This is a genomic window from Cytobacillus sp. NCCP-133 (assembly GCF_026011715.1).
Taxonomy (GTDB): Bacteria; Bacillota; Bacilli; order Bacillales; family Cytobacillaceae; genus Cytobacillus.
Map to the genome: position 1 here is coordinate 1 of NZ_BRVM01000016.1, position 55,351 is coordinate 55,351.

61 protein-coding genes, 1 pseudogene and 2 riboswitches (1 of these 64 cut by a window edge) are annotated in these 55,351 nt (G+C 39.3%); of the genes and pseudogenes, 18 read left to right on the forward strand and 44 right to left on the reverse strand.

Going from position 1 to position 55,351, the window contains the following annotated elements:
• Positions 1–307: 307 nt before the first annotated feature.
• Positions 308–1,573 (reverse strand): two-component system sensor histidine kinase NtrB, encoded by a 1,266-nt coding sequence (locus NCCP133_RS16440; protein ID WP_264806162.1) that lies wholly within the window; start codon positions 1,571–1,573, stop codon positions 308–310.
• 92 nt (positions 1,574–1,665) lie between these two features.
• Positions 1,666–2,490: a hypothetical protein gene (locus tag NCCP133_RS16445; protein WP_264806163.1), complete on the reverse strand. Its 825-nt coding sequence runs from the start codon at positions 2,488–2,490 to the stop codon at positions 1,666–1,668.
• Between the two features lie 149 nt (positions 2,491–2,639).
• Between NCCP133_RS16445 and NCCP133_RS16450 the strand changes: the two are divergent.
• Positions 2,640–3,696: pseudogene (locus tag NCCP133_RS16450) on the forward strand (DUF3900 domain-containing protein).
• A gap of 29 nt (positions 3,697–3,725) precedes the next feature.
• Here NCCP133_RS16450 and NCCP133_RS16455 read toward each other — a convergent pair.
• Complete coding sequence (locus tag NCCP133_RS16455) at positions 3,726–3,935, reverse strand: cold-shock protein (RefSeq protein WP_264806164.1); 210 nt, start codon at positions 3,933–3,935, stop codon at positions 3,726–3,728.
• 333 nt (positions 3,936–4,268) lie between these two features.
• On the opposite strand from NCCP133_RS16455, the gene NCCP133_RS16460 reads away from it, so the two are divergent.
• Entirely contained in the window at positions 4,269–4,580 is a 312-nt protein-coding gene (locus NCCP133_RS16460) for a DUF6509 family protein (protein ID WP_264806166.1), read from the forward strand.
• Positions 4,581–4,610: 30 nt separating this feature from the next.
• Here the strand turns inward: NCCP133_RS16460 and NCCP133_RS16465 are convergent, their stop codons facing one another.
• Entirely contained in the window at positions 4,611–5,009 is a 399-nt protein-coding gene (locus NCCP133_RS16465; protein WP_264806167.1) for a cytosolic protein, read from the reverse strand.
• Between the two features lie 167 nt (positions 5,010–5,176).
• On the opposite strand from NCCP133_RS16465, the gene NCCP133_RS16470 reads away from it, so the two are divergent.
• From NCCP133_RS16470 to NCCP133_RS16480, 3 genes are read left to right on the forward strand one after another with little or no spacing between them, the layout of a single operon-like run.
• A complete protein-coding gene (locus NCCP133_RS16470; protein WP_264806168.1) occupies positions 5,177–5,557 on the forward strand; it encodes a hypothetical protein in 381 nt (126 codons plus the stop codon).
• The gene (locus NCCP133_RS16475) at positions 5,554–5,769 is read left to right on the forward strand and encodes a hypothetical protein (RefSeq protein ID WP_264806169.1); all 216 of its coding nucleotides are present in this window, start codon (positions 5,554–5,556) and stop codon (positions 5,767–5,769) included. The genes NCCP133_RS16470 and NCCP133_RS16475 overlap by 4 nt, the downstream gene beginning before the upstream one ends.
• A gap of 29 nt (positions 5,770–5,798) precedes the next feature.
• Complete coding sequence (locus NCCP133_RS16480; RefSeq protein ID WP_264806248.1) at positions 5,799–6,014, forward strand: GNAT family N-acetyltransferase; 216 nt, start codon at positions 5,799–5,801, stop codon at positions 6,012–6,014.
• On the opposite strand, the gene NCCP133_RS16485 is transcribed toward NCCP133_RS16480, so the two are convergent.
• The 14 genes from NCCP133_RS16485 to ku form a co-directional block, all read right to left on the reverse strand.
• The gene (locus NCCP133_RS16485) at positions 5,952–6,224 is read right to left on the reverse strand and encodes a metallophosphoesterase family protein (protein ID WP_264806170.1); all 273 of its coding nucleotides are present in this window, start codon (positions 6,222–6,224) and stop codon (positions 5,952–5,954) included. The genes NCCP133_RS16480 and NCCP133_RS16485 overlap by 63 nt on opposite strands.
• Positions 6,225–6,311: 87 nt before the next feature.
• Positions 6,312–6,512, reverse strand: coding sequence for a cold-shock protein (locus NCCP133_RS16490; RefSeq protein ID WP_110064024.1), 201 nt, complete (start codon positions 6,510–6,512; stop codon positions 6,312–6,314).
• 157 nt (positions 6,513–6,669) lie between these two features.
• Positions 6,670–8,115 carry a DEAD/DEAH box helicase gene (locus NCCP133_RS16495; RefSeq protein WP_264806172.1) on the reverse strand — a complete coding sequence of 482 codons (1,446 nt, stop codon included), beginning with the start codon at positions 8,113–8,115 and terminating at the stop codon, positions 6,670–6,672.
• Between the two features lie 304 nt (positions 8,116–8,419).
• Positions 8,420–8,620 (reverse strand): cold-shock protein, encoded by a 201-nt coding sequence (locus tag NCCP133_RS16500; protein WP_264806173.1) that lies wholly within the window; start codon positions 8,618–8,620, stop codon positions 8,420–8,422.
• Between the two features lie 227 nt (positions 8,621–8,847).
• Entirely contained in the window at positions 8,848–9,711 is an 864-nt protein-coding gene (locus tag NCCP133_RS16505) for a bifunctional 5,10-methylenetetrahydrofolate dehydrogenase/5,10-methenyltetrahydrofolate cyclohydrolase (RefSeq protein ID WP_264806174.1), read from the reverse strand.
• An 85-nt stretch (positions 9,712–9,796) separates the two neighbouring features.
• Positions 9,797–9,879: riboswitch (ZMP/ZTP riboswitch) on the reverse strand.
• A 580-nt stretch (positions 9,880–10,459) separates the two neighbouring features.
• Positions 10,460–10,963, reverse strand: a complete 504-nt coding sequence (locus tag NCCP133_RS16510; RefSeq protein WP_264806175.1) for a hypothetical protein — start codon at positions 10,961–10,963, stop codon at positions 10,460–10,462.
• 168 nt (positions 10,964–11,131) lie between these two features.
• The gene (locus NCCP133_RS16515; RefSeq protein ID WP_264806176.1) at positions 11,132–11,293 is read right to left on the reverse strand and encodes a hypothetical protein; all 162 of its coding nucleotides are present in this window, start codon (positions 11,291–11,293) and stop codon (positions 11,132–11,134) included.
• 111 nt (positions 11,294–11,404) lie between these two features.
• Positions 11,405–11,602: a hypothetical protein gene (locus NCCP133_RS16520; RefSeq protein WP_264806177.1), complete on the reverse strand. Its 198-nt coding sequence runs from the start codon at positions 11,600–11,602 to the stop codon at positions 11,405–11,407.
• A 112-nt stretch (positions 11,603–11,714) separates the two neighbouring features.
• Positions 11,715–13,379 carry a glycerol-3-phosphate dehydrogenase/oxidase gene (locus tag NCCP133_RS16525; RefSeq protein WP_264806178.1) on the reverse strand — a complete coding sequence of 555 codons (1,665 nt, stop codon included), beginning with the start codon at positions 13,377–13,379 and terminating at the stop codon, positions 11,715–11,717.
• A 359-nt stretch (positions 13,380–13,738) separates the two neighbouring features.
• Positions 13,739–15,229, reverse strand: a complete 1,491-nt coding sequence (gene glpK, locus NCCP133_RS16530) for a glycerol kinase GlpK (RefSeq protein WP_264806179.1) — start codon at positions 15,227–15,229, stop codon at positions 13,739–13,741.
• Between the two features lie 34 nt (positions 15,230–15,263).
• Positions 15,264–16,088, reverse strand: coding sequence for an MIP/aquaporin family protein (locus NCCP133_RS16535; protein WP_264806180.1), 825 nt, complete (start codon positions 16,086–16,088; stop codon positions 15,264–15,266).
• A gap of 186 nt (positions 16,089–16,274) precedes the next feature.
• Positions 16,275–16,820 (reverse strand): glycerol-3-phosphate responsive antiterminator, encoded by a 546-nt coding sequence (locus NCCP133_RS16540; RefSeq protein WP_264806182.1) that lies wholly within the window; start codon positions 16,818–16,820, stop codon positions 16,275–16,277.
• Positions 16,821–16,890: 70 nt separating this feature from the next.
• Positions 16,891–17,550 carry a phosphatase PAP2 family protein gene (locus tag NCCP133_RS16545; protein WP_264806183.1) on the reverse strand — a complete coding sequence of 220 codons (660 nt, stop codon included), beginning with the start codon at positions 17,548–17,550 and terminating at the stop codon, positions 16,891–16,893.
• A gap of 224 nt (positions 17,551–17,774) precedes the next feature.
• The gene (ku, locus tag NCCP133_RS16550; protein WP_264806184.1) at positions 17,775–18,629 is read right to left on the reverse strand and encodes a non-homologous end joining protein Ku; all 855 of its coding nucleotides are present in this window, start codon (positions 18,627–18,629) and stop codon (positions 17,775–17,777) included.
• 144 nt (positions 18,630–18,773) lie between these two features.
• Here ku and NCCP133_RS16555 point away from each other — a divergent pair, with 144 nt between their 5' ends.
• The gene (locus tag NCCP133_RS16555) at positions 18,774–20,612 is read left to right on the forward strand and encodes a DNA ligase D (protein ID WP_264806185.1); all 1,839 of its coding nucleotides are present in this window, start codon (positions 18,774–18,776) and stop codon (positions 20,610–20,612) included.
• A 16-nt stretch (positions 20,613–20,628) separates the two neighbouring features.
• Here the strand turns inward: NCCP133_RS16555 and dapF are convergent, their stop codons facing one another.
• The 6 genes from dapF to ribD all read right to left on the reverse strand — a co-directional run bounded on the left by dapF (position 20,629) and on the right by ribD (position 27,014).
• Positions 20,629–21,612 carry a diaminopimelate epimerase gene (dapF, locus tag NCCP133_RS16560; RefSeq protein ID WP_264806186.1) on the reverse strand — a complete coding sequence of 328 codons (984 nt, stop codon included), beginning with the start codon at positions 21,610–21,612 and terminating at the stop codon, positions 20,629–20,631.
• Positions 21,613–21,888: 276 nt separating this feature from the next.
• Positions 21,889–23,187, reverse strand: coding sequence for an NCS2 family permease (locus NCCP133_RS16565; RefSeq protein WP_264806187.1), 1,299 nt, complete (start codon positions 23,185–23,187; stop codon positions 21,889–21,891).
• 355 nt (positions 23,188–23,542) lie between these two features.
• Entirely contained in the window at positions 23,543–24,025 is a 483-nt protein-coding gene (gene ribH, locus NCCP133_RS16570; RefSeq protein WP_264806188.1) for a 6,7-dimethyl-8-ribityllumazine synthase, read from the reverse strand.
• Positions 24,026–24,040: 15 nt separating this feature from the next.
• On the reverse strand, positions 24,041–25,234 hold the full coding sequence (locus tag NCCP133_RS16575; RefSeq protein ID WP_264806189.1) for a bifunctional 3,4-dihydroxy-2-butanone-4-phosphate synthase/GTP cyclohydrolase II: 1,194 nt from the start codon (positions 25,232–25,234) through the stop codon (positions 24,041–24,043).
• 29 nt (positions 25,235–25,263) lie between these two features.
• Entirely contained in the window at positions 25,264–25,917 is a 654-nt protein-coding gene (gene ribE, locus NCCP133_RS16580; protein WP_264806190.1) for a riboflavin synthase, read from the reverse strand.
• Complete coding sequence (gene ribD / locus NCCP133_RS16585; protein WP_264806191.1) at positions 25,917–27,014, reverse strand: bifunctional diaminohydroxyphosphoribosylaminopyrimidine deaminase/5-amino-6-(5-phosphoribosylamino)uracil reductase RibD; 1,098 nt, start codon at positions 27,012–27,014, stop codon at positions 25,917–25,919. Before ribD ends, ribE begins: the two co-directional genes overlap by 1 nt.
• 142 nt (positions 27,015–27,156) lie before the next feature.
• Positions 27,157–27,352, reverse strand: a riboswitch (FMN riboswitch).
• Positions 27,353–27,479: 127 nt separating this feature from the next.
• Between ribD and NCCP133_RS16590 the strand changes: the two genes are divergently transcribed.
• A complete protein-coding gene (locus NCCP133_RS16590; RefSeq protein ID WP_264806192.1) occupies positions 27,480–28,295 on the forward strand; it encodes an EcsC family protein in 816 nt (271 codons plus the stop codon).
• Between the two features lie 23 nt (positions 28,296–28,318).
• On the opposite strand, the gene NCCP133_RS16595 is transcribed toward NCCP133_RS16590, so the two are convergent.
• From NCCP133_RS16595 to NCCP133_RS16610, 4 genes are all read right to left on the reverse strand, one after another.
• Entirely contained in the window at positions 28,319–28,894 is a 576-nt protein-coding gene (locus NCCP133_RS16595) for a TlpA disulfide reductase family protein (protein ID WP_264806193.1), read from the reverse strand.
• A gap of 222 nt (positions 28,895–29,116) precedes the next feature.
• Positions 29,117–29,782, reverse strand: a complete 666-nt coding sequence (locus NCCP133_RS16600) for a hypothetical protein (RefSeq protein ID WP_264806194.1) — start codon at positions 29,780–29,782, stop codon at positions 29,117–29,119.
• Positions 29,783–30,053: 271 nt separating this feature from the next.
• On the reverse strand, positions 30,054–31,055 hold the full coding sequence (locus NCCP133_RS16605) for a helix-turn-helix transcriptional regulator (protein ID WP_264806195.1): 1,002 nt from the start codon (positions 31,053–31,055) through the stop codon (positions 30,054–30,056).
• Between the two features lie 87 nt (positions 31,056–31,142).
• A complete protein-coding gene (locus NCCP133_RS16610; protein ID WP_264806249.1) occupies positions 31,143–31,466 on the reverse strand; it encodes a DUF4870 domain-containing protein in 324 nt (107 codons plus the stop codon).
• Between the two features lie 528 nt (positions 31,467–31,994).
• On the opposite strand from NCCP133_RS16610, the gene NCCP133_RS16615 reads away from it, so the two are divergent.
• From NCCP133_RS16615 to NCCP133_RS16630, 4 genes are all read left to right on the forward strand, one after another.
• Complete coding sequence (locus tag NCCP133_RS16615; RefSeq protein WP_264806250.1) at positions 31,995–32,774, forward strand: undecaprenyl-diphosphate phosphatase; 780 nt, start codon at positions 31,995–31,997, stop codon at positions 32,772–32,774.
• A gap of 21 nt (positions 32,775–32,795) precedes the next feature.
• Positions 32,796–33,380, forward strand: coding sequence for a DedA family protein (locus tag NCCP133_RS16620; protein ID WP_264806196.1), 585 nt, complete (start codon positions 32,796–32,798; stop codon positions 33,378–33,380).
• Positions 33,381–33,631: 251 nt separating this feature from the next.
• Positions 33,632–34,756 carry an amidohydrolase gene (locus tag NCCP133_RS16625; RefSeq protein ID WP_264806197.1) on the forward strand — a complete coding sequence of 375 codons (1,125 nt, stop codon included), beginning with the start codon at positions 33,632–33,634 and terminating at the stop codon, positions 34,754–34,756.
• 312 nt (positions 34,757–35,068) lie between these two features.
• Entirely contained in the window at positions 35,069–35,629 is a 561-nt protein-coding gene (locus tag NCCP133_RS16630; protein WP_264806198.1) for a GNAT family N-acetyltransferase, read from the forward strand.
• Positions 35,630–35,706: 77 nt separating this feature from the next.
• On the opposite strand, the gene NCCP133_RS16635 is transcribed toward NCCP133_RS16630, so the two are convergent.
• Positions 35,707–35,862 carry a hypothetical protein gene (locus tag NCCP133_RS16635; protein ID WP_264806200.1) on the reverse strand — a complete coding sequence of 52 codons (156 nt, stop codon included), beginning with the start codon at positions 35,860–35,862 and terminating at the stop codon, positions 35,707–35,709.
• A gap of 362 nt (positions 35,863–36,224) precedes the next feature.
• On the opposite strand from NCCP133_RS16635, the gene NCCP133_RS16640 reads away from it, so the two are divergent.
• Positions 36,225–37,334 carry a mechanosensitive ion channel family protein gene (locus NCCP133_RS16640; RefSeq protein ID WP_264806201.1) on the forward strand — a complete coding sequence of 370 codons (1,110 nt, stop codon included), beginning with the start codon at positions 36,225–36,227 and terminating at the stop codon, positions 37,332–37,334.
• 322 nt (positions 37,335–37,656) lie between these two features.
• Positions 37,657–39,024: an MATE family efflux transporter gene (locus NCCP133_RS16645; RefSeq protein ID WP_264806202.1), complete on the forward strand. Its 1,368-nt coding sequence runs from the start codon at positions 37,657–37,659 to the stop codon at positions 39,022–39,024.
• 36 nt (positions 39,025–39,060) lie between these two features.
• On the opposite strand, the gene NCCP133_RS16650 is transcribed toward NCCP133_RS16645, so the two are convergent.
• Positions 39,061–39,834 carry an SDR family oxidoreductase gene (locus NCCP133_RS16650; protein ID WP_264806203.1) on the reverse strand — a complete coding sequence of 258 codons (774 nt, stop codon included), beginning with the start codon at positions 39,832–39,834 and terminating at the stop codon, positions 39,061–39,063.
• Positions 39,835–40,070: 236 nt separating this feature from the next.
• Between NCCP133_RS16650 and NCCP133_RS16655 the strand changes: the two genes are divergently transcribed.
• Together NCCP133_RS16655 and NCCP133_RS16660 are read left to right on the forward strand one after the other, a co-directional pair.
• Positions 40,071–40,547, forward strand: a complete 477-nt coding sequence (locus NCCP133_RS16655) for an Hsp20/alpha crystallin family protein (RefSeq protein ID WP_264806204.1) — start codon at positions 40,071–40,073, stop codon at positions 40,545–40,547.
• Between the two features lie 28 nt (positions 40,548–40,575).
• Positions 40,576–41,073, forward strand: coding sequence for an Hsp20/alpha crystallin family protein (locus NCCP133_RS16660; protein WP_264806206.1), 498 nt, complete (start codon positions 40,576–40,578; stop codon positions 41,071–41,073).
• A gap of 44 nt (positions 41,074–41,117) precedes the next feature.
• On the opposite strand, the gene NCCP133_RS16665 is transcribed toward NCCP133_RS16660, so the two are convergent.
• The 6 genes from NCCP133_RS16665 to NCCP133_RS16690 form a co-directional block, all read right to left on the reverse strand.
• Positions 41,118–41,861, reverse strand: coding sequence for a CAP domain-containing protein (locus tag NCCP133_RS16665; RefSeq protein ID WP_264806207.1), 744 nt, complete (start codon positions 41,859–41,861; stop codon positions 41,118–41,120).
• Positions 41,862–42,299: 438 nt separating this feature from the next.
• Positions 42,300–42,785: a FixH family protein gene (locus tag NCCP133_RS16670; RefSeq protein WP_264806208.1), complete on the reverse strand. Its 486-nt coding sequence runs from the start codon at positions 42,783–42,785 to the stop codon at positions 42,300–42,302.
• 31 nt (positions 42,786–42,816) lie between these two features.
• Entirely contained in the window at positions 42,817–44,220 is a 1,404-nt protein-coding gene (locus NCCP133_RS16675) for a sensor histidine kinase (RefSeq protein WP_264806209.1), read from the reverse strand.
• A complete protein-coding gene (locus tag NCCP133_RS16680; protein WP_264806210.1) occupies positions 44,217–44,897 on the reverse strand; it encodes a response regulator transcription factor in 681 nt (226 codons plus the stop codon). The genes NCCP133_RS16675 and NCCP133_RS16680 overlap by 4 nt, the downstream gene beginning before the upstream one ends.
• The gene (locus NCCP133_RS16685; protein ID WP_264806211.1) at positions 44,894–45,874 is read right to left on the reverse strand and encodes a YncE family protein; all 981 of its coding nucleotides are present in this window, start codon (positions 45,872–45,874) and stop codon (positions 44,894–44,896) included. Before NCCP133_RS16685 ends, NCCP133_RS16680 begins: the two co-directional genes overlap by 4 nt.
• 142 nt (positions 45,875–46,016) lie before the next feature.
• On the reverse strand, positions 46,017–46,277 hold the full coding sequence (locus NCCP133_RS16690; protein ID WP_264806251.1) for a hypothetical protein: 261 nt from the start codon (positions 46,275–46,277) through the stop codon (positions 46,017–46,019).
• A gap of 121 nt (positions 46,278–46,398) precedes the next feature.
• Between NCCP133_RS16690 and NCCP133_RS16695 the strand changes: the two genes are divergently transcribed.
• A complete protein-coding gene (locus tag NCCP133_RS16695; RefSeq protein ID WP_264806212.1) occupies positions 46,399–46,641 on the forward strand; it encodes a DNA alkylation repair protein in 243 nt (80 codons plus the stop codon).
• Positions 46,642–46,690: 49 nt separating this feature from the next.
• On the opposite strand, the gene NCCP133_RS16700 is transcribed toward NCCP133_RS16695, so the two are convergent.
• The 3 genes from NCCP133_RS16700 to NCCP133_RS16710 all read right to left on the reverse strand — a co-directional run bounded on the left by NCCP133_RS16700 (position 46,691) and on the right by NCCP133_RS16710 (position 49,174).
• Positions 46,691–47,533, reverse strand: coding sequence for a hypothetical protein (locus tag NCCP133_RS16700; RefSeq protein ID WP_264806213.1), 843 nt, complete (start codon positions 47,531–47,533; stop codon positions 46,691–46,693).
• Positions 47,534–47,859: 326 nt separating this feature from the next.
• Positions 47,860–48,780: a CobW family GTP-binding protein gene (locus NCCP133_RS16705; protein ID WP_264806214.1), complete on the reverse strand. Its 921-nt coding sequence runs from the start codon at positions 48,778–48,780 to the stop codon at positions 47,860–47,862.
• Positions 48,773–49,174 (reverse strand): hypothetical protein, encoded by a 402-nt coding sequence (locus tag NCCP133_RS16710; RefSeq protein ID WP_264806215.1) that lies wholly within the window; start codon positions 49,172–49,174, stop codon positions 48,773–48,775. Before NCCP133_RS16710 ends, NCCP133_RS16705 begins: the two co-directional genes overlap by 8 nt.
• 113 nt (positions 49,175–49,287) lie before the next feature.
• Here NCCP133_RS16710 and NCCP133_RS16715 point away from each other — a divergent pair, with 113 nt between their 5' ends.
• Positions 49,288–49,902 carry a class I SAM-dependent methyltransferase gene (locus NCCP133_RS16715; RefSeq protein WP_264806216.1) on the forward strand — a complete coding sequence of 205 codons (615 nt, stop codon included), beginning with the start codon at positions 49,288–49,290 and terminating at the stop codon, positions 49,900–49,902.
• Between the two features lie 55 nt (positions 49,903–49,957).
• On the opposite strand, the gene NCCP133_RS16720 is transcribed toward NCCP133_RS16715, so the two are convergent.
• The 3 genes from NCCP133_RS16720 to NCCP133_RS16730 form a co-directional block, all read right to left on the reverse strand.
• On the reverse strand, positions 49,958–50,866 hold the full coding sequence (locus NCCP133_RS16720) for an LCP family protein (RefSeq protein WP_264806252.1): 909 nt from the start codon (positions 50,864–50,866) through the stop codon (positions 49,958–49,960).
• 149 nt (positions 50,867–51,015) lie between these two features.
• Complete coding sequence (locus NCCP133_RS16725) at positions 51,016–52,512, reverse strand: S41 family peptidase (protein WP_309298083.1); 1,497 nt, start codon at positions 52,510–52,512, stop codon at positions 51,016–51,018.
• Between the two features lie 168 nt (positions 52,513–52,680).
• Complete coding sequence (locus tag NCCP133_RS16730; protein ID WP_264806254.1) at positions 52,681–52,878, reverse strand: heavy-metal-associated domain-containing protein; 198 nt, start codon at positions 52,876–52,878, stop codon at positions 52,681–52,683.
• A gap of 442 nt (positions 52,879–53,320) precedes the next feature.
• On the opposite strand from NCCP133_RS16730, the gene NCCP133_RS16735 reads away from it, so the two are divergent.
• Entirely contained in the window at positions 53,321–53,566 is a 246-nt protein-coding gene (locus NCCP133_RS16735; RefSeq protein ID WP_264806217.1) for a hypothetical protein, read from the forward strand.
• 21 nt (positions 53,567–53,587) lie between these two features.
• Here the strand turns inward: NCCP133_RS16735 and NCCP133_RS16740 are convergent, their stop codons facing one another.
• Positions 53,588–54,457 (reverse strand): M15 family metallopeptidase, encoded by an 870-nt coding sequence (locus NCCP133_RS16740; protein WP_309298084.1) that lies wholly within the window; start codon positions 54,455–54,457, stop codon positions 53,588–53,590.
• 199 nt (positions 54,458–54,656) lie between these two features.
• Positions 54,657–55,351 carry the 3' portion of a purine-nucleoside phosphorylase gene (gene deoD / locus NCCP133_RS16745; protein ID WP_264806219.1) on the reverse strand. It continues 10 nt past the right edge of the window, so 695 of the gene's 705 nt are visible here — the last part of the coding sequence; its start codon lies off the right edge, out of view; it ends in the stop codon at positions 54,657–54,659.

Consider the following 55,351-nt stretch of genomic DNA (forward strand, 5'->3'; position numbering starts at 1 on the left):
GTATTAGGCACGCCGCCAGCGTTCGTCCTGAGCCAGGATCAAACTCTCCATATAAGAGTTGATTAAGCTCGATTTGTCTTTTCAAAAAAGACTAAAGAATTAACGTTGACGTATTTGTTCGTTCAGTTTTCAAAGATCAATTCGCCGCTCAGAAGCGACTTTATAAATATATCACATATACCACCAACAAATCAAGAAGTTTTTGAAAAAGGTATTAATATCTATTTCAATATGTTTACTTCCCTGAAAGCTATTCTTAAATATTATCACTTGCAAAGCATCAAGTCAACGCCTTTACAGTGGCAGTTTACTCCATCTTTTTACCTGTTTTTTTCTTTTGTACTAAAAATGGCATGTTAATAATAAAACTTGTCCCATGCATGTCACTTTGTACATCCAATGTACCTTGGTAGTTTTCAATTATTTTTTTCGAGACAGAAAGTCCCAGACCTGTTCCTTCATCTTTTGTAGTAAAGAAAGGGTCAAAGATATGCTCAATAATCGAATCACTAATGCCTTTACCGTTATCCTTAAAGGTAAATCGTATATAATCACCTGACCTTTCAGCCTTAAGCAAAATTTGAAGTTCTGTATTCCCGGCTGCATGCAGTGAATTTTGGAGAAGATTTATAAAAACCTGCAGCAGTTCTTCCCGATTTGCTTCAAAAGAGCATTCAATCACGTCGAAATCGGTTTCATATTCAATTGCAATATTATGAAGTAATGCCTCACTGTTCAGAAACTTGCCTAGGTACTCGTAGATAAACTCATTTACCTTTATTTCTTCAGTGAGTATTTCAGCTGGTTTTGCTATCCTTAAAAAATCGGAAATGATTTTATTGGCCCTATCGATTTCTGGGATTAACAGAGTTTTAAATAAATCTGCTGTCAATTCGTCTGATTTGCTTTGAAGTACTTGCAGGAAGCCTCTTACGGTTGTTAATGGATTTCGGATTTCATGAGCAATGCCTGCAGCAATTCTTCCGGCAAGTGCGGCTTTTTCCGCATCTTTAATTCCATTCAGAAATTGGAAAATACCAATAACCCTTTGAACTTCCCCTTTGGAATCCCTTATAATTCTTGTATTATTGATACCATAATTCCTATCAAGTATTTCTCTATTAACTATGGATTTTTCTGACCTTAGTGTTTCAAGCAAGTTAATTTTCTCATCAGGAATCTGCAAAAGCTCTCTAATATGATGCCCAACTATTTCCTCTTTTTTCTTTTTCAGATCCATGCAAGCCTGCAGATTGCATAGTGTTACCAAACCATTTCTGTCAATAAAGACGATATGATGAGGAACCACATCAAGTATTGGTTCTAGAAAGGTTTCAACGTTAGCGAATGGCAAATCCTCAAGCTTTTTATTAAATGCAATCAATTCAGATTTTCGTATTTCCCCATTTTCCGAGATGGAGTATGACTGATCATTCCCCTTATCAAGCTGCATTCCCAATTCAGCATCCCTATATGAAAAGGAATAAGGAAGTTCACTGATTAGATTTTTATAAAAGCGAACCTCTCTATCTAGGCTCCGCAGTTTGTTTTGGGATGTTCCTTTAGCGTCCATCAGTTACCTCTTCTAATCACAATTTAATTCCTGTTTTTATATAGAATAGATCAAATAATTTAGAAAATCTAATTATAAAGCCTAATACATAATTAAGCGAACATCTTACTGTTCATTTTTTTTATTATCATCAACAGAATAATAAGCATTAGGCTAAAATAAATGGGGTGCCAGCAAGAACTCACATGCAAAATTTCCATTTTAATTAGTATTGTGTGAAAAGAGAAATCAGCGAAGAATAGCAAGGCAAGCCATACGAAACGATAAAATCTCATAATGATCACCGTCAACAGCACCGCGTAGATGAGCCATATGAAAACACTGAATGCGATATGATCCTGATAAGGAGATTCAAACAACCCTAGAGTATAGTGATGAGTCTTTAAAATAGCCGTCAAATAAAAAGTTAAACCTTGAAATATTGTCGTAATCGTCATATAGATAGTAACAAACTGAAAAAAGAAGCCCCTTCCCTCAATTCTGTTCCTCCACCATTTCACAACAAAAACCGATACAAATAAGATAATTGAGGTGAACCAGGATTTCCACCAATTATGTTCGTAAATTCCAAGCCATAGGAAAAACTCTTCTAACCCCAAAATTGCAACTATAATCAAAACAACCCATTTGACTGGAATTCTGAACGCGGCAATTGCCACAAGTACACTTGGGATAAAAAAAGCCTGGGAAATGCTGGAGCCAAAAACGTCATCATACCATTGATTCGAAAAAAAACGTGGATAATAAGTATAGGCACCTCCTAAAATTAACACTATATATTCCATTATAAATGCGAGTCCCATCGTGAAAAAATATAAAGCAAGGTTATGACGGAACTTCGTTTTCTTATATGTAATGTACATGATCCAAAGGCTAATAAGAACTAAGGCCATAAACCATAATAGGTTATTTGACATTTTTCCACTTCCAATTTTAACTCGTTTCCTTTATCTTGTTTCAGCTTACTTAAACCTATTCTATTCCTAAATAGATCAAAGCGAATTGACGAGAGCTATCCTCTTACCTATACTAGTAAAGTCAAATTTGAGAAATAAAGGTGAATGAAATGTATTTTGAAATCAATTATTTATCTTTTTATGTGGTTCAGGTAGAGGGAAAAGGAGAGAATGCCGAAAAGTTTTCTAAGCATTTTCAAACATTGGGTCCAGATGATTAAGAAAATAGTGCTTTAAAGGAATTTTTAGATGGAGAACTTGCAAAGATTTCTAAAAGAACAGTTGAAAGGCATCCGAAAACAGATCAGGCTCCTACAAAAAAAGGGAGATTTATTGTTGAACCTGGACATGAACTAAGTTCTAATCCAAATTATAATCTTTTTTCCCGGGTAAGAATGGCAGAATCCAAAGAATTTTTCCAGAAGGCTAACGAACAAATTGTGAATGCCTATCTTGATACAAGCGCTGTCCGAGGAGGAGTTTTGCTTGTTGCTAACGCAAAGCTGAGAAAGTTTTTTGATGAACCATTCGTCTTTTCATGTAATGCGATTTTGAACCAAAGGTAGCATCGATTTCGGATGAAACAACTCTTATCACGAATGTGGAAATAGCGATAACGACTAAAAATATGAAGTCCATCCAGTATCCTTATATGCCTGAGGAAGGCATGATTGAACAAAGAGAACTGAAAATTCACCAATCATCGGATGCACGTTACTTTGAAGACTTTTTAAAGTTTGTAGACTATGAACCCTTACTCCCTGAAATCGTCAAAACACAAGTAATAGTGATGGTTCAGGAACATATTAAAGATACATTCCAGCCGGAAAATGAAGAAAGGGAGCAGTTGGAAACGAGTATGGAAGTATGGGCCGCCAGCCCAAAAAGTGAAATTCAGGAGAGGTTTTCCTCGGAGCAAGTGATTGAAGCAGCAGCGCAAATTATTGAAAATTCACCTGAGATTCAACTAAAACTTAAAATGGATCATGTATTAGTAAGTAAACGGTCTGCTATCTGATTTCGGAGAGACCATTCATATGGCTAAGGTAAACGGACGCTATGTATTGCTTATTGAAGCTGATTATGTTCGAGAAAGGCTTCTCGCCAATTGAATTTTTAAAACCAGATGAACTAGCAAGCGTAATCGAGAAAATTAATAATAAATAAAAGGGCGACTTACTATCGCCCTTTGTAAATTATTTAGTATAAATGCTGTTATTATTAACGACCTGAAGCTCTTTGATTGATTCGTTCATTTCACTTTTGCAGATTGGACAAGCAGGTACCTGACTGCTTTTAAAATTATCCCTAACCCAGCAGTTGCATGAATCTGATGAACATTCCCAGACCTTAACTTCTTCCATCTTAATTTCTTCCATATTCTTCCTGCCAAATCCCATTGCCATACCAGGCACCTCCCAAAGAGTAAGACCGTATAAACATAATAAAAATCACCTGCTATATAAAGGCTCAAACAGACCAACAATATATAACAAGTGTTTACGGGCATTATTATATTCTTTAAACTAAAATTAGTATAACATATTTAGGGTGAACTGTCAAAAAGATTACTATTCCTGCGTAATGAACTCTTAAATACTAATTTAACCACTAAGCTTCATTTGTTGTGGAAAATATGAAATCAGCGGGGAACAACAACAGAGGGATTACTAAAAAAACAAATACTATCATTCTATACAGGGAAAAGTGTATAATGACGTATACAGCAGGATATGTTTATGTTAGAAAGGGTGAAGGCCATGAACATTACTGGATATTCAATTGAATCCATAAAAGATCCAACAGGCATCCTCTCCGGAGACCGCTATGAGTTCTATTTGGATATTGATGTGGATGAAGATGATGAGCTGTATTCAGAAAATGGCATCAAATTAAGAGTGCTTTTTTATAAAAATGAAGATGATGAAAGGATTCTAAATTATCATTTTTTGGTGAATCAATCCGGTGAGGTTTTAGAATTCGCTTTGGACGAAGATGAAGAGAAAGTGGTTTCCCGTTTCTGCAGCGATAACATCTCTCAAGCAAAATAAAAAGAGCAGGCCAGCCTGCTCTTTTTTGCATTATACCGCAATATTCTTGCCATCCTCCAAAATGTGGTGCAATAAATGTGCTAAGTGTTGAACTGGTGTGTAGGCATTTTCATCGCTCTGCACATTTTCTTCATTAAAGTCCAAATCATTCAGATATAGCGCCGTAAACTGGTAAAAGTCTTTAAGTTCAAAAGCATAGCATGCGCTTGGCTCCTCCTGGTCCTCTTCATAGTGCAAAACCATATAGGATTCTTTGCCTTTAAGATCCACTGCATCAAAAAAGACAAAATAACCAATGTTGCTATCCAGTTCGAATAAATGCCTTGTTCCTCCTTCTGTGTATTGCTCAAAATCATTTTCGCTTAGTTTCTCAATCGCCATCGGCTGAACCTGGTCTTCCTTATGAAAGTTAACCGTAAAAGTCTTCATGAATATCCCCCTTTATCCATCACATGCTATCACACCAAGATATGTATTACTATTATTACCCTTCCAAAAGGCTATAACTGAAATTTAGGGCTATTCTATTATATTTTTTCCTATATTATATTTCTATACATTCAATTAAATTGACTTAAAAACAGAGGGCAGATTGAGTGCTGGCAAATAAAGAATTAAATGATATTCAACATCTGCAGCAGATGTGCGAGGAGAAAGGGAGGCTCGATCTAAAATTAAATTGGGATAGCTTGCGAACAAGGCCTGATGGCTCAGAGTTTGACTTTTTTCAATATGATGAACAAGGAAAACTTATCGGATTTCTTGCTCTCTATACTTTCGGCAGACTTATGGAATTATGCAGTATGGTTCACCCTGAACACAGGCAAAATGGCGTTTTCAGTCATCTTTCAAACAGGCAAAAAGATCAATCAGCAAGGCCAGCAAACTGCTTATTAACGCACCTGCTAATTCTTCTTCCGCAAAAGGATTCCTTGAATCATTGCCTTGCACTTATTCCTTTTCAGAATACCAAATGAAACGCCTGTCAGTCCCCGGGAATAGCACCGCCAACCCTAATGTAACCTTGCACCATGCAACAGAGAGCGATCTTGACTTCATTAGCCGCCTCGATTCTGTATGCTTCAATATTCCTGATCAAGAAGCGAAGACTTTCAACAAAGAGATTTGGGATAACGGCAGCGAAGCTACCTTTATAATTAAATTAAAAGGAAAAAAGCCGGAAAAATAAGGCTTCAAAAAGAGCAGGACGCTACCTGGATCTACGGTTTTGCAGTTGAACCCTCTCTTCAGGGAAAAGGAATTGGCAGAAGCGCGCTCTCTTACGTCGTTACTTCTGAGGAAAAGAATGGCATTGAAAGAGTGCACCTGGAAGTTGCAGCAGATCATGAACATGCTTTAGGACTTTATAAATCATGCGGATTTATGACATACAATACCCAGGACTATTATAATTATGATTTGAATCTGCTCTGATTGAAAAAAAGGCCTTAACCCGCTATCCGTGTTTCCATATACACCTTCTACAGGTACGAATGCCCGCATTTTTTCGTATACTTTAGTACTTTGCCAATCGCCTGCATGAATGATTAAATCACATTCGTTCAGTTCATTAAGGAGGACAGCCGGGAGTTTTTTAGCTCTCTTTAGCATGTGGATATCTGACAAAATAATAATTTTCATCATTATTCCTCTCTTTTTTTCTATCTACATCCTTACACCCTTCTGTCATCAAAATAAAAGAGCCCCTTCAAGAGGAGCTCTTTATTTGCATTATAACTTTGTTACATTAACAGCTTGAGGTCCACGCTGGCCCTGCTCTATGTCAAAGTTAACTTCTTGGCCTTCATCAAGGGATTTAAAGCCTTCTGTTTGGATTGCAGAGTAATGAACAAAAACATCTTCTCCGCCTTCAACTTCGATGAAACCGAAACCTTTTTCTGCATTAAACCATTTTACTTTACCTGTTGCCATTTTATTTCCTCCTAATATCTATAACTCACAGGGAGATATTTTACCCTGCATTTACTAATATGGGTAAATTAATCAGATTTTATAATCAGATGATTAAAAAGTATTGAAAAAATAGCACGAGGCCTTTTAGCCCGCATCTTTGAACATAGGTAAATCATTATTTGCTGCGGTTTTTGCTGCGTCTGTCTCTTCCGCCTTTAAAATCTCTTCCATCCCTGCTGCCGCTTCTGGATCTGTCGCCAAATCTTCTTCCGCCGCGGTCACCTCCGCCTTTAGGCTTTCTCACACGGATAGGTTCAACAGCAGTCAATTTAACAGGTGTTGCATCAGGACCTTTTGTTAGCAATTTTAATGCAGCTGCCAGCATCGTAACAGAATCGGTATCCTCAAGAAGCGTTTCTGCAGCTCTCTTAAAGTCCGCATGTTCACCTTTATCAATAACTTCCAATAATTTGTTGATGGTAGCCTGCTGGTTGCCTTCAACCACATCCTTGAATGATGGTACCGGCTTTTTGGTCATTTTACTTTTTGTTACACTTTCAATAATTTTCAAATGATCAATTTCTCTTGGTGAAACGAAAGTAATAGCCAGCCCTTTATTTCCAGCTCGTCCGGTACGGCCAATACGGTGAACGTAACTTTCTGGATCCTGCGGAATATCAAAGTTGTAAACATGGGAAACACCTGAAATATCCAATCCACGGGCAGCAACGTCTGTCGCAACCATAATCTCGATTGTCTGCTCTTTAAAACGGCGGATAACCTGGTCACGCTTTGCCTGAGGAATATCTCCATGAATTCCTTCGGCTGAATATCCTCTTTTTATTAGACCTTCTACTACTTCGTCTACCCGTTTTTTTGTTCTCCCAAACACAATCGCCAATTCCGGAGATTGAATATCCAAAAGATTGCAAAGCACATCAAATTTTTGTTTTTCATGCACTTCCATATAATATTGTTCAATATTTTTAACGGTCATTTCTTTTGCTTTCACTTTAACCATTTCAGGTTCCTGCATGAATTTTTCTGCAAGTGATTGAATTCTCTTTGGCATTGTAGCAGAAAAAAGAAGTGTTTGGCGTTCACCTTTAATTTCACTAAGGATTCGTTCAATATCCTCAATGAAACCCATATTAAGCATTTCATCTGCTTCATCAAGAACAACCATTTTAATATTGCTTAAACGGATTGTTTTTCTTTCGATATGGTCAATAAGCCTTCCTGGTGTTGCAGCAATAATTTGCGGATGCTTTTTTAGCGCACGAATCTGGCGGTTGATATCCTGGCCGCCATATATCGGAAGTGTCCGGACACCTTTTACCTGTCCAATACGGTTTAATTCTTCAGCTACCTGGACGGCAAGCTCACGTGTTGGTGCAAGCACAAGGCCCTGTATCCCCTCATTTATATCGATTTGCTCTAGAAGCGGTACACCAAATGCAGTAGTTTTACCTGTTCCAGTCTGTGCCTGACCAATCATATCTTTGCCCTTTAAACCAATAGGAATTGCTTGAGCCTGGATTGGTGTAGGTTCTTCAAACCCCATATTGGAAAGGGCTTTTACTATTTCATTACTTAAACCAAAATCTGAAAAAGTTGTCAAAATAAATTTTCCTCCTTGTACTAAAGCCTTTAAAAGACTATAACATTTAATATGTTGATGCTCACTACGTTACTAGGCTTTCCAGTTTGTATCTCTTTTTTACATTTCCAAATGTACTAATTTTAAACTTTATTTTGTTTGCGAAGTAATTTTTTTAGAAGAAATGAAAAATGTTTTATTCCTAAAAAGCAGTTAAATGGGAAGATTCTGTTTTGAGGAATTCATGAAGACTACAAAGTGGATGAGTAAAATAACGTAAAAAGGCGATGCATGATTAGACACGCATCACCTCATTTAAGAAAGATTATGCTTTTGTTACGTTAGCAGCTTGAGGTCCACGGTTACCTTCAACGATTTCGAAATTTACGTCTTGACCTTCTTCTAAAGTTTTGAAACCATCAGTTTGGATAGCTGAGAAATGTACGAATACATCTTGGCCTTCTGAAGATTCGATGAATCCGAAACCTTTTTCTGCATTAAACCATTTTACTTTACCTGTGTTCATTTGTGTTGCCTCCCAAGAATTGTTTTTCACTATAATGTACCAATATAAACTTAAACATAAAAAAGTCGCATCCGCCAGAAATGAGGATGAACGATCGCCTACATTTCTTTGCAGCCACGACTACTTATCCAAAAAGTATATAACGAACTTTACAGCGTTAACCTAATATTAAACGACAATCATTTATAAGTCAATCTTTTTACCAATCATTTTTAATTAGGGACAAATTAACTAGTTGCCTCTCCCTTTATTTCTGATGATTTTACTGCTGCCTGTACAGTGTGCTTCAAAAGCATTGAAATCGTAACCGGTCCTACGCCGCCTGGTACTGGCGTAATGGCAAAAGCTTTGTGAAGGCAGCTTTCATAGTCCACATCCCCAATGTTCCCTTTATTATAGCCAGCATCAAGCACAATGGATCCCTCTTTTATCCATTCGCCTTTAATAAAATTAGGTTTTCCAACTGCAGCTACAACAATATCAGCCTGCTTGAGGATCTGCGGCAAATTCCGGGTATGCGAGTGGCAGGTCGTAACGGTAGCATTTCGATTTAATAAAAGAGCAGAGACTGGTTTCCCCAATATCGGACTTCTGCCTACCACAACTGCATGCATTCCTTTGGTCTCCAATTTATAGAAGTCGATTATTTCCAGAATAGCAGCTGGAGTACAGGAGGGGTATTCCCCAAAGCCTAAGGCTGTTTGTCCATATCCCAAGCTTGTAACACCATCTACATCTTTTTCAATCGCTATTGCTTCAAACGCTTTACGTTCATCGATATGGCCTGGTACCGGATGCTGCAGAAGGATTCCATGAACAGCTGGATCTTCATTTAATTCTGCTATCGTTTGAAGAAGGTCGTCCGTTGTAATATCCTTGGACAAGTGTATTCTTTTTGAAACGATTTCCATTTTATCACATGCATTCCCTTTCATTCTGACGTAAGTTTCAGATGAAGGGTCATCCCCGACCAGAATGGTGGCCAAACAAGGACGTACACCAAGCTTCTTCAATCCACTGACTTGCTTTTTTAATTGTTCTTTCACGTTTTCCGCAACTACAATTCCATCAAGTAATAGTTTGTTATCCATGCATATCCCTCCAGTTAGGAAAAGCACACTTCGCAGCATACGGGCTTTTCCATTAAATTATGAAAAAAGAGACAAGGATATCCCTTCTCTCTGCCCAGACGACCGGCTATACATAGACGCAGCTCCCTTGCGGTTCATTCCGCATTGTCGTCAGTCACTGCGATTTGAATTCTTATTCTTATATTAAAAGTATAACAAAAAAACACAAATATTTCAATGGATTTTCTATTAAAATGTTCGTGTTTTATACTGTTAAATAAAAAGACAGCAGCATGCTGTCTCATAAGATATATTTGAGTTTTAAAGTTATTACCTAAAACAATGAAAGCCCTGCCTCTCTTCCATCCTTACGGCTCCTAGGCCGCGCCAGTGGGAATCAGGTTGATCGGATGTGCATCCGACTTTGGTGCTCTCTGAGATTTTTTTATTAAATGTAAGAAACAAACTAGAAGCAAAAAAAACGGAGAAGTGTCTGGTTTATAGAAGATGATTAAGAAGAAATTCAGCCAAAAGCTGTCCACACAAATTATTCTTAATTACAAACACATGCTTACTCTTTTAAAATCCTAAAGAGCTTTAAACATAACAAAAAGCCGGACTCTCACACAAATGAAGGCATTTCGCCCAAATCCATGTGAATTCGCGACTTCATTAATGTACCTCAAATACTTCACTAATCATCATAACCTAATCAGGATAATCTGTCAAGAAAATAACTTGTCAATGCCCCATATTCGACCGCTCTTTATTAATATAGTTCGTCTTCTCCTTTATACTCTGTTACATCAAAATAATCAGTTGTATCCTTATATTCGTTATAGTCAATATCAAGATCATGAAAGAAGCGGTGCAGTCTAATAAGGTCATCTTTTTCTTTAGAACCTGATTGCACTGATTCCGCCAAAGCGGCGATAGCATTCAAATCCTTCTGCAAAGATTCATTCTCGGCTGATATCTTGCCTAATGACTGTATAATTATTTCTGCTTGCTTTCGCTGTTTAGACCAGCTGACAAAACGGTCTCTCCCCCAGCCAAGTGTCTCGTTATAAAAAGTATGATGCGATGCAATAAAATCACCCAAATCATCATACATTAAGCCATGTTCACTCATCTCCACATTTGTAGAGCCTTTTTGAACACTTGATATATCCCGTTCCTTTTTTAAATAGACTAGAACACTATAGGCAATCGCTATAGCTGCGACCATTCCCAGTATAGAAAAAATTCTGTTCATTTGTTTATTTTTCAGCAATGTTAGAGCCTCCATACTTTTTCCCATCGAAGATATAAAAATATAATGTTCCACTTTCCCATTTATAACTTCCAATTTATCTTTTGCTTCCTTTGGAGAAAAGCAGGATTGCTCATAGACTGCATCCCACTTCTTGTCCGAAAAGGCATTATGCCGAAAGTAATGATCTTACCTGCCAATCATTAAACGCACCACTTTATCGTCAAAAGGATCCTTTATACGTATACGCCCGCGGTTTGTTATAGTAACATTCTTTCCTTCACTTACAAGTTTTTCGACCAATCCTATCCCGAAAAATTGTGTTCCGCCTAAAATTAATATATCTTTCATTAAGGGATGCTCCTTACCTGCAATAGTTATCCATATTAGTACTAATTCTATAGAGCTCCGCCATTCCCCTTTCAAAACAAAAAAAACCCTAACACTGTGTGTTAAAAGGTTTTATTGGAGGCCATCTTCCTGTGATAGGAACACTTCCGTAAAGTCAATGACAAAATGCTCAACGTCAAGTTCCATCGCTATGTGATCATGTGTTTTCGGGGATTTTTCATCAAGCTTCGGCCTAAAGTCAGCAATGCTTTTGCCCTTTGCTTTTCCAAACTGTTCAATTCTTACTCTACGTTTTACATACTTGACCATATTCGGATTCGCAAGGACACTTAAAACAAGAACATCATGCAGCGGAGCACCCTTTCAAATAACAAAGTGCCTGAGCATAAGCGAAAAAAGAAAACTCTCCAGATGGAGAGCTTCAGTTTTGGTCTGCAGGCATTACAGCAAATTTCACTTCCTGATGTAGCTGCTGCTCGAAATTCTTTCTTTCAGCAGATTTCCATTTAAATACATCAGCCATATAAGTAATGACCTGATCTTGATAATCTCTTACTGTTTCAATGTCAAAAAGAAGAGCACTTGTTCTGCGGTTAAAGAAATCTACAGGTGTTGCCGCCATTTCGTTTTCAATCGCATATTTCAGTTTTGCCCATAATACAGCTGGAAGCCTATATTTTTCCGCTTCATTTCTCTTTTCCTCAATTAGTTTAAATAGATGAGTGACATTAGAACCGTACATTTTAACAAGGTGATGGGCCTCTTCGTTTGTTAAGCCGATAGCCATCCCTTTGTCAGCCTGGAATTGAATATAATCTTGGAATTTTGCAGATCCCCCAACGTTTCCGCCTGAGATTCGCATGGTCTTTGTGGTGCTGCCGCTAAAACCCTTATTAAACTCTTGCTTGAATTTATCCGCTAACAAATCGACAATGGTTTCAGCCATTTTGCGATATCCTGTCAGCTTTCCGCCAGCTATCGTCAGCAGCCCCGTTTCTGATTCCCAAATTTCATCTTTGCGTGAAATCTCGGAAGGATCCTTACCCTCCTCCCAGATGAGCGGACGCACACCAGCCCAGCTGGATTCTATATCATCCTCAGAAATGTTAACAGAAGGAAACATAAAGTTAATCGCATTTATAATATAGGCTCTGTCACTTTCGGTCATTTTAGGATTGACGGGATTCGAATCAAAAAAAGTATCCGTTGTGCCTACATAAGTTTTGCCATCCCTTGGTATGGCAAAAACCATCCGTTTGTCTGGGGTGTCAAAGTATACTGCCTGCTTTAAAGGAAACTTCGACTGGTCTATAACTAAGTGTACTCCTTTCGTCAGGCGCAGTGTCTTCCCTTTCTTAGAACCATCTTTTTCGCGAATGGTGTCTACCCATGGACCAGCAGCATTAACTACTTTTTTTGCTTTAATTTCATACAGTTTGCCTGAAAGCTGATCTTCGGCTTCCACTCCGGATACTTTTCCATTTTCATCATACAAAAGCTTTTCAACCTTTAAATAGTTTACAGGCATTGCGCCTTTTTCGGCTGCCGCTTTTATTACTTCAATTGTCAGGCGTGCATCATCTGTCCGGTATTCCACATAATAGCCTCCGCCTTTCAATCCTTCTTTTTTAATAAGCGGCTCTTTTGCAAGTGTTTCATTGGGATTAAGCATACTCCTGCGTTCAGCCTTTTTCACCCCTGCCAAAAAGTCGTAGACTCTCAGGCCAATTGAGGTACTGAACTTCCCAAAGGTGCCGCCTTTATGCATTGGAAGCAGCATCCATTCAGGCGTGGTTACATGTGGCCCATTTTCATAAACGATTGCCCGTTCCTTGCCTACTTCCGCAACCATTTTCACTTCAAATTGCTTTAAATATCTTAATCCACCGTGAACCAGTTTTGTTGAACGGCTGGAAGTACCGGCTGCAAAATCCTGCATTTCAACGAGTGCGGTTTTCATACCACGCGCTGCCGCATCTAGGGCAATACCAGCACCAGTGATTCCCCCACCGATAATCAGTACTTCGAATTCGTCGGTTGCCAATTTATTTATCATGTGTTCACGATTTAGATTTGAAAATGTCATTGTTGTCTCCTCCTTATGAACAGGCTAGCTTGTTGGTTCACTACCCTTTATTCGCAGAAAATAAAAAAGAGACCACAAAACACATTATCGATTAGCCGATAATGATTTTGTGGTCTCTCCGCATCTCCTGCCGAACTATTAACTTATAGTCATTATAACATAAATTTCACTATTTGAGTACAATTAACGCTTTTTAATTTTCCTGTTAATGTTAATGACCGTTCTTGGCTCTTAACGTACGGCGGGAGGTCTGCAGGTCCTCAGTCCATCATCCATGACATTGATTCTGCTTTTTCGAATAAACACCGGACGCCCTCTTCGATCAGCGGGTGCTAAAAAATGCGAAGCATTAAACAGCATTATTTAAAAGCAATTGCCGCCTTGACAGCTTTTTTCCATCCTTGATAAAGATCGTTTCTGGCTTTTTCATCCATTGATGGACTAAATGATTGATCAATGGCCCATTGTTCAGCTATTTCTACTTGTGAATCCCAATAGCCCACAGCCAAACCTGCAAGATAAGCAGCTCCAAGGGCCGTTGTTTCATTGATTGTCGGCCTTTCAACTGGAACATTTAGAAGATCTGATTGAAATTCCATCAGAAAGTTATTTTTAACTGCGCCACCATCTACTCGAAGTGTCTTCAGTTCAATGCCTGAATCCGCTTCCATGGCAGATAAAACATCTTTCGTCTGATATGCAAGCGACTCAAGTGTGGCACGAATAAAGTGCTCTTTTGATGTGCCTCGTGTTATTCCGAATACTGCTCCGCGCACATCGCTATCCCAGTATGGTGTACCCAATCCAACAAAGGCAGGTACAACGTAAACGCCTTCAGTGGAGTCAACCTTTTTCGCATACCTCTCGCTGTCTTTTGCATCCTTGAGCATTCTCATGCCATCGCGAAGCCACTGAATCGCAGAGCCTGCAACAAAAATGCTTCCTTCAAGCGCGTATTCAATTTTCCCATCCAGCCCCCAGGCAATGGTTGTTAAAAGACCGTGTTCTGATTTTACAGCTTTTTCGCCTGTGTTCATCAACATGAAACAGCCAGTTCCATATGTATTTTTGGCCATCCCTTTTTCAAAGCACGCCTGTCCGAACAATGCCGCCTGCTGATCACCCGCTGCCCCTGCAATTGGCACTTCCATACCGAAAAAGTGGTAGTCAACTGTATGTGCATATACTTCTGAAGATGACTTCACTTCTGGAAGCATCGATTTTGGCACTCCCAAAATATCCAGCAGCTCTTCATCCCATTTCAAATCATGAATATTAAACATAAGTGTACGGGACGCATTGGAATAATCAGTGACATGAGCTTTTCCGCCAGATAATTTCCAAATAAGCCATGTTTCAATCGTTCCAAAAAGCAGTTTGCCTTGATTGGCTTTTTCCCGCGCACCTTCTGCATGATCAAGAATCCACTTAACTTTTGTGCCAGAAAAATAAGCATCAATTAAAAGACCCGTCTTTTCACGGAATAAATCGTTATACCCTTTTTCCTTCAACTTATCGCATATTTTGCTTGTTTGTCTTGATTGCCAAACAATAGCGTTGTAAATTGGGATACCTGTTTCCTTATCCCATACAACTGTTGTTTCACGCTGGTTTGTGATTCCGATGCCAGCAACCTGTTCAGGCTTTATTCCAGACTCAGAAAAGACACCCGCAATAACAGATAATATTGATCCCCATATTTCATTGGGATTATGTTCTACCCAGCCTGGTTTAGGAAAATACTGAGTGAACTCCTTTTGCGCTGTGTATACAATTTCTCCTTTTTTATTGAAAAGAATTGCACGGGAACTGGTTGTCCCCTGATCCAAAGATAAAATATATTTTTTCATTTGTAGCTCCCCTAACTTTTGTTCATTGTGTTGTTTATGCTGCCATTTCTGAAGAATCAATTTCTCCAGGCTGTCTTTTACCTAAAATATATGAAAGAATTAATACGATTATATTAACAGCTAGCACTCCCCATAACATTCCGGAAACCTTGCCGTCAAACATATATTGATAGAATACGGAGCCCAGTGCACCTCCAAGGATCGGACCCACTACAGGCACCCACGCATATCCCCAGTTAGATTTTCCCTTACCTGGTATCGGCAGCAGGAAGTGAGCTATTCTGGGACCAAGATCTCGAGCTGGATTAATGGCATATCCTGTAGTTCCTCCAAGCGACATCCCGATTACAACAATAAGCAATCCAACAGCAATCGGATTAAGCCCTTCGGTAAATTGATTAGCCCCTATGAACATTAAACCTAATACAAGAATAAAAGTACCAATGATCTCACTTAATAAATTTGAGAAAGTATGCGGAATCGCAGGGATTGTTGAGAATACGGCAAGTTTCGCACCCTGGTCGAGCGTTTCTTTCCAATGCGGGAGGTAATGAAGGAACACGATCACTCCTCCTAAAAAACCTCCTAGCAATTGGGCGGCTATGTAGCCAGGCACCTCAGCCCAAGGAAAATCTCCACTGATCGCCAGCCCGATTGTTACAGCCGGATTCAAATGAGCCCCGCTGATGGACCCTACAGCGAAAACCCCCATTGTAACCGCTAACCCCCATGCGATGGTGATGACAATCCAGCCCCCGTTAAAAGAGTATGTCTTTTTTAGATTCGCTCCTGCGACAACACCTCCTCCAAAAAGAACCAAAATCATTGTTCCAATAACTTCTCCCACAAAAGCAGACATCAAAAAATCCCCTTTCATCGTTTTGCATCGAAAAATAAAAAAGGAGATTCGCGACAGAATAAGCCCTAAATGGCTAAACTGTGTGAATCTCCTAATCTCCGACACATAAATTAACTTGTTAAAAAAAAGTATACAACCCTATGAAAACGTTGTCAATCATTTCAGCGTGCTAATTTTGGCGCTATTTTAAGAGAACATTTCCCATAAATCCACTTTAGAGGTCGTAATGGCAACTGCTCCGGCATTAAGCGCATTCACTACCTCGTCTTTTGAACGAATTAATCCACCCGCAAAAATGGGCGTATTCAAACGATCATTTACTTCTTTTATCATCCAAGGCATGGCACCGGGCAAAACCTCAATATAATCCGGTTTCGTTTTCTCGATCAATTTATAGCTTTTCTCTAACGCATGCGAATCGATCAGGAAAATCCTCTGAACTGCAATAACCCCTTTTTGCTTTGCTTTTAGGATTACACTGGATTTCGTGGATATTAATCCATATGGTTTAAATTCCTGGCATATGTATTCAGTTGCATAGTCATCGCTTTTCAATCCATGGATGAGATCCACATGATAGATCATTTTTTTCTTATGTTCTTTCCCCATCTGAGAAACAGGCTTCAGCTGAGAAATATGCATATCAAGGAAAACTCCGATTTCATACGGGCTTTTCAGGAATTTTTCAAACTCTTTCATATTAGAAGAAGCCGGCAAGATCTTTTGTTCCATTTCTTCTACTCCCCATTCTGTTTTTTATTCTCTCTATGTTATAAGGTAAGCAGGCATTTCTCAATATAAATCATAAATTTTTACAGGATTCATAATAACGGAATCCCAAGATCATAATGGTCAGCCACACACCTCCTGCAGCAAAACCCGCTATCACATCGCTTGGAAAATGAACTCCCAAATAAATGCGGCTTATTCCGATCGCTATAATAAAACAGCTAAGCAATAAGGACCATGCAGCCTTCCATCTCCTGCTTCTGGCCAGGTGTATAATTATATATGCAAGAGAGCCATAAAATATAAAAGACCCCATTGAATGTCCGCTCGGAAAGCTGAATCCCTGCGCTTCGATCAGCGGCATGATATCTGGCCGCTCCCTTTTAAAAATCAATTTTAATAATATATTGAAAAGGGCGCCGACACCCGATGATATCATCATAAAAAATGCAAGTGATATCTTTTTAACTATTATCAAAAGGACCGAAGCAATTATGACAGCTATAACCAGCCACTTTACAGACCCAAAAAAAGTTATCACGTTCATAAATTCTGTTAGCCGCGGGGAAATAAAAGCATGCATGTTATCAATGACCCGCTCATCAAAACGGACAATCTCGTTCTCCTGCAATTCATCCACAATCGCAATAAAAAGATAAAAAAAGCCGCCAAGGATTAAAGCTTCCATTACAATATAGAGTATTCTTTTAAAAGTCAACGCCTTCCATCTCATAAGAAAAAATTCCTTTTTAGTTAATAGTTACCACAATCTTAAGGATTTGAACATGGATTTGTATTTTCCAGGCGCAGCGCATGTTGCTCAATTCGCCATCCTATTGCTGAGATGATCGATTCATGTTAAACCTTGGCGTTTTTGCTGCAACAAATTCCTTTGGTCACTTGTCCATTTTTCATTACTCTCACCTGGGAATTAACGGAAGTAAGAACACTTATTCATTACGCTTGCTTCTTTACTTTCGTCTTTGCAGCAGCCCGTTTCTTTTTAGCTGCAGGCTTTTTCGGCGCTTCCTTCTCTGCCGGTTTCGTTTTATCAATAGAGGCCTGCAGGGCTGCCATAAGGTCTGTCACATTGGCAGCAGGCTCTTTTTCTACTGGGGTTACAATATCTTTGCCTGTTCGCTTGGCTTCTATGAGTTCAAGTAGAGCAGTGCGGTAATCATCATTATATTTATCAGGCTGGAACTCAGAAGTTAGCTGGTCAATCAGCATGATTGCCGTTTCAATTTCCTTGCCTGTCACTTTATCTTCTGCAGGCACGTTGGGGACATCAGCAGCCTGGCGCACTTCGTCCGGATAATGGATGGTTTCCATGACAAGCGTGTTTTCATATACACGCACAACTGCCAGCTGTTCTTTAGAGCGTATTACGATTTTTGCCAATCCTACTTTTTCGGAAGTCTCGAGTGCTTTCCTCAAAAGAGAATAAGCCTTACCGCCGCCGTCTCCCGGAGACATATAATACGTCCGGTTAAAATAAATCGGATCAATTTCCTTCATTTTAACAAAATCTACTATTTCTACAGCTTTGTCTTCATTCTCCTGTTTTAGCTTATCAAGATCCTCATCCTCCAGGACAACAAACGTTCCCTTTGTATATTCATAAGCCTTTACAAGATCCTCATTTTTGATTTCAACCTCACAAACAGGACATGTTTTTTCATACTTGATTGGCGAATGGCATTCTTTATGAAGATTTCTTAGCTTAATGTCTTTATCCTCTGTAGCCGCATGTAGCTTAATTGGAATATTAACTAGGCCGAAGCTGATGCTCCCTTTCCACATTGTATGCATATTACAACCCCATTCTCTTTAAGATATATCTATTCTTAATTTGTGTTTTTCCATTCAGTACATACCCATAAAGAACTGGAAACAGAGTAGTTAGTAGGGTAAAAGCCAAAACTAAAAATACATTCATGAAATGGGGGCCAACCGATGAAACCAATGCTTCCTACTTTGACTTTTGATATGCCGGAAGGTGATGAGTGGCTCTTTGAAACCAAGTATGATGGGTTTAGGGCGATGCTTCACCTGAATATAGATATAAGCCTGACCAGCCGGAATGATAAGCCTTTATTGGACTTATTCCCTGAAATAAAAATGTTTATTGAACAAAACAAAGAAAAGTTTGAACCATTTCTCCCAATCATTTTAGACGGTGAGCTGGTTTTTTTGGAAAATGCTCATAAAGCTCATTTTGGTTCCATTCAAGTCCGGGGAAGAATGAGATCGGAGGTGAAAATCGCTGAGAAAGCAAAATCAGCACCCTGCCGCCTCCTTATTTTTGATGTATTGATGATAAAAGGAAAAAACATAAGCGAAAAAGAGTACCTCTACCGAAAGAAGGAATTGGACACCCTTTTTAGGGCTTCAAATTTGCCCATGCATCCTGATGAATCAGATCCAAGGTTAATCCAATTAATCCCTGCTTATCAAAACTTTGATGAGCTATGGGAAAAAGTGGTCCTTCATGATGGGGAGGGCATTGTGGCAAAGCAATCCAGAAATAAATGGGAAGAGGGCAAAAGATCTACTCTTTGGTTAAAATTAAAAAATTGGAAATATGTATCGTGTTTTATTACAGCTTATGAAAAATCTAATGGATACTTTTATGCAGGAGTCTACCAAGGAAAAGACATCTTCTCCATCGGTCAATTTATCTTTGGTTTAAAGCCTGATGAGAAACAAGCCCTGTTCCAAATCATCAAAGAGAATAAAACAGACGAAGACAGCCGATTTATTTATGTGAAACCGGCTATTTGCGTGGATATCAAATATCTTGAGAATTATGAAGAGCAAATGCGCGAACCTCATTTCCACCAATTCCGTTTTGATCTTAAGCCAGATGATTGCACGTATGATAAATTTATACAGCACCAAAAAAACCTGCCGCCGGAAATAGACATCACCCATCCTGACAAACCATTATGGGAAACACCGGCTGTGCAAAAAATCGATTTTATTCATTTTTTAAGAGAAATCGCTCCTTACCTGCTTCCGTTTTTAAAAAATAGGCTGCTGACTGTAATCCGTTATCCGCATGGTATTTTTGGCGACCCATTTTATCAGAAAAATTGCCCAGATTATGCACCGGACTTCGTGGAAACTCATATGTCAGAGGGCATCAACTATATTGTCTGCAACAATTTAAAGACGCTTCTATGGCTAGGAAATCAGCTTGCATTTGAGTACCATATTCCATTCAGCAAAATCGACAGCAAGGGGCCAAGCGAAATTGTTTTTGATTTGGACCCGCCTTCCAGGGATGCGTTTCCACTTGCAATTAAAGCTGCTTTGCTAATTAAAGAAGTGCTCGATCACTTGAAGCTGATCAGCTTTATCAAAACATCCGGGAATAAGGGGCTTCAGATTTACATTCCTTTGCCAGAAAATACTTATTCTTTTGATGAAACGCGACTGTTCACAGAGTTTTTAGCTGAATACCTGGTTTCCAAAGATCCGGATTCTTTCACAACTGAACGAATGAAGAAAAATCGGGGCGGTCGCCTTTATGTAGATTACATCCAACATGCAGAAGGGAAAACGATTGTCGCTCCATATTCAGCAAGAGGAAATAAGGCCGCAACGGTCGCCACCCCTTTATTTTGGGAAGAAGTGGATGATCGATTAACAATGGAAAAGTTTAAAATAACTAATCTGATGAAACGTATAAACAGTGACGGCGACCCTTTTCATACTTATTTCCAAACAAAAAATATCCAAAATTTCTCACCTGTACTCGATTTTTTAAAACAGCAGAAAAGAAAAGGATAAGGCTTTTGGCCTTATCCTACATGCATTCTTTTAATATTTGCTGTGCATGCTCCTGAAGCTTGGCATACTGCTTGATTTCATCCTGATATTCTTCTCTTTTAGACAGTGTAAATTCAATAGGATTATCCATATTAACGTCCAATTGACAGCGGAAAACGTAACTCGCATTTCCAATCAAGTCAATGGATTGCTTCCCATTTTTCTCATGAACAACACAGCTTACTTTTCCGCCATTATTATAAACCTCTACAGGCTTTTCTATTTCATTAAGGCCGTTCATGCAAGTAACAAGGGTGGATGCAGACATGGCCGTACCGCAAGCATTGGTAAAACCAACACCTCTTTCAAATGTCCGGACATAGATATGACCTTTTTTTAGTGGTTTTACAAAACTGACATTTACACCATCGGGGAAAAATTCATTCGGTCCATTTAAATATTCACTAATGTTTTTTTGCAGATCCGATCTAATATGTTTTTTTTCGACAATCGAAACAAAATGCGGATTCGGGACAGCTAAAGCTGTAAAGGACAATTCCTCAGAGATTTTGCTTATTTTTTCATTAATCAAGGTTTCCTTTTCAAGAATAAGCGGCAGATCAATCAAATCGAAAGATACTGGAGAAATCTCAACCAAATAAGTCGGTATATCTGCAAGGATATCTTCCTGTTTTTTTACTTGTAAATCTGCTTTCATCGTTTCGATGATCGCTTCCTCTAAACCGAGAAGTTCACAAACATAACGAGCCACACAGCGCAGCCCATTTCCGCACATCGAAGCTTCGGATCCATCCGGATTGAATACACGCATGTTTGCGTCTGCTTTCTTGCTTTTTAAAATATACAGGATTCCATCAGCACCCAGGTCAGTACTCCTGCTGCATATCGCTTTTGCCAGTTCAGCCCGCTGTGTATCTGTAAAACCATAAGTATTTGATATTTCATCTATAATAAAAAAGTCATTTCCTGAACCATGGCATTTAATAAGGTCGATCTTCAAAATAAAATACCTCCAAACCTTTTGTAAATAACTTATAGATAAGAGTGCCATAAAACCATTTATTATTCAATAATAGTTTTCAATTTATCTATATTCAGAATTTGAGTCTGTCGAAACTTGTAAAAAAGCAAAAATTAGTGTTTTTACAAAAAAATTAATTCTTTGCACTGGCAAAACGATTATTTCAAAGTCTCAATCCTTAATTGGATACAAGAGAGTCGAAGTGACAATTAGCAGCAAAAAAGGATGCCCGTCATGAGCATCCTTTTAACTATATTAACTAATAACATGAAAAACAAAATTAAACAAGAACAGTGCAGCAATTACGTATAGAGCCACAGAAACTTCCCTGGCCTTCCCAATTGAAATCTTAAGGATTGGATAAAGGATAAAGCCAATGGCTATGCCATCTGCAATGCTGTATGTGAAAGGAATCATGGCAATGATAAAGATGGACGGAAAACTTTCACTCATGTCCTTTAAATCAAGATTTCGGATGTTTTGGAGCATTAAGCCGCCAATAATCATTAAAATGGGCGCTATCGCACTGTTTGGAATCAGCTTAATAACCGGAATAAAGAAAGCCGATAACAAAAATAGAAAACCTGTAGTTACTGTTGTCAGCCCTGTCCTTCCGCCTGCTGCCATGCTGGCTGCACTTTCAACGGTGGAAACAGTTGGGCTTGTTCCAAAAATGCCTGATAATAAAGCTGAAACCGAGTTTGCCTGAAATGCGCGTGAAAACTGTTCCGGCCTTTTGATAAAACCGACATGCCCGTGAACTAATCCGATATTTTCGAATACAAGCACCATTGTCAAAGAAAATACGGCGATCCAAAAAGTAATAGAAAGAATGTTCTCAAACGACATCGCTCCAAAAACTTGCATATAATCTGAAAGCGAAAATACCTTATGCTCTGTATTTTGCACATCAATTATGCCAAAGGCCCATGCAATTAAAGTCCCCGCAACAACCGTAATCAAAAAGTTGCCAGGTACATTTCGCATGAATAATATGATGGCAAGCAAGAAGGTCAGGATGGTTGCTAGTACCTGCGGATCTCCCAGTTCACCAAGAGCGATTATAGAGTTTGTCCCTTTTTCAACGATACCGCCCTTTTCAAGCCCTATCAGCATGAGGAAAAGACCCAATCCAACAGTGATGGCTTCTTTTAGCGACTGAGGTATGGATTCGTTTAATGTCTTCGCAAAACGCGAGAACGCTACAAATACAAAGATAAGACCTGAAATAAAGACAACAGCCAATGCTTCCTGCCAGGACAGCCCCATGGATTGGACCATCGTATAAGAGAATAAAGCATTAATCCCCATTCCCGGAACAAGAAGAATCGGAACATTCGCCCAGAAGCCCATAATTATACAGCCTACCACTGAAGTTAATATGGTTGCCAGAATGGCTGCTTCCAACGGAATCCCTGCTTCTGATAGAATAAGAGAGTTAACAGCAATGATGTAGACAATCGTAAAAAACCCGATTGCTCCAGCCACAACCTCCCTCTTTACAGTTGCCCCATTTGAATCAAGCTGAAAAAGCTGGTTAAACCACTTGTTCATGTAAACTACCTATCTATTTAATTAGCCCTCTCCCTACCCGCTCTCTCCAATAAGCTGAACTCTTCATTCAAAGAGAAGCCTTTTGCATCAGGTGAGCCACACAGCATATTTTAACAAAAAATATGCTATCTGCCAACAGAAAGGTCAGACGTCTATTCAATAAGAAAAGCTCACGTCCTCCCAAATGCTACCTCGTTCGGTCGTGCGACCCTTAGGCTATACAATTGATCCTTTGTGGAACTAAACAGTTATGAACATTGAAAATTTTTCCGCTTATTTTATAAATAAGGCTAACAAATGAGAAAACAGCTCCCGCTAATGTTAGCCAAATTTTTTTGAAGTTCAAGTTGAGTAATTACTGGCCGGCAACCTCTGTCAACTGCTTATACAGATTACCCATTTCAATAGCTCCGACAGCTGCTTCATAGCCTTTGTTTCCAGCTTTTGTACCTGCGCGCTCAATCGCCTGTTCAATTGTATCGGTCGTAAGGACACCGAAAATAACAGGTACACCGCTTTGCATTGACGTTGAAGCTACCCCTTTTGCCACTTCACCGCTGACATAGTCAAAATGGGGTGTTGCTCCACGGATTACTGTTCCAAGTGTGATGACTGCATCATATTTTCCTGATTCAGAAAGCTTCTTGGCTGCAAGGGGAATTTCAAATGCCCCAGGAACCCATACAACTGTTACATCCTCTTCATTTACTCCATGTCGCTTAAGGGCATCTTCTGCTCCCCCTAAAAGCTTGCCAGTAATGAATTCGTTAAAACGCGAAACCACAATCGCCATTTTCAACCCAGTTCCTACTAAATGTCCTTCAACCACTTTTTTCATCTCTCTGATCGCTCCTTAAAATTGTAATAAATGTCCAAGTTTCGTTTTTTTCGTCTTTAAGTAGTTCTCATTTTCGGTTTTTGCAGGCATTTGCAGCGCAACTCGTTCGACTACCTCAAGCCCGTATCCGCCCAGCCCTGCGATTTTGCGAGGATTATTGGTCAGCAATCGCATTTTTCTAACACCCAAATCCCTTAGAATCTGGGCCCCCACTCCATAATCACGCAGGTCATCCTTAAAGCCCAGCTTGTGATTAGCTTCAACGGTATCATAGCCCTCTTCTTGAAGCTTATAGGCCTTCATTTTATTAATCAGGCCGATTCCCCGGCCCTCCTGCCTCATATAAAGCAGAATCCCTTTGCCTTCTTTTTCAATTTGTGTTAACGCAGCTTCAAGCTGAGGTCCGCAATCACAGCGGTTCGAACCGAATACATCCCCAGTCAGGCATTCGGAATGGACGCGCAGCAGTACAGGTTCATCCTCATTGATTTCTCCCTTTACAAGTGCAACATGATCTTTTCCATCTACCGTATTGGAATAACCTACAGCTCTGAAATCTCCAAGCTCTGTGGGCAGCTCAATTTCTACTTCCCGCTTTATAATCGAGTCATGCTTCAGCCGGTACTCAATCAATTGCTGAATCGTGATCATTTTCAGATCAAACTTTTCTGCCACTTTTTCAAGATCATCTACTCTTGCCATCGTTCCATCGTCTTTCATTATTTCACAAATAATCCCGGCCGGCTTCGCTCCGGCAAGACGGGCCAAGTCGACCGCGGCCTCTGTATGGCCAGCTCGCCTTAACACACCGCCTCTTTTTGCCACTAACGGAAAGATATGCCCCGGACGAGAAAAATCTGAGGGCTTCGCATCATCTGCAAGCATTTCTTTAATGGTAAAAGCGCGCTCAAAGGCGCTGATTCCTGTGGTTGTTTTGACATGGTCAATACTTACAGTAAAGGCTGTCCCATGGCTGTCAGTGTTTACTTCTACCATTGGATTCAGCTCCAGCTTTTCAGCGAGCTCCTCCGTAAGGGGAGCACAGATCAGACCTCTTCCTTCCTTAGCCATGAAATTAATGGTATCTGGCTTAGCATATTCGGCAATTGCCAGAAAATCACCTTCATTTTCTCTGTCTTCATCATCACAAACAATAATGACTTTCCCGGCTTTCAAATCTTCTAAGGCATCTCGAATTTCACTGAACACCTTACTGTCCCTCCTTCTCATACTACATTTTATAAGAAACCATTTTCTTGTAAAAATTGCTCTGATATCCCCTTTTGTGGAGCTGCATTTTCATGCTGCTTATTCATAAAGGAATAAAGGTATTTAGCTAGCATATCAAATTCAAGATTCACAATATCTCCAGCAGCTTTGAATCCAAGGACCGTTTCACTGGCAGTATGGGGAATAATTGATACCGTTACAGTATTCCCCTCGTTTCCAAAAACAGTAAGGGATATCCCGTCCACAGCAATGGACCCTTTCATGATGAGCAAATGGCTTAATGCAGCAGGCACTGATATTTGGATATAGATTGCATTATCACTCGCTGTTTTTTTCAAAATTTGCCCTGTGCCATCAACATGGCCAGTAACAAAATGCCCGCCAAAACGGCCGTTTGCTGACATTGCCCTTTCCAAGTTAACTTTTGAGCGTTCTTTTATGGCAGAAAGCGAAGTGCTTTTAAAAGTCTCAGGCATTATATCTGCTGAAAATTCGTCTTTCATAAATTCAGTAACGGTGAGGCATACGCCATTTACCGAAATGCTATCCCCAAGCTGAATGTCTGACAATATTTTGGATGCTCCAATGGTCAGTTTCATTGCTTTGCCCTGCTGTACGACTTTTTTTACGGTGCCAAGTTCTTCGATAATACCTGTAAACATTAATCTTGTGCCTCCTTAAGAGGTTTTGCAGTAATTTTAAGATCCCTGCCAATCCTTTCAATTTCAACAAATTCGAGCGAAGGCGCATCTTTTACAAAATCAGCACCGATTCCTCCAACAAAAGGAATTGCTTCTTTGCCTCCAATAATTTTAGGCGCCATATAAAGGATTACTTGCTGAAATGAACGGCTTTTTATAAACGAAGCGTGCACTTCTGATCCGCCTTCAACAAAAAGCGTCATGATGTTCCTTTCTCCTAAATCTTTTAACACTTCTTTAATTGAAATGACTTTGGAAGGAAAGGCAACAATTTCCACGCCAAACCTTTTTATCTCTTCCGCTTTAGTTTCATCTATGCCTGAGCCGGTATAGATAATTGTCTTAACAGCCTGATCCCGGATGACGTTAGCGTCAGCCGGTATTCTTAAATTAGTATCTAAAATAATTCGAATGGGATTTTTTCCGCCTTGGGGCAGCCTGGCGGTTAAAAGAGGATTATCGTGAATGATGGTGCTTACACCTGTTAAGATTGCGTCATGTTCGTGCCGTAGCCGATGGACATCCTGCCTGGATTCTGGAGAGGTAATCCATTTGCTGTCCCCGGTTTTTGCAGCTGTTTTTCCATCAAAGGAGGAGGCTGCTTTAATCGTTACATATGGTGTTTTTGTTTTTATAAAATGAAAAAATGGTTCATTAAGAGCATCTGCTTCTTCATGCATTAGGCCTGTAACAACCTCGATGCCGGCCTCTTCCATCCTCGTAATTCCTTTGCCTGCTACTAGCGGATTTGGATCTTCAGAAGCTATAAACACCCTTTTAATGCCTGAGTTTATAATTAAATCCGCACATGGCGGTGTTCTTCCAAAATGGCTGCATGGTTCAAGCGTGACAAAAATATCAGCGCCTTTTGCCTTTTCACCGGCAGCAGCTATGGCATGAACTTCTGCATGGGGGGTTCCTGCTTTCAGGTGAGCACCCATCCCCAAGATTTCACCATCTTTAACAACAACCGCACCCACCTGGGGGTTAGGACTGGTTTGCCCTTTAGTGGCCGCTGCCAGGCTTATGGCTAACTTCATATACTCTTGATGCTTCAAATTACATGAAGCCTCCTTCCCTTACTACTTCTCCAAATTAAGTATGAAACGGCAAAACCCCGCACACCAACAAGGTAATACGGAGCAAAATCACATGACTAACTAAGCGTTTAAAAAAGTTTTTTTGAACGCAGCACTATAATCATTCCTTCTCCCATCCAGACTTTCACTGTCGGCTTTGGAGTTTCACCAAATCCACCGTTTTCATTAAAAATGCGCAAGCACCTTGCTCACCAAGGAACGCAAACATTCTGTCAATAACGAAACCGGGTCACGGACTTAGAGGGCGTACCCTCATTACCGCCGGTTGGGAATTTCACCCTGCCCCGAAGGAAATCCTATTCTATTATAAGAATCTTATCATGAACTCTCGGAATATACAAAGAGAAAAGTTCGGCAAAATCGAAACTTTTACGGCAGCTGTCCGTATACTTACCATCAAACAATTGAAAGGATGCTACATAAATGATTGAGACTAAAGACTATTTGATAAATGAGTTAAAAAAATGCGAGGACTGGGAAAAAGAGCAGGGTGACCTATGGTTTTGGGAGAAGATTGGCCGCCTTCCTTTTAAGCTCTTAGATAAGTTCACACCGGAATTTCTCCAAAAGAAGGTTGGTGTAATTCTTGACGAGCTTGGCACTTACATTCAATCTGGAGGAAGGTATTTAAGCTCGGTATCCTCCTTAAAGAATTATTATTCAGATGAAAATATTTATACTCTAAATGATGTCGAATGCCTGCCGATAGCAAGAATGGATGAAGTTGCCGCTAGGATTTCCTCCAGCCGTAAAAGAGCTGCAGCATTTCAGGGTGCCAGTACAGGAGTTGGCGGTGTTTTTACTCTTGCCATTGATATCCCTCTATTGCTCGGGATCAAGCTGAAAACCCTTCAGGACATCGCGATCTGTTATGGATTTGATCCTGCAGATAAAAAGGAAAGGATGATCATCGTTAAAATTCTGCAATTTGTTTCTTCCGATATCGTTGGCAAGGAAGCCATTTTACAGCAGCTATCCATGTTTGCCTCCAACACAGACGGATCTAAAAGAGAAGTAGTTTCTGAGTTGCAGGGATGGAGAGAAGTCGTATTTTCCTACCGGGACCAAATTGGCTGGAAAAAGCTCTTTCAGATGGTGCCGATTGCAGGGCTATTATTTGGAGCCTTCATTAACCGTTCGGCAGTAAATGATCTTGCTGAAGCAGGGATGATGCTCTACCGCAAAAGAGCGATTCTTGCTCGCTTGGATCAGCAGAAAAAAAAGCCGGAGAGCATATAATTGCCTCCCCGGCTTTTCATTTCTTATGGCAGTCTTTTAATTTCCTTTTCCATATATTCTTCATTCAACGCTCCAAGAACTTTTTCTCTAATCACACCGTCCGAATCAATAAAGTAGCTTGTAGGATATGCAAGCACTTCGTAATCAGCTCCTACAGCTCCTTTTTCATCCAATGGAATAGTAAAAGTAAGTCCAAGCTCTTCAACAAATCGCTCTGCGTCTCCACTGTTTTTCTCTGTATTTGTAAGATTCACTGCAACTATATCAAAATTCTCATCTTTATATTTATTGTATAGCTTTTCCATATGCGGCATTTCCGCCCGGCATGGTGGACACCAGCTTCCCCAGAAATTTAAAAGGACCGCTTTGCCTCTGTAATCACTTAGCTTTACAGCATTGCCTTCCAAATCCTTGAGCTCAAAATCAGGAGCAAGATTTCCTTTTTCCAAACCGACAGGCAGATGGTCCGGATTATCAATTTTTTCATATTTCTGCATTTGTCCCGCCTGTTCAATCATCCCTTTATCCTTAAGGATTGTTTTATCAACAATAAACAGTAAAAGGACAATAACTGCAGCTGCCAGCAAAAACTTTTTCATTTGGACACCTCTATATCAGTTACTTTTCTCTTCCGTCTTTTAGCTAAATCTATCTTACAATACGGGGAATAGGGATTCCATCATTCTGCCTTTGCCTTTTAATGGTTCCTGTAATGAAACAGGCGCGCAAAAATTGCGTAAATCCTAAGCTTTTCCTTAACAGATATTCCAGATTCAAATGAAAGTACCGGCGTGTTGGGGTCTAAAAACCGGTGGCCCCATTCAGTTGGCATCCAGCCTTTTCGAAATCGGGCAACCTTTTTTTGAATCTGCATCATAAACTTGCAGATCAGTATAAAATAAATTTTTGGACATATAATAATGTCCATTGCTATGATGATAAATTCGTTTATCGCCTTTTGGTTTAGAAAGAATTTTTTCTTTTCCAGAAGTTCTGCAATTAATTATTTCAATACCGGCTTTCCTGATATAGATCACAGCTTCAAGTTCGTTAACTTGGTTAAAGATTCCCAGCTTTTTCGGCAATAAACAATCTAAAAAATAGGGCAAGAACCATCGTATTTTCCACATGTTCATATCTCTAATTTCCCCAATCTGCATTCCTTTTGGATTAAATATAATCATTCGCAGGGAAGGAGCAGGCATGTAGGTGATCAGGACATTAGACTGTAAAAGAAAAGGAAAATTACCTGCACGTATATAACGCAATCTTGTATTCGCGACTTTCTTTGCCCTTTGTTTATTCAGCAAAAATACTTGAAAGCACAAAAAACTATAAATAATAAAAGGAGCAGTAATCAGAAGCAGATTGATGCGCGAAACATTTATAATGGAATACACGAGAAAAATAGAAGAAGGCATAAGCGCTGCCAGGCTGCCATTCAGAGAAATGTCAGCTGATTGGCGGTAATATTGCTGGATATTCATCATCAGGACTCCCTGTTTATATATTCTTCACTATTCTATTAAGTGAATCTCGTAAACATGAATATAATAGGAGAACTTTTGCAGAAATGTTTTAATCCGTTCCTCCACCGATTTTGAAAAAGACTCTTTTCACATAGATTATTTTTTGCTTATGAATGAAGTCCGCTGACCGCAGCTAAAATCAAGACGTTACTAAATCCCGGTAACCGCTCTCACAAACATAAAAAACACTCTATTAAAGAGTGTTGAAGCAGTGTTGAAGGCAGCCTGTTCAGTCTCCTGACTCATCGTAGACAGTAAGCATATTATGGATTTCGTTCACTACTTCTTCAACTAGCGATGACGGCGACAGGACTTTCGCCTGCTTTCCCCAATTCAGCAGCCACTTAACTAAACCATCACTGACGATTGCTTTAGCTGTAAGGACAAAATGTTGTTCATCAAGCTTGCGGATATCGGCGTCCTTTCCGAACTTATCGATTATTACGTTAATTAAATCATGATGAAATCGGATTTTTATCCACTCTTCTGAACCTGCGTACATATGAAAAGTTGAACTTACATATTTGGACACATCAAAAGGTTCGTAGGGAAACTGTTCTTCCGTTATTCTGACATTGCGCAGACGGTCCATCCGATAATGGCGAATTTCTTCCTTTTTAAAAAAATAAGCTATTAAATAATAAAAATCATTCACCCATGTAAGTGCTATTGGCCTTACTCGGTACTCATCGCCATCATGACTCAGGACGAACTCCTTGTTGATATTATATCTGCCGTATTGAAAGGCAACAATTTTGCGCTCGGAAATCGCTTCATGCAAATCATTGATCGCAAGCCGAACCATTTTGCTCTCGCTTTTTACGGAAGAATCAATCAAAATTTCATTGTGCAGTTTTCTTGCATGACGAGTGCTTGTCAATTTTTTAATTTTACGGATGAGCTGCTTCGTTTCGTCTTTTGTAATAAAACGTGCAGAAGCTACAGCATCAATCAGCATCCGCAGTTCATAGAGCTCAAATAGTCGGTATTGATGACTGTAATACTTTGGCATCCCTTCTTTTTCTTGATTAATGGTAATATCAAAATTTGCTTCAATTAAATGGTTAATGTCGTCTTTTAACGAATTTTTATTCAGTTTTACTTCCGGGCCATATTCTCTCTTAAAGCATTCCACGATTTCATCTATGGTATATTCATTTTCTTCATCCGTCTGTTCCTTTAGAATCTCCATAAGCTTCAGCATTCTTTCTTTATTATCAAGCCTAGTCATTTTATCACCCCGAGTCCCCGAAAATACTGACATTTATGCTTTATTATCCATTTAAAAAAGCCCTATGGCAACAAGGGCTCTTTAACCTTACTTTAGAACTCTGAAAACAAGCGGTATCCTGTATTCCCTGCCTTCATATGCTTTGACAGCAGCAACAATTGTAAAAATAAAGGCAAGTATTCCCACAATCCAGATGGTAATAACACCGATAAGAATGATCATTAACACCACGCTGATCGCACTATAAACTGTATAGGAAATCAGGAAGTTCAGATACTCTTTCCCATGATAATCAACAAACTCTGAATCATTCTTTTTCAAAAGCCAGATGATCAGCGGCCCGATAAAGGTTGTAAAAAAGCTTGTTACATAAATGGCAGCTGCTAAAAGCCTTTCCTCACTGGGAGGCATTTTTAATTCGTTCAATCTGATTCCTCCTAATATCTTATCTAAATGCTCTTTGCACATGATTTCTGTTATTGCTTTGGAATTCTGACCGTCGATTTCCGGGTGCAGCGCTTATCACGGGGCTATCGACGCTCCCAAGTCTGCGGGGTCTCCCTTGGTATGCTCTCTCCCCGCAGGGCTGGGAAGAAGCTTTCCTCGAAAGAATTCCTCGATGTAAGAAAATGCGTTAGCATTTTCGAGGATTCTGCTCCTTTCGCTACAAACAACTCAGCGGATTAAATTAATTTAAAAGCAACAAACTTTACGGAACAGCCTTTATAAAACTAATTATGATTGCTTCTATACTATTTACGTTATGCATTTAAAAAGGTTTCATGATATTTTATTTTTTTATGCACTCATGGCCAAAATCCGCTAGAGCCTGAATTCCGAGTTCTTGATTGGGACAACTTGAATACACATGTTAAAGACAGGCATTATGGCATTCCTTTGCCTAATCACAGATATCTGCTAGGGAAGGTGATATAGATGATGTCAAAGTTCGAAGCTTTCATCCTTGGAATTATTCAGGGGCTTACTGAATTTTTGCCCATATCGAGTACAGGACACCTGTATTTAGGGAGGCACCTTTTTGCCCTTGATGAAGCAGGCCTGTTTCTTGATACCATGCTCCACATTGGAACTTTGCTGGCAGTCCTGGTTGTGTATAAAAATGAACTGCTGAAAATCTTGAAGAATCCCTTTGGCAAGTTATCCATGCTCCTGGTAATCGGCACGATACCGGCCGTTATCGTTGGACTATTGCTAAGTGATTTGTTTGACTCCATATCGAAAACGGGAATTACAATCGGCTGGGAATTTTTGTTTACAGGCTTCATTCTTTGGATAGCTGATGGCGTTAAGAAAGGCGCAAAAAAAATGGACAGTATTAGCTATGGAGATGCCCTTTTTATCGGAACCTTCCAGGCCGCAGCGATTTTTCCAGCCGTCTCCCGATCAGGCTTAACCATTGCCGCTGGTCTTTTTCGCAAGCTGGAAAGGGAAACAGCTGCCTATTTTTCATTCCTGCTATCCATTCCCGCTATAGCTGGCGGAATTGTTCTGCAATTTGGCGAAATGATGTCAGGCCATACTGAAGCAGTGACACTTGGCAGCATGTTAATGGCTACTTTATCTTCTGCCATTTTCGGGTATATGGCAGTAGTTTGGATGATCAACTTTCTAAAAAGAAAGTCCTTGAAGGTATTTGCAGTCTATGTCTGGATTCTTGGATTTTCTGTCCTTTTTCTGCAAATGACCGGGATATTTTAATGCAAATGGGGAGGTTTTCATTTGGAAGAAGTGGTTTCCTATATTTTTGAATTGCTTTCCCAGCTAGGTTATGCCGGTATTGCTCTTGGTCTAATGGTTGAAGTAATTCCAAGTGAAATTGTCCTGAGCTATGGCGGTTTTTTAGTCAGCACCGGAACTATTCACTTTGCCGGTGCCTTGCTTGCAGGGATAGCAGGCGGTACACTTGCCCAGCTTTTTTTATACTGGCTTGGCACATACGGAGGAAGACCCGTTCTTGATCGGTATGGAAAATATTTACTGATTAAGAAAAGCCATTTAGACGCTTCTGAAAAATGGTTCGAGAAATACGGAACAGGCGTAATCTTTACAGCAAGATTCATTCCAATTGTCCGCCACGCCATTTCGATTCCTGCAGGCATTGCCAAAATGCCGCTATCCATTTTTACCATTTATACAATTGCTGCAATGGTCCCGTGGACTGTTCTCTTTTTATTATTGGGGATGGAGCTTGGAGAACATTGGAGAGACATAAAGGATTATGCAAATCCCTTTATTATGCCGATTATCATCATTGCCCTTACTTCCGGGTTCGTTTATTTTCTTTATAAAAGGGCAAGAAAATGAAAGCATATTGTAAAGTGGCTTCTTTCGCGAACTATTTTGCTTTTATACCATTTTATACCTATAGTGAGCAGAAACAGTTGTCTTTACTTTATAAGTTAGCCCTCAGAAAGATCCTTAAAAAACATATACATTAATTACCATACCCAAGAGCGTGGAAGAGATTATTCCATGCTTTTTTAAATTACTGTTCCCCTTTCCATTCTATTTTTGTAAAATAATAAAAACTACTTCAGGACTAAAGGACGATATAAATGGTGAAAACTTTATTAAAAAATGCACAAATTTATCCTGTAACTGCTGCTTCTTTTCACGGTGACGTTTCAATAGAGAATGGAAAAATAGCGAAGCTTGGCAGGAACCTTATAACCGAAGCAGATGTCAAGATTATTGATTGCCATAACCATCATCTTCTGCCTGGTTTTATAGATGTCCATACACATCTTGGTCTATATGATGAAGGAACGGGGTGGGCAGGCAATGATGCTAACGAAACCATTGAGCCGCTCAGCCCGCATATAAGGGCAATGGACGGTGTTTACCCACTGGACCCCGCTTTTTCCGATGCAGTGAAATATGGGATTACAACTGCCCATATCATGCCTGGCAGCGCCAATGTAATTGGCGGTACTACTTCTGTCATTAAAACTGCCGGCAAAAACATTCAAAAGATGCTTGTGCAGGAAACGGCTGGCTTAAAGATTGCCCTAGGGGAAAATCCCAAGCGGATCCACAGCCAGGGAAACAAGGATTCCATTACAAGAATGGGGATTATGGGTATGCTCAGAGAAGCCTTTTATGAGGCTATACATTGTGATAATCCTGAAGCGCTAAGATTTGCTCCACTCGTCAAAGCTCTAAAAAAAGAAATACCTGTAAGAATACACGCACATCGTGCAGATGATATTATCTCTGCCATCCGCTTTGCCGAGGAATTCAATCTTGATCTGAGAATTGAACATTGTACAGAGGGCCATTTAATTGCAGATGAATTGGAAGGGCTAAATTTAAAGGTTTCTGTTGGACCCACACTGACTAGGAGATCAAAAGTAGAGCTGAAGAACAAGACTTGGAAAACCTATCAGGAGCTGACTGAACATGGAGTGGAAGTTTCAATAACAACTGATCACCCTTATACACCTGTTCAATATTTAAATATGTGCGCCGCAATAGCAGTCAGGGAAGGTTTATCAGAGCAAAAGGCTCTGGAGGGCATCACTATTTTACCTGCAAGGAACTTGAGAATTGACCGCCAGCTGGGGAGCATTGAAGAAGGAAAAGATGCTGATTTGGCATTGTGGACTCATCATCCATTTCACTTTATAGCTAAGCCAAAATGGACGATGATCGCAGGAAGCATTGCATTCAAAGAGTCTTGATTTTTGTCGGAATCTGCTGGTGTTTTTTGACATAAAATCACAAAAAAAATAATCAAAAAACCTATTTCCTTTTTGAATTTTTTTTAGTATTATACCTTAAGTGAAGTGAATATTTCATTCCATAAATGACAGACAATCAAATATCGGAAACGATAGTTATAGGGAAGGCAAATGGTGCGCCACCAGTTATCTGGTTCTAGTGGGTTCGATTCCCACCCCGAAATTTTTTGCACATTATAAAAAATTTCGAGGGTGGACCGACGGCTCTATTTGGCATGGAGTAGGACTGTCCTCAGGTTGGAGGGATAACCTATGCTCAAGAAACGTGATCTTCACGACTGCCATACTTTGTATGATTTAATGACGCACCCTGATGTCTTCCCTTTTGTTCGCCAAAAAGCCCACTCTTATGAAGAATTTATGTTTATAACAAAGCAGACAATCGAAGCAGAAGAACGCGGTGAATTAGTTTCACGCACTATTCTTGATGAATGGGGCGCTCCGATTGGGACGATTAATTTATTCGATATCCAGGACAATGCCGGCTTCTTAGGAACATGGCTTGGCAAACCATATCACGGCAATGGCTACAATAAAATGGCAAAGGATGCCTTCTTTGAAGAGCTTTTTTATGAAACCCGAATTGAAACGATCTTTATGAAAATCCGAAAAGAAAATATCCGTTCGCAAAAAGCTGCTGAAAAGCTTCCTTATGTCATTCTTGCAAATGAAACAAGAAAGTCTGTATATGACCAGCTGAATGCAAACGGAGATATCTACAATCTGTATGAAATTTCGAAAGATTTATATACGCTGCATGTTATGCGGCATGGAGTTGCAGCCCAAGAATCGTCCCAATTACTGGAGGCTTAGCATATTCAATAGCACTGGCTCTTTATAGCCAGTGCTATTTTGTTACAGAAAAGACTGATGAGGGGGTTGAACAGCTGCTAGTTTATAAAACTTGAATCCTCCTCTGGTCTTTCACTGATTCCTGCTTGGGAAAGCAGATCTTCAAGCTCTTCATTTGTCAAGGTTTCAAAACGTCCATCCAAAAACATCACTTGTATCTGGTTAGGATTGATTCTGTTCAAATTAAAGCTCATCGCCTTCGCTCCCTTCGAAAGAGTTAACTGCTGACTTAGAGTACATGTAATATGAGATGAAAGATGATTTTCATTACTATAATTAACAAATCAGCTGATTTCCATTCATAATTTTAAAAAGTTCACATAATTGAAAAAATCATATGTGGATTTAATCATGATTTTAACTTTACTCATACTTACTTGAAGTAAATAATAGAAGAGCTATTTCCTAATTTTCTTGCAAAAATATCAATCTATGCTAAAATCCATTAAAAAATATATCTTTTTCACTATTAACCTATTTTTTTATAGATGATAAATTTATCGGGTTATTTCTTTTAGTTTCAGCATAGTAATGACCATTGAGATGGAGGATATGAATGGATATTATTAATTTAGAAAATACGTGGGTAAGAATGGGCATTTCAGCAGCCATTCTTTTATTATTTTTAGCATTGAGAAAGATCTTTACAGCTTATGTTTTTAAAATGATTCTTTCATTTATGCAAAAAAAGAAAGTCGAAACTGCAGCAAATATTTTAATTGCATTTGAAAGGCCTGCAAGATGGCTTTTCGTCATCATTGGCTTCCAGCTTGCCCTTAAATTTTTCCCTTATGATCTAATTAGTGATCCGCGGGAAACCCAAGTTTTCAGGTCACTCTTTATTTTATTGATTACATGGGGGCTTTTTAATTTGAGTTCAATCATTACACATCTTTTCCCGCGCCTTATGAATAAGCTCGACATTGATGTTGATAGGATTGTCATTCCTTTTATAACGAAGATTGCGAAACTGATTATTATTGTACTGGGAGTGACAATTATTGCGGAGGAATGGAATTATAATATTAATGGATTTATTGCCGGCCTGGGACTTGGCGGATTGGCCTTTGCCCTTGCTGCAAAAGAAACGGTAAGCAATTTATTTGGCGGGGTCGTCATCGTTACAGAAAAACCTTTTACAATCGGGGATTGGATTAAGACTCCAAGTGTTGAAGGAACCGTTGAGGATATTACCTTCAGAAGCACGAAGATCAGAACGTTTGCTCAGGCGCTTGTAACGGTGCCCAATTCGACGCTGGCCAATGAGCCGATCATTAACTGGTCAAAAATGGGTAAAAGGCAAATTGCATTCCATCTTGGTGTTACCTATTCAACACCGAAAAATAAGCTCGAGAAATTGGTTAAGAGCATTGAGCAAATGCTTATTGACCATGAAGAAATTCATAATGATACTATTCTGGTTAAATTTGATCGATTCAACGACTCCAGCCTTGATATATATCTATACTTCTTTACCACTGTAACCACTTTTGCGGAGTACTTGAACATTAAAGAGGATGTCAACTTCAGGATTATGGATCTGCTTGAAGAAGAAGGTGTAGAAGTCGCATTCCCAACCCGTACACTTATTGTCCAGCAGGATGGGCAGGCGGTTGAAGAACAGCAGGATCTGATGAAAAAAGAGCAAATGCATTCACATTCATAATAGAATTATAAGCGTCCCGTTTTTTTTACTGGGGCGCTTTTAAGTTTGGAATATACTGTGCAAATGGACTTTGACAATAAAATCAAAAAACGGAGGAAGAAAAAACGGAATTTAGGGAATAGAACTCTAAAAACGGGGAATGGGACGCAAAACTTAAGGAATAAAACAGCTAATTTTAGGAATGAAATCCAAGGTCATAGACAAGTGATTATTAGGTAATGGTGCTAAATCCAGACGGTTTCCCGGCAAAATATTAAATAATCACCAGATGACTTTATCTATGTTATAATTCTCTCGTCACTTCACAGAAAGAGGAATATACATGGAACAGACATATAGCAAGAAAGAAAAGTTTCGCCAGCTTTTAATCATTTTAATTCCAATTCTCATTACACAGCTTACGATCTATTCCATGACGTTTGTTGATACTTTAATGACAGGAAGGTATAGTTCAGAAGATCTGGCAGGTGTAGCGATTGGCTCCTCTTTGTGGCTTCCAGTGTTTACTGGGCTAAGCGGCATATTAATGGCGGTTACGCCGATTGTATCGCACTTGGTGGGGGCTAAAAAACAGGGAGATGCTGCTTTTTCTGTTATACAAGGTGTCTATTTATCAGTTATTATGGCACTGATCATTTTTGCAGGAGGAGCATTGTCCCTGGGCCCAATCTTAAATGGAATGAGTCTGGAGAACAGGGTTCATGAAACCGCTTTTGATTATCTTGCCGCTTTGAGCACAGGCTTGGTCCCCCTTTTTGTTTATAATGTATTAAGGTCCTTTATTGACGCTTTGGGAAAAACAAGGGTGAGCATGATCATCACGTTGATTTCCCTGCCTATTAATGTGGTATTTAACTATTTGCTCATATATGGAAAGTTCGGCTTCCCGGAACTGGGAGGTGCCGGAGCTGGCTTTGCATCATCCATTACCTATTGGCTGATCACCATCCTTTCTTTTTACATTATTCAAAATAGTATGCCCTTCTCAGCATTTGGTATTTTTCGAAAACTTCATTCTATTTCATTAGTCAAATGGAAAGAAATACTTTTAATCGGCATTCCGATTGGATTATCCATCTTTTTTGAAACTAGCATTTTCTCGGCTGTCACGCTATTAATGAGCACTTTTGAAACAGCTGTTATTGCTTCACACCAGATTGCCCTAAATTTCGCTTCCTTGCTGTATATGATTCCCCTGAGCATTTCCATGGCTTTGACTATTTTGGCAGGGTTTGAAGTTGGAGCAGCAAGGTATAGGGATGCCAAGGAATACAGCTGGATGGGAGTAGCTGTTGCTTTGGCAATGGCACTTGTCTGCGCAGCGATCTTGCTGCTCTTCCCAGAAGAAGTTGCATCCATTTATACAAAAGATGAGGAAGTATTAAGCCTCACAACACAGTTCTTAATTTACGCAATGTTCTTCCAGCTTTCAGACGCTATACAGGCGCCAGTGCAAGGGGCATTGCGCGGATATAAAGATGTAAATGTTACCTTTATTATGTCGCTTGTATCATATTGGGTGATCGGACTTCCATTTGGCTATTATCTTGCCAATTATACTGGCTGGGGCGCATTTGGCTATTGGACCGGTTTGATAACCGGACTGGCTGCAGGTGCTCTTACTTTAACAAGCAGACTTATTTATGTACAAAAAAGAAAATTCCCTGCTGGTTTGCAGGAAACTCGCTGAGATATAAAAGCCATCGTAATGATACGATGGCTTTTATTATTCCTGATGCATTTTCCCCAGGACGTCTTTTCCGCCCGTTACAGGTATGATGCCGCCTGTTATAAAACTGGATTTTTCATCAGCCAGAAAGCTGATGACACGTGCGATATCCTCACCTGTTCCAGGCCTCCCAACAGGTGAAAAACTGTCTTTGGCTTCTGCTGTATCTTCAATATCTTTTTCTTTCCATTCTCCGATAATGTCACCTGGGCAAACCATGTTTGCAGTGATCCCGTTCCCTGCTTCCTCAAGAGCAATGGATTTTGTCAGTGAAGCTGCACCAGTTTTTGCAGCAGCAAACGCAGATCTGTAAATCCAGCCTGAAGCTGCCTCCACCCTGTCAAAGCCAATGGTAATGATTCTTCCCCATTTCTTTTCCCTCATTTTAGGAAGAAGCATCTTTGATAAATAAAAAACTGCATTTAGATTTCCATTAATAAGGTAATTCCATTGGTCAAATGAATAATCTGCCATCCCGATCCTTTCATGGACATAAGGACCTGCATTATGGACTAAGATATCAATTGCAGGAAATGCACGAAGCGCAGCCTGTACTATTTTTTCACAATCAGAAGCAATTGAAATATCCCCTTGTATTGGGATGTTTTTTGTTCCATGTTTGTCTGTAAGTTCTTTGCATAATGAAACAGCTTCCTCTTGACTGCTGCGGTAGTTAATCACAAGATGGACACCGCTTTCTGCAAGTGCCGCCGCCGTTCGTTTTCCGATTCCAGTTGCTCCTCCTGTGATTAAAGCTGCTCTATTCCTCACAAAATTACCCCTCAATTATAGAAAATTTATATACGCTATTAACAATATACTAGTAATTACCGTGTGTTTATGCAAATAATAAGGAACTTTTCCTTTCTGTCTTCCTTTTGGGAATCGTCAGGTTTGATGCATTTATGAAATTTTTTAACAGATAGGCTTTTTACAGCATAGAATAAACTAACTTTAAAATGCATGGCTTGCCTTGTCAGCAGTTCTGCATGGAAAGGATGAGCAGGATGTTCCCATGGAATTTTTTCCCCTTCAATAAAGATATGAAGAATTTTTCGAAACAAATGAAACCTGAAGAAATTGATAAATATATCCAAAATTTGATGGGGCAAATGTTCCCTCAAAATATGCAAGGAATGACTGCCGCTCCCGATTTCATGAAAGGTTTCAATGCAGCATCAAATCATTCGCATACCAACACACCAGTTCTGAATTCTTCCGTTTTCGAAACCCATGACCATATATTTGTCAGAGTGCCAATCAAAAATGAAGAATGGCTAAAAGAAATGAAGCTTTTCCACACATCGAATCAAATGATCATTGAGCATATTCCTGAAAAAGATGATCAGCATTTTATTACCCTGCCAGCTATTGTAAAGAGAAAAGGTTCTTCTGCTCAATTTAAGGATGGCTGCCTGGAGATTAAAATCCCGAAGAATGTAGATATGCAATATTCAGAGATAGATGTCACAGAAATCCTTTAAATGCATTCACCGAAAGGGAGAGAAACTTATGGATATGGAAAAATGGAAAGAATTAATCCAGTTAACAGCTCAGTATCAAAACGAGGATTTCTGGAGTGGATTTATGGAATCGGAAAACTCGGATTTAAATAAAAAGCGTTCTTTTTCAGGTCTTGAACAGAGAAAAATCAACACTTTCCTCTCTAATCAGGAGGTTTATCCGAGATGTGACATGTATGAGGATGGAGATAAGATTATAATTGAAGCTGAACTTCCGGGACTTGCGAAAAATGATATCAAGGTCTCCTTAATACAAGATGAACTTATTATTAAAGGAAAAAGCAGCACCTTTCGTAATCACTGCCGTTACTTATTAAAGGAAAGACCGAGCAGAAACTTTGAAAAGAAGCTGTCAATCCCTATTGCAATAAATAAGAACATGATTGAAACCTCTCTAAACCATGGAATTCTATCCATTATTCTTCCTATTAAAAAAGATACTAATGAAAAGATCCCTATTTTTGTAAGAAATCAGGAAAACAGCTAACAAAAAAGACAGCCTAATTTGGCTGTCTTTTAATGAATCAATGATTATTTTCCAATGAACATTTGTGTCCAGTAGTTGCCGTCTGCAACATGGCCTACACCAAGATGTGTAAAGTTGGCATTCATGATGTTTTTACGGTGTCCTTCACTGTTCATCCAAGCGTTTACTACTTCTTCAGGTGAACGCTGACCCATAGCAATGTTTTCACCAGCAGTACGGTAAGAAATACCGAATTGCTTCATCATATCAAATGGTGAACCGTAAGTTGGGCTATTATGGTCAAAGTATCCTTTTGCTTGCATATCACGGGACTTTTCACGTGCTACTTTACTTAGTTCTACATCAAGTTTTAGTGCAGATATGCCCGCTTTAGCGCGTTCCTGGTTTGTTAATTCAAGTACTTTTTGCTCATATGCACTTACTTCAGATGTTACTTGTGCTGGTGCTTCTGTTTTTGGCTGTTCAGCTGGAGCTTGCTGCTGGGCAGGAGCTTTTGCTTGTTCCTGAACAATTGCCGGCTCCTTAACAGGTGCTTTTGTCTGAGCTGCTGGCTGCTGTACTTGCTGTTTGTTTATTTGAACATCCTGCCAGTTTACATTGAAACCTTTAAGATATTTTTGAAGAATGCTATTAATTTGATCTTGGCTTAGGTTACCAGTTTGAGAGTATACTACATTACCTTTTTCAGGAGTAGGACAATTTGAAGCTGCGTCCGCTTTGTTTACCCCTGGTGTTGATACTAGTAATGCTGCTGCCGCTGCTACTGAGAAAATTACTTTCTTATTCATCTATTAAAATCCTCCCTGTTGTTTGTTTTCTTTGTTGTGCTGTGTTGCTTGCAGAATCATCATAACATAGGGTTTTATGTAATATTTCTGGGTGGATTTTACAATTAACCAATTGACTCTATGATTTTAGAAAGTTACAGGAACAGCAGTGACGAAAAAATTTCATAAATCCTTATTTTAATAGGTTTAGCATGTGGATATAACGGGTAGAGGTATGATTGGGTATATTTCACTATGAAGGAAAAACTCTTAAATCAATGCCAATTATATACTAAAACATTGTTGTTGACAGGTTTTTAGTTTGATAGTTATCTTTACGTTTATTACAGAGGTGTAACAAATATGAAAGTAGATCATATGTAATAACGGGTAAATACACCTATTCTATTCCAAACCAAAAGAAACCATGAATGAAAAAAGCAGCCGGAAGCTGCTTTTTTAATGGCTGTTATGATCTTTCTCTCCTTCGACATCTTCCATTTCTTCCTTATTATCCATCTCCGCGTTCGCGGAATCTTCTTCTGGTTCGCTTGGCTGCCCTATAATAAACTCTTTCTTAGGCATATTATGCATTCTGCGGGCAGTTACATGGGAGTATATATAATAGGTGCCTTCTTCTGTAAAACTTTTTTCGAGGCGGTAAATTCCGTTCTCAGCATGTTCTACAAGTATTTTCTCATGCTCTTTTTCATTTGCTCTCCAGACCTCGAATTTAACTTCGTCTGCGTCTGTTACTTCTTCCTCACCATAGGTAACCTTTGCTTCAAAAGCTACAGGCTCGTTCACTTCTGCTTTTTCTGGATTGACACTTAATTTCACATCAAGAAATTGCGGCTCTTCTTCTCCATCAGTATTATTGTCATTGCATGCTGTTAAGCTAACTAAAAGCATAAGAGGTATCATTACATAAATTAATTTCTTCATTACTATCTCCTTTTTATATCCATTCTTTCTTTTAATCCATCTCAAGGATTGGCAGGAAAATTCTTATGACTGTCCCCTGATCCACTTTACTTGATATGATTAAATTCCCTTGATGCAGTTTTATAAGTTTTTCTGCAATTGCAAGGCCCAAGCCTGTTCCTCCGTCATCTCTTGAACGGCCTTTATTGACCCTGTAGAACCTTTGCTTTATTTTGTTTACATGTTCCTCAGGTATACCTATTCCAGTGTCCTCTATGTCAATTATGCCTTTATCCTTCTCCTGATATAAACGAATGCTTATTCCTCCGTTTTCCGTATAGCGAATAGAGTTATCCATAATATTCTGGATGACCTGCTCAATTCTGCCTTCATCTCCGTTAATGATAATTTCAGGATCTAAATCATAATGAAGCTTCAGTTTTTTTTCACAGATGATAGGCTTGTATTTTTCTATTGAATCTTCAATGAGCTGTGCGAGCGGCAGAGGCATTTTCTCCATCGGATATTCATCTGATTCAAGCTTGGACAAATCAAGCAAATCCCCAACAAGCCGATCCATTCTTCCTGCCTCCCTATGAATTAGCTTTAAATACCTTTGTTTCTCTTCGTCTGTATGGACCATATCTGACATAAGGGCATCGCTGTACCCTTTTACATAGCTGATGGGGGTCCTGAGCTCATGGGAAACATTTGCCAAAAACTCTCTCCTTCGTTCATCCTCTTTTTGAATAGAAGAGGACATGTGGTTAAACGCATGGGCCAGCTGCCCAATCTCATCAAGAGAATTAATATTCAGCTGTACATCATATTGTCCCTGTGAGACATGCTCGGCAGCATCCTTCATATCAAGAAGCGGTTTAGTCAGTTTTTTGATAAGCATGGTGCCCAATAATATACTAACGACAGTAAAGATCAATGCTGCTATAAACCATACATAGGCAAAGTCTTTTGTAATCTCCGATATTTTTGCAAGAGGCAAGTACAAGTAAATGATGCCTTGAAGCCTGTTTTCATCAAGCAGAGGAATAATGACACCCATTATTTTGCGGCCGAACCTTTCTTCATAGCCCAATTTTTGTACAGCATTTCCTTGAAGGAGCTCTTCTCTCTCTTCCTGCCCTATTAAAGACTGATAGTCAATATCAAAGGGCAAACAGGCACTTAACTCCCTAGGGTTGCTGACAATGAAGATTTCTGTTTCAGACTTGGAATTATACCAGTCAATCTTCTCTTTAAGTTCTTCAGTCAAGGGTCCTCCCTGATACTCCATGGCTAAACGCTGCCCTTCATCAAAGAGCGATTTTTCAACATTCTTGACATAAATTTTTTCATAAAAAAGATAGGATAAAAAATAGGAATAGAGAATCGTAATCAATATAGCTGCTGTCACAGTCAGCCACATTTTTTTTGCGAGACTATTAGGCAGAAACCTCATTCACCCGGCACCTCAAATTTATAGCCCACTCCCCAGACAGTTTGAATATAGTCTCCTACTCCTAATTTCATTCTTAAGGTTTTGATATGGGTATCAACCGTTCTCAGACTTCCGGTATATTGAATGCCCCATACCCTCTCGAGCAGCTGCTCCCTGCTTAGGGCTTGGTTCTTATGTTCAATGAAAAAAAGGAAAAGTTCAAATTCTTTCAAGGTCAGCGGTATGGCCTTTCCTTCAACTGTAACTTTACGCGCTATTTTATCAAGAGTGATTTTCCCTATTTTCAAAAAGCCAGTATCACTTTTGGCACCCCCTGTTCTCCGCAGTACAGCATTGATCCTTGCTATAAGTTCTCCAGGAGTGAATGGTTTAACAATATAATCATCACCCCCGAGCTGAAGAGCCTTTACCTTATCCCATTCCTCTCCTTTTGCAGAGAGGAATATAATCGGGATTTCTGAATTGCCCCTAATTCTTGAGCATACTTCATACCCATCTTCTTCAGGCATCATGATATCCAGGATAACGAAATCGATTGCTGTGTTTTTTAGGATATTATACGCCTCACTACCATTTTCAGCGGTAAAGCACTGAAAACCTGAATTGCCAAGATACATTTCTATTAGATTCCTCATATCTGCTTCATCATCTATGATCAGGATGTTTTGCATGCTCATTTCATTCTCTCCCTTAAAACAATTTTGAAAGGTCCTTTGCCAACTTTAATTGTTTTCAGCGATTTTAAACTTTCAGGATCGAGGATATGGATATCATTGCTATCATAGCCGGCAACCAATAATCGTTCCTCAGCAAGTGCCATTTCAAAAGGATTGGCTGCAACCGAAACCGAGGCAGCCTTCTCCCCTAAATCATTTATTTTATATAACATGTTTGACCCATGGCTTAAAACATATACATAGTCATCTTTTTCAAGAAAATTTACCGGCATTGAAGGCGCAGGAATCGTCTTTTTTAATGCTCCTGTCTCTGTATCGTAAACATGGATATTCTTTTCAATTTCGATTCCTTCTCCATGGCCCCCAATCCATATTTCATTGCTTCCGTCATTAAGCCAGGCCCCCGCAGCAGATGGATGGATTGCAAATTCCTCCGATTTCTCTTTTGATTGAAGATCAATCCCCGCCAGCTTTTCACTGTTGAAGCTGAGCACAAATAACTTTTTTAATGGCTCTGACTCTAATATGGTTAGCGGGTCGCTTCCTGCTTCAATTTGTTTGAGCTCTTGCCCTTGTAAATTAAAAAATCGAATCTTGTTCAGATTCTGATCAACCAGGGCAGCTTCCTTTCCACTATCCAGAAGCAGTCCGTTTACAATCCCAATACCGGTCTCCCAGCTGCCAATCTTTTTCCCTTCTTTTAAAGAATACAAATCAGCCTTTTCCAGCTGGCTCCCAAAAAAAAGAATCGTATCCTGGTCCGGCAGTATTAGGGCACCCGTATATGGCTTTTCCATTCTCCATTCCTCTGCAATGGCCATTTTTTTTAAATCCACAAAGGAAACAGACATATCCTTTATATTGACTGTGGCAGCAAAAGATAGTTCTTCCGGAATTGAAGGGAGCTGTTTTTCCATACAAGAAGAAAGGATGATGGTCATTAAGATCAAGATGACAAACCCATATTTTTTTAACATTCCATGTTCTTCTCCTTATGACAATCTTACCTTTATCATACAGCAATTTTGTGAGATAAATGTGAAAGGAACTTGAATCTTGTCACACAAGGATAATGCAATAGAAACATACATACGAAAAATAGGAAGCGCTCACCACTTCCTATTTCAAACTTTCAAGCTGCTCTATATGCAATTCAATCAGGGCTTTTTTATCAATATCACTCAAATTTGAGGCTGATATTCTCTTGATAGCCAGAAAAAACTTTTCATAAAGAGGCTTACGGACTCTGGGATGGGAGTTTTCATCCTTGAGTTCTCTTGCAATGGTTTCTTTCAACAATAATTCTGCGTCTTCATTCCCGGATAATTTTCGGTTGTTCCACAGCTTTCTATATTCTTCAAGGAGTTGATCGAAATCCATCTTCAAAATGTGCACATCCCTTCCATACAAGGAATTTTCATGAACTCTATATGTATTTTTACATAAATAAATTTGCAAATGCAAAAAATATAGCTAATATGCCAGAAAGGAGAATAATTGCATGAACTCACCCTATCGCTGCCCAAATTGTAAAACGAACAGAAGCCGGTTTAATATAATCCAGCAGGTTCCCCAGTCAATCAAAATGGATCCGCAGACAGGGCAAGTGCTTGAAGAGTATAGCACCGAACAGCTATCCCCTTTTCACATGCCCTATAAGGGTCCTGATAAACGAGTACAATGTGCAGCTTGCGGTTTAGTAGAAGATGAGCGTACATTTATTAAATTTGGCGAAAAGCAATAGTACAGCTGCCAAACTCTATATTTTAAATGTAAAAAAAGCTTGAGATCATCTATCTCAAGCTTTTTTTTATTAAATGGTTTTCTTCCAAGAACCGCCTATTATCCACCTTCCAGGAACCAGCTGGCGAGAATCGGACAAGCTGTATACTGCCTCTAAAGTGCTGTCTGCCGCTGTTCTTAATAAACAAAACAACTTCAACCGGTATTTCAAGGGTTAATTCCTCTTCTAAATCCTCCGCAGGAAGCACAGGCATACTGACTAGCCTTACATTTTCAATGGCAGGCATTAATTTAATCCAATTGAATGGCTGAAGGGATAAGGGCTGAACGATTTTGGGATCTTGCTGTTTCAATCCGGCCATGAACGCACTTACTGCATCATAAGGATTAGCACTATATAAGTAGTCTTCCAGCCTGCCGGCAGCTTTTAAAATCATCAATTTATGTGATAAGTCCATAAAATTCGTTCTGTGTGTTGTACTGCCATAAAAGTGGATACAAAAATGGCCTGGAAAGTTATTTTTAAGAGCACCGCCTCCATGAGGCATTCCGTGCATAGATGCTGCAATCCATTGGTCTCCATGAATAACAATGATTGCCCGCCTTTTCCAGCTCCATTTTCCTCCATAAATGCTTTTCATAATCTTTGTTTCGTTGGCGTTTAAAGGCTGAACGTCAGCGTGATGGCTGCCCGCACGCCTCTGTACTTTAAATTTTTTGCCCGATTCAACATCTAGGACCGTAAACTTGCTATATTTAGGCAATATAGTATTTGCCCGTTCCCAAGGAAGCATGTCAATTCTCCAGCTTACCCCCTCCTCGACAGCCCATGCAGATGAACTGCCGGCAGAAAAAAATGCGATAGCCATTACGATTGATTTAAAGATTTTCATTAGCTCCACTCATTTTTAATAAATTTTTCAGTTTAACTTTATATAAAAGAGTTTCCCAAAAGCTCACTTCCTTCATTCATTGAACCAAAAAAAATCGCATCCTTCTCTAGATGCGACTCCTTTAAAATCGATTAAAAATAGCGCTAATCAGTTGATTGGCAAGGTTTATAATAATTATTGACATACCAATGCCGCTTAATAAGCCTATAAGATCGCGCAAAAAATTATTGCTGATCCTCCATTTTTTCATCTGGGTGAAACCATTAATCCTATTGAACATGAACATTTTTCAATTGGCTGTGTTAAAGCCTTGCACTATGTATTCTTCACAGCTTTTCCTCAAGCATTTTTAGCTGTTTTTCAATTGTGGCCCAATTAAGATCCTCACCAATAAAAACCATATTCAGCGGCATATTAATATTTTCCTGCAAATATAAAGGCATGCCGTAAGAAAACTGAAATAACGAAGGATAACGTGATGGAGCCAATTTTAGATAGCCTTTTATTCTGTACACTGTATCAGGGAGCCCTCGTAAAAAGTCCTCAAAGCCAGCAAGGTTTACTGGGTGTTTAAACTGATAGACATAAGTGCTTAATTTTAAATCAGAAAAAACATGAGTGCGAGCTGCTTCACTCTTTTCACCCGGTGACATTCCCCTGATCTGCTTGATAGCGACCTTGGAGTAAGATGTCAGTATGCTAAAAGCCCGGCTATTAAGAGCCTGTGTGTCCATTGTAAGCTGTGATTGCTCTGCATCAGTAATCTGATCAGCCTTATTCAGAACAATTAAGTCAGCATGGCGCACTTGTTCAACTAACAGCTGCTGAACCTGCGGACTTAAACATTTGCGGTTAAGCCATCTTGGCCCATCAACTATAGAAATGATTCCCTTTACAATTATGCAGTCTGCAAATAGCGGTGATAGGATGCTATCAAGCACTTCAATAGGATGTGCTGCGCCAGTGGTTTCAATATAAATAGCTTTAGGCTTTTCAATTGTTAGCAATTCCTGAAGCTGGGCCTCCAGCTTATCAGAAATCGTGCAGCATATACATCCGTCCAGGAGCTCTTTTAAAGGAACATCCTCTTCCACCGAGTCAGAATCTATTGATACTTTTCCAAGCTCATTCATCATAACAGCTACTTTTCTTCCTTGCTTTCTTTCATCTTTAAGGAGCTGCTTAAGCAAAGTCGTTTTCCCGCTTCCAAGAAAACCAGATAGAACATAGATTTCGGTTTTATACATCTTCTTCCCCTTTTTCACGCTCTGCCAGCATTTCTTCTATCATTACATTCATTTTTTTCTCAATTGAATTCAGATCCAGATTCGTGAGATATCCAACTGGCTGAAACATTTCCTGCTGGCATTTCCATATGGGAATATAAGCATTCGGAAAATAGTCTTCTTCTGTCTCAATCCCAACCTCAAGAAATGATTCATAATCCATAGTAAAAACATCTTCATTGGCAGCACTTTTTCCTTTAATAGTCCTGATTAGATCGACAACAAGTTGTTCATATACGGGTTCAAAGTCTTGTTTATACTTATTTTGAAGTTTTTCTGCGAGTTTTTGGCATTCCTCTTCTAAGAATGAAATTTTTTTTCGTGTTTCCTCATGAAGTTCTACTATCTGTTTCAAAGGATCACCTCTTCATAGCTATCCTGTCTAATGAGTCATTGTATATGATTTTAGCAGTGCGTACAAACCATAAGGTATATTTGTTATAATCTCCTTATTAAGGAGGTGGTTTAATGCTTAAGAATACCGGAGAAAGAATAATTTTGGAAGAATTGCCCCTTACAAATGGCATGCTTCTGGAACATTTGGCACGTTATTATTTTGCCCTTTACTATGCCAAAGGCAGAGTACTTGATATTGCCTGTGGCACAGGCTATGGGTCCAAGATCATGGCGAAATCCAAAAAAAATGAAATAGATGAAATTATTGCAGTTGACTTAGATGAAGAAACATTAAAGTATGCAAAGCAACATCACTATCATCCCCTTGTCAAATATAGAAAAGCCGACGCCGCAAGTGAAAATCTTCAAGTTGAGTTAGGCCTTTTTGATGTGATTACAAGCTTTGAAACCATTGAGCACCTTGAGGCAGAAGATGCCTTTCTTAAAAATCTATTCAATATGCTGAAACCTGGAGGAATACTTATTTTGTCCACCCCTTTTGGGGATGGAAGAGGTAAGCCGACCAAAGAACCTTTCCATGTCCATCAGCTGACAGAAACTGAATTTATTGAACTGTTTGAGCCATTTGGAACGACAGAATTTTACTATCAGCGAAGCGTACTGATTGAACCAAAGAGAAAAGGCAAGCATTATCCAATAGGAATTGCTGTCTGCTTGAAAAGTTAAAGAGGAGCCTATGAGCTCCTCTAATTTTTTTCTAAACTTAATGCTGCTAATAATTTTACTTCTTTTCTGCCTGTAAAAACTGCTTAAGAGCTTCTGTGTTTTCTTTAAAATTCAATTGAAGAACGGCTCCTGCATGCTCATATGTTTTATTTTCATAACTGTCTGAAACAGGAACTCTTAAAGTTTCAATGTCAGTTATAGGATTCACAAGGAAAGAAGCGCCTAGGGAAAGGACCTCTTCAAGCTTTAAGTCAGTTTCTACATATTTCATTGCCTGGCTAATCACCTCAGGGAATCGCGCAATCCCTGCTGGTGTAGAGAATTCATCCATCACTTGGTCCTTTAAGGAAATTAATATTTCCTGCTGCCTGTCCACCCTTCCAAAATCACTTTGGCCATCGTGGCGGAATCGGACATATGATAAAAGGTCATTTCCCTTAAGCTTTTGTTTTCCTGGTTCTAGATTCAGCCCCATATCTTTTATCATGGCAGAAGTCACATTGACTTCGATTCCATTAGGTGCAATTGCATCGAGCATTTTTACAAACCCTTGGAAATCAATAACCGCTGTATGATCGATTTCCACACCAAAGTTATTTTCGATCGTTTCTTTCAGCAATTCCTTTCCGCCCATATAATAGGCATGGTTTAACTTGCTATAGGTATAAGTATAATCTGGAATTTTCACGTAGCTGTCCCTCATTAAGGAAACCAGCTTTATTGACTCACCTGAAGGTTCATAACTGGCAAGCAAAATCGCATCGGAACGGGAATCTTCCTCTCCCCGGCTATCAACCCCGATCAGCAGCAAGTTCATTTTATTTGAAAGCTTCATTGGCTCTTTATCAGCCTGATTTATTTCTGAAGATTCATTTTCTCGACCAGGCTCATTAACATTTTCCTTTTGAAGGAAAGAAGTGCAGCCAGAAAGGATTGAAGCAGCAAGCAAAATGATCATCAACATTTTCTTCAAGTTTATCACCCCTGAGTGTTCTTATGCTCTTAGATATCAGTTTTATTATCATTGTTGGAAAGAAAATTGCTTTATATACCCATGTTCTGCAAAGGCAATACATAATCAAAAAACTCTCCAAAAAATTGGAGAGCCAGTGATTAAGAGCCCATTTGTTCTTTTAAAATTTCAGCCGCTTTTTGAATTTGTGTATCATTCTCATCAATTTTCTCACGCAGTTTTTCCATTAGCTTGATCGTAGACTGTCCTGATAACACACCGGTTTGTTCAAGTTTTTCTGCAGACTGAAATTCTCTGACAGCCTGTTCAGTTTTTTCATCAAAGAAACCATCTTCTCTGCCAGGCTCATATCCAAGCGCCTTCAGCATTTGCTGTGCAGCTTTAACCTGTGTGGATGAAGAAGAAAGCTTTAATTCATGATCCGGATTAATAAAAGGTAAGGATGCATACTCCGGCAAGGATACTTCATGGTCAGGGGTAATTCCCTTTTTATGAATCCAATTGGCATCAGGAGTAAGCCATTTCTCTGTTGTAAACTTCATGTTGGAGCCATCAGAAAAGTCCTGTGCACGCTGGACAGTGCCTTTACCAAACGATTTTTCACCGACAAGCGGGACATCGGCAGATTCATTCACAGCTGCAGCAAGGATTTCCGATGCACTTGCGCTTCCTTTATCAATGACAACGACTAGAGGCATATCTGGGTTCTCTGCCTTAGTTGACTTAACTTCCTCTCTGTTGCCATTACGATCTTCAATTTGGAACAAAATCTCTCCTTCAGGCACAAAAAGGCTGGAAATTTTGATTGCCTGATCGAGAAGTCCGCCTGGATTTTGCCTCAAATCAAGAATTAAGCCTTTCATTCCCTGTTGCTGAAGTTCATTCAAAGTCTCAACGAGCTCTTTCGAAGTGCTTTCTGAAAAGGTGGTAATCTGCACCTTAGCAATTCCATCCTCCAGCATTTCGCCATAAACCGTTTCAAGCGGAATGGTGTCGCGAGTAATGGAGATATTCATTGGTTCATCCACTCCAGGGCGCTGAATGGCAAGTTCTACCTTTGTGCCTTTTTCACCCCTGATCAGCATAACTGCTTCTGTTGAACTCATCCCTTGAAGGCTCTTTCCATCAACAGAAAGGACCTTATCATTTGGTCTTAGCCCTGCTTTTTCAGCAGGTGATCCCTTTAGAGGCGAGACAATTACAATATAGCCTTCCAGCTCCTGAATCTCAGCTCCAATTCCCTCAAAAGAGGACGAGATGCTTTGGTGAAAGCTTTTCGCTTCCTCCTCGTTCATATAATCTGAATAAGGATCGTCCAGGGCTTCAAGCATTCCGTTGATCGCCCCGTTTATTAGGTTTTCCTGTTCTACTTCCTGGAAATAGTTTGCTTTTAGCGTATCATAAGCTGTATATAGCTTATCAAATTCCCTTCGTTCACTCGTTCCTACATCTACTGCTTTTTCATCTCCAAACGCCAGGGCAAATGTCGTAATGCCCGCTGAGAGAAAGACAATAAAAAACAGCAGCATAACAAAATGAAACTTCTTCATACGGATAAAACCTGAGTTGCTGTTATCCGGAGTTTCAGATGCTTCCTTGTTTAAATCTTCATTTTGCAAACTCTTCACCACTTTCATGACCGTAAAATTACTATGTACAATCCTTAATGATTAGAATAACATTTTTATTGAAAAAATAACAAAGAAAAATGCACAAAATAAATTTCTTAAAAAAATTATTCTAACCTTGCAGCTTCCACATGATTAAGAATAGCGCTTAGCAAAAATCAGCTAAGCGCTTTTGTTTTAGGCCACTCCATAGCCTTGATCTTTAATTGCATTTATTAGATGGTTCCTATTCGCTTTCTCTGGATCATATTCCACTTCAACCTGTTCTTCAAGAAAAGCAATTGAAACACTTGCCACTCCATCAATAGACATTAGAGCATTTTTAACAGCTTCTTCACAATGCCCGCAAGTCATGCCTGCAACTTTTAATGCCATCTTTTCCAAGGTTAACGCCTCCTTCATTCCAAGTACTCTCTTTATCTTAGTATTACCTCATTTGAGGAATAGGATAAACATTCCTTGTGTTAGAGTGTGCTATCATGTTATTCCTCTCAATTTTACTCTTGTTTAACTGAAGTAGACCGTCTTCGTCGCTTCTCTCTTAAGCAACTTTTTGCTGCGTAAGGAAAGCTTTTTTCCTTTTTTTCAAGACATCAACCAAAAGCTTTTTTAGAAATATTAACTTTATCCCTCACTCAAACCGATTTTCTTTCAGTTTATCAAGCCCTTTGAAAATATTAAGTAAAAGAAAAGATTAATTGTTTAGCAAGTAAAATCATATTTTAATATACGACCTGCTTATTTATGCACGCAGCCATCTCCATTAAGTAACCCCCGTGCGTTTAAAGCCTTTCAAATCCAAAGGAGTGATCAAATTATGATAACTGCGTTGTTATGGCTAAGCTTTGCCCTCTCCCTAATCAGCCTTATTGCCGGTATCATGAATCAATCATGGAACCTGGCATCATTAAGCGGACTTTTGCTGCTACCACTTGCTTACTACTTATTTGGAGCAGAGAATGGCATCCGCTATTTAATGTTCCTGCCTACAGTACCTTTTATAATCGCAGTCATCTATTATTTTCAATCCGGACAAAAGGCCAGCAAACAAAAAGGAAATTAAAAAGAGGCCATAATCGGCCTCTTATATTTTCTTTACGATATTAAAATATTCCTCTAGTGTCCATTTTTTTTCAAAAATAACTTTAGCTGCATTTTCTCCAACATAGCGGAAATGCCAAGGTTCATATTTATAACCCGTTATGCTTTCTTTTCCTTTTTGATAACGGAGTATGAATCCGTATCGATGAGCATTTTCTGCCAGCCACTTGCCTTCCTTTGTTTCACCAAATTTCTCGGATAGCTCCAAATTGGCACTTCGGCTCGAAATATCCATCGTAAGGCCTGTCTGGTGTTCACTGGTTCCTGGAACAGCAACTGCTTGCATTGCCTTTTCCTCCCCAACTCGTGTAACCTCAGCATCAAAAACTTGAGATTGCCTATCATACGAACGATAGCCTGAGACGGCAAAAAGCTCCACTCCGGTCTGCTGTGCTCCTTTAAACAGATTTTCCAGTGCAGCAGCAGCATCCTGCCGCATATAGCTCTTTTCAAGATTTAAATTCCCATAAGAAAATGATACATCCGGAATAACCAATTGAGAAGGTTCATAATCATCCGGCAAACTGAACTGTTTATTGACAAGAACCATCACATTGTCTGGATTTTGAATTACATTTTTTCCGTTTACTGCTTTTATATCATTAAAATACGAAGCTTCCAAAGATAGAGAATCTTTTTCTAGGGAAGATTGCTTTGATTTATCATGACTTGCTTCCATCGAAGCACTCTCTTCCTCAATGGATTGTTCAGGAACTTCTTCTATGCTCTGCTCTTTTTTCAGGAACGGTATTTTTTCGATTAGCGGTTCCACTTTCTCTATATAAGGGTCAAGCTGGCTGCACCCGGATAGCAGTATGCCTAGCGTTCCCGCTAATATTAAGATCTTTTTCATTCAATTCACCTATCTTTATATTTCTTTGCAACAGTACTATTTTAACACTCCGCGTCAACTATTCCATCCTTGAGGAAAAAACAGGACCATCGGCTCAAAATGAAGGAATATTTTTAATTTGTATTTTATGCCAGAATCATTTAATTTTAACCTGAAAAAAGACAAAAACTGGCTCATTAGATGAACCAGCCCAATGTTTTTATTCCTTGATTACAGCTTCCAATGCAACTTCAATCATTTCATTAAAAGTTGTTTGTCTTTCTTCTGCTGTTGTCTCTTCTCCAGTTAGGATATGGTCACTTACTGTCAGGACGGATAATGCCTTTCGGGCAAATTTCGCGGCAAGCGTATACAGAGCAGCTGTCTCCATTTCAATGGCAAGGATTTGATATTTAGCCCATTTTTCAAGTTCTGAGTTGTCATTATAAAACATATCCGCAGTGAACACATTTCCAACCTTTAGATTTAACCCTTTCTCCACCCCAGCATCATACGCTTTTTTCAGCAGGTCGAAGTTAGCTGTTGGAGCAAAATCCACTCCGCCGAAAGTAAGCCTGTTCATCTGGGAGTCCGTAGAAGAACTCATTGCCAAAATAACATCCCGGACTTTTACATCCTTTTGGATTGCACCGCAAGTTCCAACACGAATTAAATTTTGTACATTATAGCTCTGCATTAGTTCATTAATGTAAATAGAGATTGAAGGAACACCCATGCCCGTCCCCTGTACAGAAATGCGCTTGCCTTTATAGTTTCCTGTATAGCCGAACATGTTGCGGACTTCGTTATAGCATTCTGCGTTTTCCAAGAATGTTTCTGCAATATATTTTGCACGTAACGGATCTCCCGGAAGCAGGACCGTTTCCGCAATTTGACCTTCTTTAGCACCAATAT

Excerpts from the sequence above, each read along its gene's own strand:
- NCCP133_RS16440 (WP_264806162.1), bottom strand. The coding sequence starts at position 1,573 with ATGGACGCTAAAGGAACATCCCAAAACAAACTGCGGAGCCTAGATAGA.
- NCCP133_RS16445 (WP_264806163.1), bottom strand. The coding sequence starts at position 2,490 with ATGTCAAATAACCTATTATGGTTTATGGCCTTAGTTCTTATTAGCCTT.
- NCCP133_RS16455 (WP_264806164.1), bottom strand. The coding sequence starts at position 3,935 with ATGGCAATGGGATTTGGCAGGAAGAATATGGAAGAAATTAAGATGGAA.
- NCCP133_RS16460 (WP_264806166.1), top strand. The coding sequence starts at position 4,269 with ATGTTAGAAAGGGTGAAGGCCATGAACATTACTGGATATTCAATTGAA.
- NCCP133_RS16465 (WP_264806167.1), bottom strand. The coding sequence starts at position 5,009 with ATGAAGACTTTTACGGTTAACTTTCATAAGGAAGACCAGGTTCAGCCG.
- NCCP133_RS16475 (WP_264806169.1), top strand. The coding sequence starts at position 5,554 with ATGAAACGCCTGTCAGTCCCCGGGAATAGCACCGCCAACCCTAATGTA.
- NCCP133_RS16485 (WP_264806170.1), bottom strand. The coding sequence starts at position 6,224 with ATGATGAAAATTATTATTTTGTCAGATATCCACATGCTAAAGAGAGCT.
- NCCP133_RS16490 (WP_110064024.1), bottom strand. The coding sequence starts at position 6,512 with ATGGCAACAGGTAAAGTAAAATGGTTTAATGCAGAAAAAGGTTTCGGT.
- NCCP133_RS16500 (WP_264806173.1), bottom strand. The coding sequence starts at position 8,620 with ATGAACACAGGTAAAGTAAAATGGTTTAATGCAGAAAAAGGTTTCGGA.
- NCCP133_RS16505 (WP_264806174.1), bottom strand. The coding sequence starts at position 9,711 with ATGGATAACAAACTATTACTTGATGGAATTGTAGTTGCGGAAAACGTG.
- NCCP133_RS16515 (WP_264806176.1), bottom strand. The coding sequence starts at position 11,293 with ATGAAAGATATATTAATTTTAGGCGGAACACAATTTTTCGGGATAGGA.
- NCCP133_RS16520 (WP_264806177.1), bottom strand. The coding sequence starts at position 11,602 with ATGGTCAAGTATGTAAAACGTAGAGTAAGAATTGAACAGTTTGGAAAA.
- NCCP133_RS16525 (WP_264806178.1), bottom strand. The coding sequence starts at position 13,379 with ATGACATTTTCAAATCTAAATCGTGAACACATGATAAATAAATTGGCA.
- glpK (WP_264806179.1), bottom strand. The coding sequence starts at position 15,229 with ATGAAAAAATATATTTTATCTTTGGATCAGGGGACAACCAGTTCCCGT.
- NCCP133_RS16535 (WP_264806180.1), bottom strand. The coding sequence starts at position 16,088 with ATGTCTGCTTTTGTGGGAGAAGTTATTGGAACAATGATTTTGGTTCTT.
- NCCP133_RS16540 (WP_264806182.1), bottom strand. The coding sequence starts at position 16,820 with ATGGAACAAAAGATCTTGCCGGCTTCTTCTAATATGAAAGAGTTTGAA.
- NCCP133_RS16545 (WP_264806183.1), bottom strand. The coding sequence starts at position 17,550 with ATGAGATGGAAGGCGTTGACTTTTAAAAGAATACTCTATATTGTAATG.
- ku (WP_264806184.1), bottom strand. The coding sequence starts at position 18,629 with ATGCATACAATGTGGAAAGGGAGCATCAGCTTCGGCCTAGTTAATATT.
- NCCP133_RS16555 (WP_264806185.1), top strand. The coding sequence starts at position 18,774 with ATGAAACCAATGCTTCCTACTTTGACTTTTGATATGCCGGAAGGTGAT.
- NCCP133_RS16565 (WP_264806187.1), bottom strand. The coding sequence starts at position 23,187 with ATGAACAAGTGGTTTAACCAGCTTTTTCAGCTTGATTCAAATGGGGCA.
- ribH (WP_264806188.1), bottom strand. The coding sequence starts at position 24,025 with ATGAAAAAAGTGGTTGAAGGACATTTAGTAGGAACTGGGTTGAAAATG.
- ribE (WP_264806190.1), bottom strand. The coding sequence starts at position 25,917 with ATGTTTACAGGTATTATCGAAGAACTTGGCACCGTAAAAAAAGTCGTA.
- NCCP133_RS16590 (WP_264806192.1), top strand. The coding sequence starts at position 27,480 with ATGATTGAGACTAAAGACTATTTGATAAATGAGTTAAAAAAATGCGAG.
- NCCP133_RS16595 (WP_264806193.1), bottom strand. The coding sequence starts at position 28,894 with ATGAAAAAGTTTTTGCTGGCAGCTGCAGTTATTGTCCTTTTACTGTTT.
- NCCP133_RS16600 (WP_264806194.1), bottom strand. The coding sequence starts at position 29,782 with ATGAATATCCAGCAATATTACCGCCAATCAGCTGACATTTCTCTGAAT.
- NCCP133_RS16605 (WP_264806195.1), bottom strand. The coding sequence starts at position 31,055 with ATGACTAGGCTTGATAATAAAGAAAGAATGCTGAAGCTTATGGAGATT.
- NCCP133_RS16610 (WP_264806249.1), bottom strand. The coding sequence starts at position 31,466 with ATGCCTCCCAGTGAGGAAAGGCTTTTAGCAGCTGCCATTTATGTAACA.
- NCCP133_RS16615 (WP_264806250.1), top strand. The coding sequence starts at position 31,995 with ATGTCAAAGTTCGAAGCTTTCATCCTTGGAATTATTCAGGGGCTTACT.
- NCCP133_RS16625 (WP_264806197.1), top strand. The coding sequence starts at position 33,632 with ATGGTGAAAACTTTATTAAAAAATGCACAAATTTATCCTGTAACTGCT.
- NCCP133_RS16630 (WP_264806198.1), top strand. The coding sequence starts at position 35,069 with ATGCTCAAGAAACGTGATCTTCACGACTGCCATACTTTGTATGATTTA.
- NCCP133_RS16635 (WP_264806200.1), bottom strand. The coding sequence starts at position 35,862 with ATGAGCTTTAATTTGAACAGAATCAATCCTAACCAGATACAAGTGATG.
- NCCP133_RS16640 (WP_264806201.1), top strand. The coding sequence starts at position 36,225 with ATGGATATTATTAATTTAGAAAATACGTGGGTAAGAATGGGCATTTCA.
- NCCP133_RS16645 (WP_264806202.1), top strand. The coding sequence starts at position 37,657 with ATGGAACAGACATATAGCAAGAAAGAAAAGTTTCGCCAGCTTTTAATC.
- NCCP133_RS16655 (WP_264806204.1), top strand. The coding sequence starts at position 40,071 with ATGTTCCCATGGAATTTTTTCCCCTTCAATAAAGATATGAAGAATTTT.
- NCCP133_RS16660 (WP_264806206.1), top strand. The coding sequence starts at position 40,576 with ATGGATATGGAAAAATGGAAAGAATTAATCCAGTTAACAGCTCAGTAT.
- NCCP133_RS16665 (WP_264806207.1), bottom strand. The coding sequence starts at position 41,861 with ATGAATAAGAAAGTAATTTTCTCAGTAGCAGCGGCAGCAGCATTACTA.
- NCCP133_RS16670 (WP_264806208.1), bottom strand. The coding sequence starts at position 42,785 with ATGAAGAAATTAATTTATGTAATGATACCTCTTATGCTTTTAGTTAGC.
- NCCP133_RS16675 (WP_264806209.1), bottom strand. The coding sequence starts at position 44,220 with ATGAGGTTTCTGCCTAATAGTCTCGCAAAAAAAATGTGGCTGACTGTG.
- NCCP133_RS16680 (WP_264806210.1), bottom strand. The coding sequence starts at position 44,897 with ATGAGCATGCAAAACATCCTGATCATAGATGATGAAGCAGATATGAGG.
- NCCP133_RS16685 (WP_264806211.1), bottom strand. The coding sequence starts at position 45,874 with ATGTTAAAAAAATATGGGTTTGTCATCTTGATCTTAATGACCATCATC.
- NCCP133_RS16690 (WP_264806251.1), bottom strand. The coding sequence starts at position 46,277 with ATGGATTTCGATCAACTCCTTGAAGAATATAGAAAGCTGTGGAACAAC.
- NCCP133_RS16695 (WP_264806212.1), top strand. The coding sequence starts at position 46,399 with ATGAACTCACCCTATCGCTGCCCAAATTGTAAAACGAACAGAAGCCGG.
- NCCP133_RS16700 (WP_264806213.1), bottom strand. The coding sequence starts at position 47,533 with ATGAAAATCTTTAAATCAATCGTAATGGCTATCGCATTTTTTTCTGCC.
- NCCP133_RS16705 (WP_264806214.1), bottom strand. The coding sequence starts at position 48,780 with ATGTATAAAACCGAAATCTATGTTCTATCTGGTTTTCTTGGAAGCGGG.
- NCCP133_RS16715 (WP_264806216.1), top strand. The coding sequence starts at position 49,288 with ATGCTTAAGAATACCGGAGAAAGAATAATTTTGGAAGAATTGCCCCTT.
- NCCP133_RS16720 (WP_264806252.1), bottom strand. The coding sequence starts at position 50,866 with ATGTTGATGATCATTTTGCTTGCTGCTTCAATCCTTTCTGGCTGCACT.
- NCCP133_RS16725 (WP_309298083.1), bottom strand. The coding sequence starts at position 52,512 with ATGAAAGTGGTGAAGAGTTTGCAAAATGAAGATTTAAACAAGGAAGCA.
- NCCP133_RS16730 (WP_264806254.1), bottom strand. The coding sequence starts at position 52,878 with ATGGCATTAAAAGTTGCAGGCATGACTTGCGGGCATTGTGAAGAAGCT.
- NCCP133_RS16735 (WP_264806217.1), top strand. The coding sequence starts at position 53,321 with ATGATAACTGCGTTGTTATGGCTAAGCTTTGCCCTCTCCCTAATCAGC.
- NCCP133_RS16740 (WP_309298084.1), bottom strand. The coding sequence starts at position 54,457 with ATGAAAAAGATCTTAATATTAGCGGGAACGCTAGGCATACTGCTATCC.